At 61.4% G+C, this 57,671-nt stretch carries 46 protein-coding genes and 1 pseudogene (2 of these 47 cut by a window edge); 25 read left to right on the forward strand and 22 right to left on the reverse strand.

From position 1 onward, the window contains the following. On the forward strand, positions 1-812 hold the 3' portion of the coding sequence (locus ASD63_RS10260) for a PLP-dependent aminotransferase family protein (RefSeq protein WP_060529205.1). Its footprint begins 586 nt before the window's first position; the window shows 812 of its 1,398 coding nt (coding positions 587-1,398); the start codon falls outside the window, past its left edge; it ends in the stop codon at positions 810-812. A gap of 178 nt (positions 813-990) precedes the next feature. After that, positions 991-1,401: a DUF983 domain-containing protein gene (locus ASD63_RS10265; RefSeq protein ID WP_060529243.1), complete on the forward strand. Its 411-nt coding sequence runs from the start codon at positions 991-993 to the stop codon at positions 1,399-1,401. Positions 1,402-1,533: 132 nt separating this feature from the next. Here ASD63_RS10265 and ASD63_RS34040 read toward each other — a convergent pair. The 8 genes and pseudogenes from ASD63_RS34040 to ASD63_RS10300 form a co-directional block, all read right to left on the reverse strand. Continuing rightward, positions 1,534-1,714, reverse strand: a pseudogene (locus ASD63_RS34040) (porin); the annotation flags it as partial. Between the two features lie 153 nt (positions 1,715-1,867). Then, positions 1,868-2,470, reverse strand: a complete 603-nt coding sequence (locus ASD63_RS10270; protein WP_060529206.1) for an alkylhydroperoxidase domain protein — start codon at positions 2,468-2,470, stop codon at positions 1,868-1,870. Positions 2,471-2,490: 20 nt separating this feature from the next. Beyond that, on the reverse strand, positions 2,491-3,108 hold the full coding sequence (locus ASD63_RS10275; protein ID WP_060529207.1) for a CMD domain protein: 618 nt from the start codon (positions 3,106-3,108) through the stop codon (positions 2,491-2,493). Positions 3,109-3,147: 39 nt separating this feature from the next. After that, on the reverse strand, positions 3,148-4,194 hold the full coding sequence (locus ASD63_RS10280; RefSeq protein WP_060529208.1) for a putative FMN-dependent luciferase-like monooxygenase: 1,047 nt from the start codon (positions 4,192-4,194) through the stop codon (positions 3,148-3,150). Between the two features lie 27 nt (positions 4,195-4,221). After that, on the reverse strand, positions 4,222-5,862 hold the full coding sequence (locus tag ASD63_RS10285; RefSeq protein WP_060529209.1) for an ABC transporter ATP-binding protein: 1,641 nt from the start codon (positions 5,860-5,862) through the stop codon (positions 4,222-4,224). After that, positions 5,859-6,740: an ABC transporter permease gene (locus tag ASD63_RS10290; protein ID WP_060529210.1), complete on the reverse strand. Its 882-nt coding sequence runs from the start codon at positions 6,738-6,740 to the stop codon at positions 5,859-5,861. The genes ASD63_RS10285 and ASD63_RS10290 overlap by 4 nt, the downstream gene beginning before the upstream one ends. Next, positions 6,737-7,681 carry an ABC transporter permease gene (locus tag ASD63_RS10295; RefSeq protein WP_060521090.1) on the reverse strand — a complete coding sequence of 315 codons (945 nt, stop codon included), beginning with the start codon at positions 7,679-7,681 and terminating at the stop codon, positions 6,737-6,739. The genes ASD63_RS10290 and ASD63_RS10295 overlap by 4 nt, the downstream gene beginning before the upstream one ends. 66 nt (positions 7,682-7,747) lie before the next feature. Then, positions 7,748-9,385, reverse strand: coding sequence for a TIGR04028 family ABC transporter substrate-binding protein (locus ASD63_RS10300; RefSeq protein WP_060529211.1), 1,638 nt, complete (start codon positions 9,383-9,385; stop codon positions 7,748-7,750). 332 nt (positions 9,386-9,717) lie between these two features. On the opposite strand from ASD63_RS10300, the gene galE reads away from it, so the two are divergent. Next, positions 9,718-10,704 carry a UDP-glucose 4-epimerase GalE gene (gene galE / locus ASD63_RS10305; protein WP_060521088.1) on the forward strand — a complete coding sequence of 329 codons (987 nt, stop codon included), beginning with the start codon at positions 9,718-9,720 and terminating at the stop codon, positions 10,702-10,704. Positions 10,705-10,759: 55 nt separating this feature from the next. On the opposite strand, the gene ASD63_RS10310 is transcribed toward galE, so the two are convergent. From ASD63_RS10310 to ASD63_RS10325, 4 genes are all read right to left on the reverse strand, one after another. Beyond that, entirely contained in the window at positions 10,760-11,776 is a 1,017-nt protein-coding gene (locus ASD63_RS10310; protein WP_060529212.1) for an acyltransferase, read from the reverse strand. Further along, entirely contained in the window at positions 11,773-13,056 is a 1,284-nt protein-coding gene (locus ASD63_RS10315; RefSeq protein WP_060529213.1) for an O-antigen ligase, read from the reverse strand. The genes ASD63_RS10310 and ASD63_RS10315 overlap by 4 nt, the downstream gene beginning before the upstream one ends. A gap of 8 nt (positions 13,057-13,064) precedes the next feature. Further along, positions 13,065-14,336 (reverse strand): polysaccharide biosynthesis/export family protein, encoded by a 1,272-nt coding sequence (locus ASD63_RS10320; RefSeq protein WP_034797963.1) that lies wholly within the window; start codon positions 14,334-14,336, stop codon positions 13,065-13,067. 65 nt (positions 14,337-14,401) lie between these two features. Further along, entirely contained in the window at positions 14,402-15,082 is a 681-nt protein-coding gene (locus ASD63_RS10325; RefSeq protein ID WP_034797965.1) for a sugar transferase, read from the reverse strand. A 752-nt stretch (positions 15,083-15,834) separates the two neighbouring features. On the opposite strand from ASD63_RS10325, the gene ASD63_RS10330 reads away from it, so the two are divergent. Together ASD63_RS10330 and ASD63_RS10335 are read left to right on the forward strand one after the other, a co-directional pair. After that, the gene (locus ASD63_RS10330; protein ID WP_060529214.1) at positions 15,835-16,113 is read left to right on the forward strand and encodes an exopolysaccharide production repressor protein; all 279 of its coding nucleotides are present in this window, start codon (positions 15,835-15,837) and stop codon (positions 16,111-16,113) included. Positions 16,114-16,346: 233 nt separating this feature from the next. Then, positions 16,347-17,363: a glycosyltransferase family 2 protein gene (locus ASD63_RS10335; protein ID WP_060529215.1), complete on the forward strand. Its 1,017-nt coding sequence runs from the start codon at positions 16,347-16,349 to the stop codon at positions 17,361-17,363. A gap of 88 nt (positions 17,364-17,451) precedes the next feature. Here ASD63_RS10335 and ASD63_RS10340 read toward each other — a convergent pair whose 3' ends face one another. Then, positions 17,452-18,399 carry a polysaccharide pyruvyl transferase family protein gene (locus tag ASD63_RS10340; RefSeq protein ID WP_060529216.1) on the reverse strand — a complete coding sequence of 316 codons (948 nt, stop codon included), beginning with the start codon at positions 18,397-18,399 and terminating at the stop codon, positions 17,452-17,454. An 86-nt stretch (positions 18,400-18,485) separates the two neighbouring features. Beyond that, positions 18,486-19,451: a glycosyltransferase family 2 protein gene (locus tag ASD63_RS10345; protein ID WP_060529217.1), complete on the reverse strand. Its 966-nt coding sequence runs from the start codon at positions 19,449-19,451 to the stop codon at positions 18,486-18,488. Between the two features lie 121 nt (positions 19,452-19,572). Here ASD63_RS10345 and ASD63_RS10350 point away from each other — a divergent pair, with 121 nt between their 5' ends. The 10 genes from ASD63_RS10350 to opgC all read left to right on the forward strand — a co-directional run bounded on the left by ASD63_RS10350 (position 19,573) and on the right by opgC (position 32,479). After that, complete coding sequence (locus ASD63_RS10350; protein ID WP_060529218.1) at positions 19,573-21,057, forward strand: lipopolysaccharide biosynthesis protein; 1,485 nt, start codon at positions 19,573-19,575, stop codon at positions 21,055-21,057. Between the two features lie 408 nt (positions 21,058-21,465). Then, positions 21,466-22,581, forward strand: a complete 1,116-nt coding sequence (locus ASD63_RS10355) for an acyltransferase (protein WP_090297405.1) — start codon at positions 21,466-21,468, stop codon at positions 22,579-22,581. After that, a complete protein-coding gene (locus tag ASD63_RS10360) occupies positions 22,578-23,366 on the forward strand; it encodes a glycoside hydrolase family 16 protein (protein WP_192445185.1) in 789 nt (262 codons plus the stop codon). The genes ASD63_RS10355 and ASD63_RS10360 overlap by 4 nt, the downstream gene beginning before the upstream one ends. A gap of 99 nt (positions 23,367-23,465) precedes the next feature. Then, complete coding sequence (locus ASD63_RS10365) at positions 23,466-24,689, forward strand: hypothetical protein (RefSeq protein ID WP_060529244.1); 1,224 nt, start codon at positions 23,466-23,468, stop codon at positions 24,687-24,689. Then, positions 24,686-25,666, forward strand: a complete 981-nt coding sequence (locus ASD63_RS10370; protein WP_060521079.1) for a glycosyltransferase family 2 protein — start codon at positions 24,686-24,688, stop codon at positions 25,664-25,666. The genes ASD63_RS10365 and ASD63_RS10370 overlap by 4 nt, the downstream gene beginning before the upstream one ends. Next, positions 25,663-26,589: a glycosyltransferase family 2 protein gene (locus ASD63_RS10375; protein WP_060529220.1), complete on the forward strand. Its 927-nt coding sequence runs from the start codon at positions 25,663-25,665 to the stop codon at positions 26,587-26,589. The genes ASD63_RS10370 and ASD63_RS10375 overlap by 4 nt, the downstream gene beginning before the upstream one ends. Beyond that, entirely contained in the window at positions 26,589-27,605 is a 1,017-nt protein-coding gene (locus ASD63_RS10380) for a glycosyltransferase family 2 protein (RefSeq protein WP_060529221.1), read from the forward strand. Before ASD63_RS10375 ends, ASD63_RS10380 begins: the two co-directional genes overlap by 1 nt. A gap of 4 nt (positions 27,606-27,609) precedes the next feature. Continuing rightward, positions 27,610-28,515: a UTP--glucose-1-phosphate uridylyltransferase gene (locus tag ASD63_RS10385; RefSeq protein WP_060529222.1), complete on the forward strand. Its 906-nt coding sequence runs from the start codon at positions 27,610-27,612 to the stop codon at positions 28,513-28,515. A 73-nt stretch (positions 28,516-28,588) separates the two neighbouring features. Further along, entirely contained in the window at positions 28,589-30,949 is a 2,361-nt protein-coding gene (locus ASD63_RS10390) for a polysaccharide biosynthesis tyrosine autokinase (protein WP_280138293.1), read from the forward strand. A gap of 423 nt (positions 30,950-31,372) precedes the next feature. Then, the gene (gene opgC, locus ASD63_RS10395; protein WP_060529224.1) at positions 31,373-32,479 is read left to right on the forward strand and encodes an OpgC domain-containing protein; all 1,107 of its coding nucleotides are present in this window, start codon (positions 31,373-31,375) and stop codon (positions 32,477-32,479) included. A gap of 814 nt (positions 32,480-33,293) precedes the next feature. On the opposite strand, the gene ASD63_RS10400 is transcribed toward opgC, so the two are convergent. After that, positions 33,294-34,748, reverse strand: a complete 1,455-nt coding sequence (locus ASD63_RS10400) for a TrkH family potassium uptake protein (protein WP_060529225.1) — start codon at positions 34,746-34,748, stop codon at positions 33,294-33,296. A 348-nt stretch (positions 34,749-35,096) separates the two neighbouring features. Between ASD63_RS10400 and ASD63_RS10405 the strand changes: the two genes are divergently transcribed. Beyond that, entirely contained in the window at positions 35,097-35,339 is a 243-nt protein-coding gene (locus ASD63_RS10405) for a hypothetical protein (RefSeq protein ID WP_034798024.1), read from the forward strand. 50 nt (positions 35,340-35,389) lie between these two features. On the opposite strand, the gene ASD63_RS10410 is transcribed toward ASD63_RS10405, so the two are convergent. The 7 genes from ASD63_RS10410 to ASD63_RS10440 all read right to left on the reverse strand — a co-directional run bounded on the left by ASD63_RS10410 (position 35,390) and on the right by ASD63_RS10440 (position 45,230). Next, positions 35,390-36,463, reverse strand: coding sequence for a glycoside hydrolase (locus ASD63_RS10410; RefSeq protein WP_162253345.1), 1,074 nt, complete (start codon positions 36,461-36,463; stop codon positions 35,390-35,392). Between the two features lie 46 nt (positions 36,464-36,509). Then, entirely contained in the window at positions 36,510-37,682 is a 1,173-nt protein-coding gene (locus ASD63_RS10415) for a polysaccharide pyruvyl transferase family protein (protein WP_060529226.1), read from the reverse strand. A gap of 142 nt (positions 37,683-37,824) precedes the next feature. Then, on the reverse strand, positions 37,825-39,003 hold the full coding sequence (locus ASD63_RS10420) for a polysaccharide pyruvyl transferase family protein (protein ID WP_034798028.1): 1,179 nt from the start codon (positions 39,001-39,003) through the stop codon (positions 37,825-37,827). 38 nt (positions 39,004-39,041) lie between these two features. Then, a complete protein-coding gene (locus ASD63_RS10425) occupies positions 39,042-41,723 on the reverse strand; it encodes a glycosyltransferase (RefSeq protein WP_060529227.1) in 2,682 nt (893 codons plus the stop codon). After that, positions 41,710-43,182 (reverse strand): DUF6212 domain-containing protein, encoded by a 1,473-nt coding sequence (locus tag ASD63_RS10430; RefSeq protein ID WP_162253342.1) that lies wholly within the window; start codon positions 43,180-43,182, stop codon positions 41,710-41,712. The genes ASD63_RS10425 and ASD63_RS10430 overlap by 14 nt, the downstream gene beginning before the upstream one ends. A 175-nt stretch (positions 43,183-43,357) precedes the next feature. Then, complete coding sequence (locus ASD63_RS10435) at positions 43,358-44,611, reverse strand: glycosyltransferase family 4 protein (RefSeq protein WP_060529229.1); 1,254 nt, start codon at positions 44,609-44,611, stop codon at positions 43,358-43,360. Between the two features lie 46 nt (positions 44,612-44,657). Next, entirely contained in the window at positions 44,658-45,230 is a 573-nt protein-coding gene (locus ASD63_RS10440; RefSeq protein WP_034798035.1) for a MarR family transcriptional regulator, read from the reverse strand. A gap of 232 nt (positions 45,231-45,462) precedes the next feature. On the opposite strand from ASD63_RS10440, the gene ASD63_RS10445 reads away from it, so the two are divergent. From ASD63_RS10445 to ASD63_RS10485, 9 genes are all read left to right on the forward strand, one after another. Further along, the gene (locus ASD63_RS10445) at positions 45,463-47,208 is read left to right on the forward strand and encodes a type I secretion system permease/ATPase (RefSeq protein WP_060529230.1); all 1,746 of its coding nucleotides are present in this window, start codon (positions 45,463-45,465) and stop codon (positions 47,206-47,208) included. Further along, positions 47,205-48,623 (forward strand): HlyD family type I secretion periplasmic adaptor subunit, encoded by a 1,419-nt coding sequence (locus ASD63_RS10450; protein WP_060529231.1) that lies wholly within the window; start codon positions 47,205-47,207, stop codon positions 48,621-48,623. The genes ASD63_RS10445 and ASD63_RS10450 overlap by 4 nt, the downstream gene beginning before the upstream one ends. Before the next feature lie 292 nt (positions 48,624-48,915). Beyond that, the gene (locus ASD63_RS10455; protein WP_034798040.1) at positions 48,916-49,575 is read left to right on the forward strand and encodes a calcium-binding protein; all 660 of its coding nucleotides are present in this window, start codon (positions 48,916-48,918) and stop codon (positions 49,573-49,575) included. 67 nt (positions 49,576-49,642) lie between these two features. After that, positions 49,643-51,895 (forward strand): glycosyltransferase family 2 protein, encoded by a 2,253-nt coding sequence (locus ASD63_RS10460; RefSeq protein ID WP_060529232.1) that lies wholly within the window; start codon positions 49,643-49,645, stop codon positions 51,893-51,895. Next, positions 51,892-52,737 carry a class I SAM-dependent methyltransferase gene (locus tag ASD63_RS10465; RefSeq protein ID WP_060529233.1) on the forward strand — a complete coding sequence of 282 codons (846 nt, stop codon included), beginning with the start codon at positions 51,892-51,894 and terminating at the stop codon, positions 52,735-52,737. The genes ASD63_RS10460 and ASD63_RS10465 overlap by 4 nt, the downstream gene beginning before the upstream one ends. Next, on the forward strand, positions 52,734-53,996 hold the full coding sequence (locus tag ASD63_RS10470) for a glycosyltransferase family 4 protein (RefSeq protein ID WP_034798043.1): 1,263 nt from the start codon (positions 52,734-52,736) through the stop codon (positions 53,994-53,996). The genes ASD63_RS10465 and ASD63_RS10470 overlap by 4 nt, the downstream gene beginning before the upstream one ends. Before the next feature lie 10 nt (positions 53,997-54,006). After that, the gene (locus ASD63_RS10475; protein WP_034798045.1) at positions 54,007-54,738 is read left to right on the forward strand and encodes a hypothetical protein; all 732 of its coding nucleotides are present in this window, start codon (positions 54,007-54,009) and stop codon (positions 54,736-54,738) included. A 10-nt stretch (positions 54,739-54,748) separates the two neighbouring features. Beyond that, a complete protein-coding gene (locus tag ASD63_RS10480; protein WP_060529234.1) occupies positions 54,749-56,965 on the forward strand; it encodes a hypothetical protein in 2,217 nt (738 codons plus the stop codon). After that, positions 56,962-57,671, forward strand: the 5' portion of a protein-coding gene (locus ASD63_RS10485) for a glycosyltransferase family 4 protein (protein ID WP_060529235.1). It continues 592 nt past the right edge of the window; 710 of the gene's 1,302 nt are visible here — the first part of the coding sequence; the start codon lies at positions 56,962-56,964; its stop codon lies off the right edge, out of view. Before ASD63_RS10480 ends, ASD63_RS10485 begins: the two co-directional genes overlap by 4 nt.

Raw genomic sequence — 57,671 nt, forward strand, 5'->3', positions numbered from 1 at the left:
TCACCTACCCCGGCCTCCGCGCGCTCGCAGCACATCTCGGCATCAGGCTGCACGGCCTCGCCATGGATCGAGAGGGCCTCCTGCCCGAAGCATTCGAAGAACTCTGCGCGAAGCAAACGCCGAAAGCGCTCTATTGTAATCCGACGCTTCACAATCCCACGACAACGACACTTTCGCTCGAACGGCGCCAGGCGATCGTCACAATTGCCCGGCGGCACGACGTAGCGATCATCGAAGACGATGCCTATGGCGCCCTTCCCGTTTCGACGCCGCGCCCGTTGGCGGCGCTGGCGCCTGACCTCGTCTACTATGTCGGCGGCCTTGCGAAATGCCTGTCGCCGGCCTTGCGCATCGCCTATCTTGTCGTGCCGGACAGCCGAAGCTCGGTCCGCGTCGAAGGCGCGATCCGGGCCACTGTCGGCATGGCGTCCCCTCTTGCGGCCGCTATCGCCACGCGCTGGATCGAGGACGGGACGGCTGACGCCGTGCTCGCAGCCATACGTAGAGAGACGGCGGCGCGACAGCGCATCGTCTCCGAGCTTCTTCCAGCCGGCGTCGCACAAACGCATCCGCATGCGTTTCACGCCTGGCTGCAGTTGCCGCCGCCCTGGACACGCGGCGAACTGAGCGCGCGATTGCAGGCAGCCGGCATCAGCGTCGTTGCAAGCGACGCCTTTGCGCTCGGCGCGCCACCGGAAGCCGTCCGCCTCGGCCTGGGCGCCGCTGCCGGCCAAGCGGAGCTGCGACGCAGTCTTCTCGTCATCAACGACCTCATCGGCCGGCCCCCCGCCGCCTCAAGCTTCGTGGTGTAAATGATCGGCGGGCGAAATTGTCGCAGACATGTATGCATACAATAAATTGACAATGTATGTTTTTCGGCGCCTAATCCTGGCGAGCCTGATGCGGCCCCAAGAAGAAGAAGCGGCCGCATATCCAGGCAATCTCGGCGCAAAACTCCAGCGCCAACCGGAACGCCTGAAAGGAACAAACATGTCTTCCGATAGTGATTGGCCGCCGATCCCGCCCATGCAGACTGGCTTGCGCGGCCGCTGCCCGCGCTGCGGGCAAGGGCACCTGTTCAACGGCTTCCTGAAGATGCGCAAGGAATGCGAAGTCTGTGGCCTGGATTACTCCTTTGCCGATCCGGCCGATGGCCCCGCTTTCTTCGTCATCTGCTTTGCCTGCGTACCGAGTGTTTTCCTTGGCGTCTGGCTGGAAGTTCAATACAGCGCACCGCTCTGGATACACCTACTGGTGACCGGGCCCTTCATGCTGCTGACCTGCATTCCGCCGCTTCGCCCCCTGAAGGGCTGGCTCGTCTCAAGTCAGTTTTTCTACAAGGCTGAGGAAGGCAAGGTCGTAAGGCGAAACACCGAGCCGCCGGTGGCGACGACGCAGTAGGTCCTGAGTGCCGGAGAAGCCTAGAACCTCCAAATATATCGCTAGAAAATAATTGCGCCGCCTACTGTTCATAGTTGACGGCGCTTTCACCGGATGCCTCTCTTCTCAAAGGCCGGCTCTACCAAACGAGGTTTGGAAGAGGATGAAGCCACCGATCTTGAGGCAGGTTTCGGTGCCCGGGATGTAGACGTAGCCAGTGCCGAAGCGTCGCAAACGCGAACGTATTCCATGGCTCCGGCTCCGCTGCAACGATGGGATCGGCAGCCTGGGCGCCGGAAAATGCTGCGAGAGCAGCAGCGGAGCCGAGAGCGATCTAGGTGGCAGTCGGATGACCAGGTTCTCGGCTACGTCCGTCTGCAGCGTAACTTCTAACCCGATTAAACTCGGATGAAGGAGGCCCGCAACATCTCTCGACCTTGCGGGCTCTCTATGTGTTGTGCCGGTTACGGCGGATCGCGTGAGCGGCTTAGTTTGCCGGTGTCGGCTCTCCAAGTGAGAGCATCAGCCGGTTTGCCCAGTTGAAGAAGGCGGCACCATTGATGACGTCGGCGATCTCCAGTTCGTCGAGGCCCGCTGCCGAAAGTCGGGAGATGTGCTCCTCTCCGAAGGCGGGCGGGGTCGCCGTCAACGCCACAGAAGCGGCGACGATTGCATTCCAGCGTTCGCCGAGATCGGTTCCGACGCCCTCGTCGAGGAGCTTCTGCACATCCTCTGTGCGCTTTGAGTGATGCGAAGCGAAGCGCGAATGTACCGAGGCGCAGAAGATGCAGCCGTTATATCTAGACGCGGCGGTCGCCGCCAGTTCGCGCTCGGCGCGCGGCAGGCCCGAGCGGGTGTTGTAGAAGATGTCCTTGTCAGTTTTCGTGCGCGCTTCAAGCACTTCCGGATCGCGCACGAGCAGGCGGAAGTAGGGCGACTTTGCGCGCCCAGCCTCGACCAGGCCTTTGAGGTGACGCTCCGTCAGCTCTTCCTCAGGCAAAGGCTGCAGCCACGGTGTCCATCCGATCTCGGCCTGCGTGAAGGTAACAGGAGGATTTTCAACGATCGGGATGATGGCATGTTCGGTCATTCGCATGTCCTCTTGAGTTCTTAAGCCGCAGCGCGCTTCGTGGCGGTCGACAGCAAGCCAAGACCGGTGATGACGCGGATCTGAAACGCAACGAAGGAAATCAGCTGCGACAGGGTCACGACACCATTTGTCGTCCAGCCAGCGTCGATCAAGGCTTGCAACGCCTGCGGGCTGGCATCACGCAAATGGAAGACGAGCAGGTGGGCGTGCTCCAGCGCGGCGGACAGCTTACGGCCGAGCACCTCGCGGCTTGACCGTGATACTTGATAGAGTGGGCCGGCTTCATTCTCTCCATTAAGCGGCCCGTCGGGATAGTTGCCGTATGGCCCTGTTGCCCGTCCTGCCCCGATCTCGGCCTTGATAACCTCGATCAACCAGCGATCGTTGTCGCTATCCTCGAAAGGACTGCTGTAAAATTCGAAAATGTCCGGCTGACGGTGCAGGCCGGCAACGAAACTTGCGACCGCATGCCGCTCCGCCGCCGACACGTCGCCGAAATCCGCGGGCTGAAAGAGTGCAAGATAACTTTTCTGCGCCTGTTCGCGGGTTTCCGGCCGTTGGACGCGAATGCGGTCGAGCGCCGACCCGGCGGTGATGCCGGCCAGCAGATCGATGATATCCGGTGACGTGGTGGTCATGACGTCGTCTCCTTTGAAAAATGGAAGCAGCTGTCCGTTTCAACCGACGGCGCCGAAACGCCGGGCATGGAATTTCTCCTGCGGCGACCAACCGAGCGCCGGAGCGACCTTGGTGGCGATGAGCTCGATGGAGCGCAGAATCAATGGGTGCGGCGGATCAACGGAATGAACCTGGAACACCAGATCGGTGACACGCTCCAGCGTCTCATCTGCGCTGAGACTGGCGATGACGTCGTCAACGGAGCCGACATGCACGTCGAAGGCCGCAATCAGATCGGCAAGTGAATTGCCGGGAACTGTATGACCGCTAGCGATCAGTCGTTCCGCACCCCGTCTCAACCCAACCTCGGCAAGCCGCAACGCTTCGGCGCGGCTGTCGGCAACGAACAGGCTGCGAGAACCGAGGATACGCGGCGCGCGGCCGGAAGGAAGCGCATGCAGATAGGCGTCGATGATCGGGTTTTGCAACGCCGCCAGCGAAGCGTGCGGATTGTCTTCTGGCCGCGGTTGGGTGCGTGACAACATCAGGCCGTCGCCGGCCCGCCCTGCCCGCTCGCCACCCGCCACCGAAAAGGTTGCCTGCCAGATACGGCCGAGGAGTTGCGGCGCTGACGGGTAGAGGCAATCTCCGCCTGGAAGGCCACGACCTGCCCAAGCGTCGAGAACCGTTTGGAGATGCCTGCCGAAGATCGCGCCGCGATCGGCGCTTTCCAAGCCAAAGGCCGTGAAGGAGGACGGCGTGCCGCCGGTCCCGAACCCGACCTCCAGTCGCCCGCCGGAGAGCAGATCGAATACGGCGGCGTCCTCGGCCACCCGGATCGGATTTTCGAGCGGCAGCGTAATGACACCGGTTCCAAGACGGATGCGCGTCGTCTCCGCGGCGACATGGGCAAGGAAAACCAGGGGCGCCGGAAGGCCGCCTTCGTCCGCGTGGAAATGGTGCTGCGCGACCCAGGCCGTGTCGAAGCCGAAACGCTCGGCGGTGACGATCTGCTCCTTTGCGTAGTGGTAGCGGGTGCCCGCCGGAACGTCGTCGAGCAGTCGGGTAAAAAAGCCGAGGCGTTTGCGTGGCGTCGTCTCAATCATGGTCGGTCCTGTCTGTAGTCCGCTGCTTCAGGTCGCAGCCCGGCGGTTGCGTCCGGGAATGGCATTGATCAGCTCACGGGTGTAATCGCTGCGAGGGTTTTCGAAGACGTCGGAAACGGTTCCGCCGTCGACCAGCCGCCCATCCTTCAGAACCGAAACGGTGTCCGAGATCTGACGCACCACGGCGAGGTCGTGGGAAACGAAGAGGTAGGTGAGCCCGAGGTCGCCCTGCAGTTCGTCCAAGAGGTCGAGAATGCGGGCCTGCACGCTGACGTCGAGTGCGGAAACCGCTTCGTCGAGCACAACCAGTTGCGGATCGAGCACGAGCGCCCGGGCGATGGCAACACGCTGGCGCTGGCCGCCGGAAAGCGCATGGGGCCGCCGTGCAAATGCGTCCTCGGGCAAACCGACGCGGCAAAGGATCGCCCTAGCCTTCTCCTCGCGATCAGAACGCAGGAGCCCCGGGTAATTGGTCAGCGGCTCGGTCACGATCTGCAGCACGCTTTGACGCGGGTCCAGCGAGCCGTAGGGATTCTGGTAAACGAGCTGGACTTTGCGGCGGAACTGCCGAAGCCCCTCTCCGGTCAAGCCCGAGACATTGGTGCCGTCGATCTCAATCCGCCCGGCCGTCGGCCTGTCAAAGCCGACGATGTTGCGGATCGTCGTCGTCTTCCCAGAACCGGATTCCCCGACGATCGCATGGGTCGTTCCGCGCCGGACGCGGAAGCTCAGGTCGTCGACGGCGCGTAGCGGGGATCCGCCGTCCTTGCGAACGAATTCGCGGACAAGGCCCTCGACGAGGACGATATCATCCGGAACCTCCGCAACGGGTGGTCGAACCGTTGCCAACCTCGGGGGGGCGGTAAAGGATGGCGCGTCCGAAAGCAGTTGTTTCGTGTAGGGACTGCGTGGTGCGGCCAGAACAGCGCCCGTTGCGCCCTGCTCCTGAATCCGGCCGCCCTGTAGGACGACGATCCGATCGGCCCGGTCGGCGGCAACACCGAGATCGTGGGTCACCAGAAGCACGGCCGTACCATACTCGGTTCGCAACTCGTCGATGAGATCAAGAATGCGCTTCTGGACTGTGACGTCGAGCGCGCTCGTCGGCTCGTCGGCGATGATCAGCTGTGGCTTCAGCGCAATCGCAATCGCAATCAAGACCCTTTGGCGCATGCCGCCCGACAGTTCATGCGGATACTGCCGCGCCCGAAGTGCCGGCTCGCTCAAGCCGACGCGGGCCAGAAGAGAGAGCACCCGGGCCTCGATCTCGTCGGATCGCAGCGCGCCGTGGATACGGAACATCTCGCCGAGTTGCGAGCCGATCGTCTTGACCGGATTGAGCGAACTTCCCGGATCCTGAGGCACGAGGCTGATCCTCGCGCCGCGCACCGTGTCCAGTTGCCGATCCGTCCAGCGGGCAATGTCGGTTCCGTTCAGCTTGATGGTTCCGCGTTCCACTCGGCCATTCGCAGCGAGCAGACCGATGATCGACTGTGCGGTCGTCGTCTTGCCGGAACCGGATTCACCGACAAGGGCCACAACCTCGCCTGGATTGATGCGAAACGAAACGTCATGAACGGCGCGGCGTTCGCCGCTGCTGTCAGCGTAGGCAATGCAAAGATCCTCGACCTCGAGAACGGGGGGAAAAGGTCCAGGTATGACGGTCATGCTGCGGGCCTCCCGAAAGATTGGCTGACGCGATTGGCAGCCAGCACGACGAGGACAACCACGAGGCCGGGCGCGGTGGTCAGCCACCAGGCGGTCGAAATGTAGTTGCGCCCCTCGGCGATCAGCAGCCCCCATTCCGGGGTCGGCGGCGGCGCGCCGTAGCCGAGAAATCCGAGCGTCGAAATCTGCAGTACGGCCGATCCGAATTGCAGCGCGGCAAAGGCGACGACCGAGGTTAAGGAATTCGGCAGAATATGGCGCCACAGAACCGAGGCGAAGGTCCCGCCACTGCCGAAGGCCGCCTCGACATAATCGCTGCGACGCACGCGCACGACTTCCGCCCGCGCCAGCCGGGCAAAGCCTGCGACCGAGGTGACCCCAACAGCGATTGCCGCGTTCACAGTTCCAAAGCCGAGCAGGATAATGATGCTGAGCGAAAGCAGCAGCGGAGGGATCGACAGGAGCACGTCGACAACGCGCATGATCGCATCGTCGAAGCGACGCCGCACCGAACCAGCGACGACGCCGAGACCGGTGCCGACCGCAAGTCCCAGCCCGACGGCGACAAAAGCACCTGTCAGGGAATGAACGGCCCCGTAGACGATGCGCGCATAGAGATCGCGCCCGAGCGCATCGGTTCCGAGCAGATGATCGGCGCTCGGCCGCTGCAACTGCGCGCCACCGACGCCCTCAAGCGGGTTGTAGCCTGTGAAGAACGAGGGGGCGACCGCCCAGAGGAAAACAGAACCGAGGATAAGCCAGGAAAGGGCCAGTCCTACGGGTACACGGCGCAGCCGCGATGCCGCGCCAGAACGCCGCTCGCTCTTTGCCCTTGGCGCCGCAATAGCGTCATCGCGAAGCGTATCGAAGGTCGTCATGCAACGGCTCCCGTTTTGGTCCTGAGGCGTGGGTCGAGCACCGGATAGAGCAGGTCCACAGCGAGATTGATGATCACGAAGGCCAGCGCAGACAGAACGACGATCGCCTGAAGCACGGCTGCGTCCTGGCTGCCCACGGCGCGTTCGGTCAGCCCGCCAATGCCGTTCAGCCCGAAGACGGTCTCGGTCACCACGGCCCCGGCAATCAGTTCGCCGAACAACACGCCGGCAATCGTCAGCGTCGGAAGCAGCGCGTTCTTCGCGACGTGCCGCCAGAGAACCCAAAGGCGAGTGGCGCCCTTTGCCCGCGCCACGGCGACGAAGGGCCGCGTCATCACCTCGTCGATATTGCGAACGAGCACCTGCGCCAGTGGCGCGGAAATCGGCACGGCAAGCGTTGCAACCGGCAGGATCAATTCCTGCCAGGGACCAGGGTTGATGACGGGCACGAGTTTCAGGCGGAAGGAGAAGATCTGGATGAGCATGATGCCGAGCCAGAAGGTCGGGATAGAAATGAAGAGCGACGGAACCGACTGCAGCGCGCCACGCAGCCACGCAAACGGCGCGAGACTGGAGAGGAAAGCGATGACGGTCGCCAGGATCGCAGCTAGCAGGAAGCCTAGCCCCGCGAGCTTCAGCGTTGCCGGCAGATGCGCAGCAAGCAGACTTGAAACCGGAACACCGGCTTGAACCGAGTAGCCGAAGTTGCCGGCCAGGAACTTGCCGATAGTCCGCGCGTATTGCACCGGCACGGAGCTATCGACCGCATAAGAGGCGCGGATTTCGGCGACCTGTTCGGCGGTCAGGCCGAGATCGGGGTTCTGGAACTTAATGAGGATCGCATCGCCGGGCATTGCCTGCAGCAGCACGAAAGAGATCGTGAATGCGGCCCAAAGCACAAACAGAGCCTGAGCAACACGATTGAACAAATAGGCGGACATGATCCGTTCCTCGCAGGCGGATTTCAGAGACGACGGCCACCGACGTTGCGGTGGCCGTCGAACCGATCAATGTTCAGCAAGCCAGGTGCTGTAGAAGCTTGGACGCCCGACGGCCTCGAATGCCACACCCTGGACGTAGGGCGCACCTGCATAGGCCTGCGGCTCCTCGAAGATCGGGATCGCATAGGCTTGATCGACGACGTAATCCTGAACCTCGCCGGCAATCGCGAGGCGCTTCTGGCGATCCGGCTCGGACGCGAGCGCATCGAGCAGACCATTCAGCTTGGTATCGACGAAGCTCTGGACCTTGTCGCTAAGCCCGCCCTTCTGGCGCAGCACATCGCGGTTCTTCGGATAGTACTGGCTCTTGATCACATCGGGATCGGCACGGCCGACCATGGCAGGCGACACCGGCGTCTTCAGCGGATCGAGATCATCCACCGTCTTGCTGCCGCTATCGCCGGCAAGAACGCTCAGCTTGACGCCCACCTTTCCCCACTGCTGCGCGACCAGTTGCAGCGTTTCCTTGTTCTGCGGCTGCGGCAGCGATTCATAAGCCGTCAGCACCAGTTCCTTGCCGTCCTTCTGGCGCAGACCGTTGGCGGCGACCGACCAGCCCGCTTCATCGAGCAGGGCCTTGGCCTTCGCCGGATCAAAAGCGAGCTTGGCCGAGATATCCTTGTAGCCGAGGGCCGACGACGCGATGATCGAGGTTGCCTGCGGATAATTGGCAGAAAACAATGTGGTGACGATTTCCTTGGTGTCGGTCGCATGCAGCAGCGCCTGACGCACCCTGATGTCGGACACCAACGGGTTGTCTGGGCGGAAGACGACACTGTTGTTCACCCCGCGGGTGGAAGGCGCGTAGATCTGATAGTCCTGCGCCTCGACTTGGCCCTCGTCATAGGCCTGGACCTGGCGGATGAAATCCGCCTGCCCTGCGAGCAGTGCACCAATGCGCACGCTGTCTTCACCGGTGATGATGTACTTGATGCCGTCGAGATAGGCGCGGCCCTGGTGTTCGAGTTTGGCCGGGCCCCAATTGTATTCGTCGCGCGCCTTCAGGTTCAGTTCCTTGCCGATCGTCTCGCTCTCGACGACGAATGGGCCGGAGCCGATGATTTTCGTGGCGTCGCCGAGTTCTTCGAAGGGCAGTGCCAGCGTGCTTGCCGCGACCAGGCCCGAACCGATCACGGACGTTCCCTGAAGGAACCCCGGCGACGGCTTCTTGAAGTAGAATTTGACCGTCAGCGGATCGACGACTTCGCTGCGCTCGTAGTTGTTGATGACCTCGGAGACCGGCTGCTTCAGGGCTTTGTTGCCGAGGCCGAAGACGTCGTAGTTCTTGGCAACGGCAGCCGCGTCGAGCGGCGAACCATCGGAGAACGTCACGCCGGGACGGATCTTGAACGTATATTCGGTCGCATTCGCGTTGACCGTCCAGGACTCGGCGATCCAGGGCTCGATCTCGAGTGTCTTCGGGTTCTGATAGGTCAGCTTGTCGGTGATCTGGTTGAGGATGCCACCGTTCGGATAAAAGCCGCCGGCCGGCGGGTAGAGGTTCGTGTGGGCCTGCTGCTCAAGATAGATCAGCGTACCGCCCTTGACCGGATCTGCCGCTTGCGCCTGCGCGTCGCTCAGAGCCAGGCCAGTGGTCGCAAGTGTGGCGAGCGTCAGTGCCAAGCGTTTCAGTTTCGTCGTCATGAGAGCCTTCCTTCAGAAATCTGGAGGCTATGGTACGACTGCGGCCGGCGTAATCAATTAAATCTAGTAAATTAATATGCTATATGTTTTACCCGAACCGAAAGAAGCATCTAGCTCGCCGTCGCCGGGGGAGATAATTGTCCCTTCCCGCATTTTTCCCACCAATTTTGAAGGGCCGGGATCGACGGAAGTGTGGAAAGAAGCCCGCTGGTAACCACCGCCACATACGCGACATGGACACGTGCTTGATTGCGCGCGGCATTGACACCATTGTCGTCATCCGTTGAAAAATCTTGGCAATTTCTCTGAACCTCCCAAGGATCGTAAGCATCATGGAAAGCAATAAAGTCCTCGTCGTCGGCGGTGCCGGCTACATCGGCTCGCATACGTGCCTCGAACTCGCCAACAAGGGTTTCGAGCCTGTCGTTTACGACAACCTTTCGAACGGCCACGAAGAATTCGTCAAATGGGGCGTGCTGGAAAAGGGTGATATCCGCGACCGAAAGCGGCTCGACGAGGTCCTTGCCCGTCACAAGCCACGCGCCATCCTGCATTTTGCCGCGATGATCGAGGTGGGTGAATCGGTGAAAGACCCGGTTTCCTTCTACGACAACAATGTCATCGGCACGCTGACCTTGCTTTCGGCTGCCCTTGCCGCAGGCGTCGAAGCTTTCGTCTTCTCTTCGACCTGCGCCACCTATGGCCTGCCGGAGAGCGTGCCGATCGACGAACAGCACCGCCAGGCGCCGATCAACCCTTACGGCCGGACCAAATGGGTGTGCGAACAGGCACTGAAGGACTACGGGCAGTACAAGGGCCTGCGCTCGGTGATCCTGCGCTACTTCAACGCCGCTGGCGCCGATCCGGAAGGCCGCATCGGCGAGTGGCACGAGCCGGAGACGCATGCCATCCCGCTCGCCATCGACGCGGCCCTCGGCCGACGCCAGAGTTTCAAGATCTTCGGCACGGACTACGACACCCGCGACGGCACCTGCGTGCGCGACTACATCCACGTGCTTGATCTTGCCGACGCCCATGTGCGCGCGGTCGAACACCTGCTTTCGGGCGGCGACAGCGTCGAGCTCAATCTCGGCACAGGCACCGGCACGACCGTCAAGGAACTCTTGACGGCGATTTCCGAGGTTTCGGGACGCGAATTCCAGGTCGATCTCGTCGACCGCCGCGAAGGGGATTCGACCACCCTGGTCGCCAACAACGACAAGGCGCGCGACATTCTCGGCTGGGTTCCGAAATACGGTCTCACCGACATCACGCGCACGGCCTGGAACTGGCATTCCCGTCGTAATCAGGGTGTCTGAGATACAGACCACGTCTGGCGCGGCGGTGATCGCCGCCCCAGACGGCTCCGATTTGTCAGGCCGTGTGCTGCACCGGCCTTGAGAAAAAGCCCGAGCGCAGCCGTGTGGCCAGCGGCTTCTCGATCAGAAGATAGGCGAAAACGCCAAGCGCAGTCCCTGCAATGACCGCCAGCAGCGCCGATGTGAGCAGCCCTATACCCATCATTCCACAAGCCTTGACCACGACCGAAATCGCAAAGGTGTGCCAGAGGTAGATCGAGTAGGATGCGTCGCCGAGCATCATCGGCAGCCTGCTGGGGCGGAACCAGCCCTGCGCTTCGAGCGCCAGCGTTCCCAAGACGAGCATGACGGCCAAAGGCCCGAGGATGAATTCGTCGAAAGGCAGGCGAAGCACGGCGACCGCCGCAAATCCTGAAAACGCGCCGGCGACAAGCATAAGGCCGGACTTTGCGCCGGGCACCCTGCCTCTCAGCCACAACTCGGCGACGACCATGCCTGCCACAAATTCAAGAATAATCGGCCGCGTATAGGTGACGAAGAGCGCGTTGTCGCTGTCGACGGCAAAGCCGATGGCAACCAGCGCCGAGAAACAGCCAGCGATCGCCGGCAACCGGCTCGACCGCGGCAACAGCAGTGTCAAGGCGAAGATCGCATAGAAGAACATCTCGTAGTTCAGCGTCCAACCCTGCACCAGCACTGGCCAGATTTCGCCGCTGCTTGGCGATCGCATGGGAATGAACAGCAGCGAGGAAAGCACATGCGCGTTGCTCAAGACCAGATTGGGAAACAGGCCAACAACGCCGCCGATGACCATGACCGCGGTTGCGAGCCAGTAGATCGGCGCGATCCTCTGGATGCGATCGCGGAGGAAGGCGAGCGGTGACACCGGCCGCCGTTGGCTGATCACCCACATGATGAAGCCGCTGATGACAAAGAAGACGTCGACGCCGGCAGCACCAATTGCGAAGTGGTGCCCGGTGCGCTCGGCGGCATGAAAGACGACGACCCCGAGCGCTGCGACGGCCCGCAGATACTGAATGCCGTAGATCGTTGTCGTCGGGGCGCTGATCATTGATACCTCAGTCGTAGCGGGATCTCCGATACGGCCGGCGCCGGACGATCTTCGACGCTCTGGTGCGTGCGCGCTTCCGGTAAAGTCAGCTTTCCGGCGGCGAAATAGAGCAGGAACGAGCCGATGTGATAGGGGTTCATGATGTCGATTTCGACGAAGGACCGCACCAGCAGAAGCAGCGCTATGCCGAAGAGCACGGAAGATTGCGTGTCATGATCCTGCGTCAACAACCGCTTGGTATGCCCGAGCACGGTTATCAGAAGGATGCCGGACAGAAGCACGAGCCCGATCGCGCCGGTCTCCACCATCGCTTCGATAAAGGTGTTGTGGAAGTGGAAGCCGGAGCGCGTGGCAATATAGAACTCTTCCCACAGGCGTTCGGGCTCCGAGAAGCCCTGGACCCAATAGGCCTGATAGCCGACACCGACCAGCGGTGACGACATCGCCGCCTCGATGCCCTGCTGCCACAGATAGGTCCGTCCGGTTAGGGTGGAATCCTTGCCGAAAAGCCCGAGGACAAGATCGACGCCCCCACCATAGATGGCCGCAACGGCGACCATGACGCCACAGACGGCGGCGGCGAGGAAGAGCCCCTTGCGGTGCGCCGGCGACAATAGTCCGACCAACCGCATGCCCAGCCACAGCCCGATGATGACCACTGTGGTCAACACCGACGTCGCCGATTGCGAGGCAAAAAGTGAATAGGCCGACAGCAACGCGACCAGGCTGGCTGCCGCGAACCACAGGCCGCGTTCGCCAAGCGCGATCGGCGCGACAAAGGCGAAATAGATGCCGAGCGAGGCGTAGAAGCCCAGCTGGTTCTTCGAGGCGAAAGCGCCGACGAAGCTGTAAGTGCCGTCGAGAGGATCGAGGTGGTAGACGCCGAAGAGGAGTGAGTAGACGAGAACGACGCCGGTTCCGGCAATCGCGCCGCGCACCAGGGTCCTGATGTCGACAACCCGCATGGCAATCAGGGCGCAGATCACGTGGGAGAGATACTGTATCCCCGTTCGCGCCGTCATTCCGGGCGCCGCCGACCAGAAGACCGACAGGCAGGCGAAGATCGCAAATCCTAGGATCCAGAGGCGGATTCCGTAGTTGCCGAGCACACGACGGTAATCGACCAGCACCAGCGGCAGCCACAGGCCATAGTAGAGCAGGATCGACGCCTGTCCGAAGCGCGAGGAATAGGCGAAGACGAAGAGCGATAGCGCGATCGCAACAGTGCCATAGACACCATTGCGATCGGGAGAAATCAGGCTCGCCTTCGAAATTTTCACAGCCGTTCCTACTGCGTTGCCAGGTTGGCTTCGACCTTGATCACGTCACCCGGCAATACAGGCGTATTTTCGTCGGCGGAGATCTCCGTCGGCTTTCCGTCGCGCTCGCGCATGATCGAATAGGCGATCGTCGCCTCCGCCGTATTGTCCTTCGACTGCGCGGCTTCGGCCGATTGCAGCAACGCTTCGGCCATCAAGTCGCGGCTGGTGCCGAGCTTGATCGAAAGCGTGTCGAGTTCGGCCTCGGTGTTCTGCAGGTCCTGCGCCAGCTGAGCGTCCCAATCGTTGCGAAGATTGGTTTCGTCCTGGCCCGCCTTGCTGACATCCTGTTTCGCCTTCAGCGAAGCTGTGTCGATGTCGAGAAGGGCGGCCTGCAGTTCGGCTACGCGCTGCTCCAGGGACAGCTTGCGCTGGCTGAGCGCCAGGCCCTTTTCGGCGAGGCTTTCGACCTTCTCGCGGTCTTCAACGACGAGCTCGAGTTGGCGGTTCTGGGTTTCCGTCTTCTTTGCCAGCGACTGGATTTCGCTTTCGAGCAAGGACTTCAGATCGGCGAGCGACTCCAATTGCAGCTTCTGCTTCCTGTCACGCGAGGCCATCAATGCGGTCTCGTTTGCGAGAAGCTTGTCGATACCGGGAACGCCCTGAAGGTCCTTCGGCAGTTCGATGCCATCCTTTTCGGCGATCTCAGCCTGAAGGCGGGCGCGACGGATCAGCAGCCGGTTGCGCTCGGACGTCTGGACGCTCGAATCGCCATGCGCATTTATGTAGTCGCGCGCAAAGCGCTGGCCGCTTTCCGAACGGCGCAACCCGCCGCCAAGGCTTACGGCCTTCAGCACCGTCAGATTGGGGGCAAAAGGATATTCGCCGGGCTTCTGGACCTCGCCTGCGAGGTAAACCGGGCGGTACTGCGCGAGTTCGACGGAGGCGGACGGCCGATCGCGCAGACCGAAGAGCGTCTGCATCTTCTCGCCGATCGCTTCACCAACTTCGGTCGTTGTCTTGCCCGCCGCCGGCAGGTCGCCGATGAAGGGTAAGGATAGAGCACCCGAAGGACCAACGGTGTACTCGCCGCTGACGACTGACCAGTCGCGGACAGCCCCCTCCGCGGTCTGCCATTCGGCCACGCGAATTCTCAGCCTATCCATAGTGCCGAGCTGATACTCATCGGCCCAAGCCGGAAAAGCACAAGTGAGCGCCGCGGCGATGAGAACCGCCCGGCGCAGGAAACGGGGTAGCGTGCGCGGCATGCGCGACTTTCCCGACAGATGATGTTCTCTCATTTGGGCTTCCCGAATGAAGGCGCCTTCCCGCGACCGGTCGCGCGGGCTTTTCAGGCGCTATTTCGTCAGTAGCTGCCGCGCGAAAGGCAAACGGCGGGAATGGTTCTGACAACGATGGAGAAGTCCTTCAGCAGCGACCAGTTCTGGACGTACTGGGTATCGAACGCGATGCGGGTTGCGTAGGATACGTCGTTGCGCCCGCTGATTTGCCAAAGGCCGGTAAGACCGGGTCGGGATTGCAGGTAGTAGACGGCGGCGCTGTCGTAGAGCTCCAGTTCGTCCTCCACCACCGGGCGCGGGCCAACCATGCTCATTTCACCGCGCACGATGTTGACGAGCTGCGGCAGTTCATCAAGGCTTAGTTTGCGCAGGACACTGCCGACGACCGTGACACGCGGGTCGTCCTGCAGTTTGCGCGTCGCGCGCCATTCCTCGTAGGCGGCCGGATTGGCCTTGAGGTAGTCCTGCAGGATCCGGTCCCCATCAGGGCGCATGGTGCGGAACTTAAGGCAACGGAACGACTTGCCGTTGTGGCCGATGCGGCGGTGGCCGTAGAAGATGCTGCCGCCGTCGGAAAACTTGACCAGCGCCATGAGCATCAGGAACAGCGGGCTTAAGAAAACGAGGGCGAGGGAAGCGGCAAGCACGTCGAAGCCACGCTTCGAAACGCCACCCACGGGTGGGATTGCCGCAAACTCTGCGGCACTGAAAAACGGCGAATTGGCCGATCTGGTCGCAGACTTCATAGAGGTGACTCCATTTACGTTTGGCGATTTGTCGGTCTCCCCAGGGGGGCCTACAGCCCACACTGGGGCGCGCTCATCGTGAATAATGAACGTCCGGTAAGGATTTGCTTTTTGAAGGCGAAATAAAGGCGAGTATCCAAGCAGGGGCCAAAATGCGTATATCACCACTTTCGAATATGCAATATTTCTCGTGACAGGCGCTGTTATATTATTGCGAGAAACAGTATCACCTCGCACGTATTCCTGTATTGTTTCTGGCGAGCCAAATTACATTTCCGGAGAAGTGGCGATATCTTCGCAGGCCGATGTTTTCTTTGAGCTTCGGGAGCGTGATTTCCCCTACTCCAAAATTATCGGTCCTCCGTATTTCCCAAATTTTGCTGCATCGCACCAAGTCTTCGCGGCGCACACAAAGACTCGCAACATCATTCAAACTTGTAATAAAAGTTGATCAGCACGTGCGTGTGGCGGCAACCATTGGGCGACGTGGAGACCCTCTCCCGACGGGAGGTGGAAAATCAGCTGCCGAGCGCAGGCTCGCGTCACAATGGCGCTCGAGGTTGATCAACTGATTTTTGATTCGATCGACGCTGCTCGAAACGCGACATAAAGATTTGCCTGTTTCTATGTACCAAAGCGGCGGCTATTGCCGGTTGCAGCCGATGTCCGTCGCCAATATATTAACATTTGCAGAGGAAAGGCCGATTTTGCGATGACGTCTGCAGCGATAGAACCGATTGCGAGCTAGTACCATGTACGCACCACGCGTCTTCGTGAGTATGATCGGCGCCCTGACGGTTTTTGCTGTCGTCACCTATTTCCTCAATGGCTCTCTCACATCCACGCTCATCCAGACGGCGATCTGTGCGGTCCTCATTCAGATCGGCTATTTCCTCGCGGTCGTTTTCCTAATCTGGAGGAAAGCGCGCGAGCGCGGAAAAAAAACGGCTGAAGTGCTGCAATCGGCCAATGACGACAAGCCGGGCGACAAGAGCCACCGCCTGAACCGCCCCGGTCACTTCAATCGTTGACTGCACGGCCGGACAAGCCTGCCTCCCCATTCTTCAAAAAATTCGCCTTTGACGCGGTTGCGACATGATCGCCCTGCATGGTGCGGCCCGTTACGGCAAGATTCCATGCCGGCACTGCATGATCTAGCGGGTCGCCAATGACCCGGCTGCCTCATGCAGCGATCGAGAACTGGTGCAGTCCACTTGGCCCCTAGGCGCCGCGCTGCCCGCGAGACACGATACTGGAGGCCCTCATGACCACAGTCGCCCGGACAGATGTCTGCGTCATCATTGCTGCGAAGAATGCCGAGGCGACGATCGCCCGCGCCGTCGCGTCGGCCCTGGCCGAACCGGAAACCGGCGAAGTGATCGTGGTGGATGACGGCTCCACCGATCAGACCGTCGCCGCGACGCGGTCCGCCGACGATCACAGCGGACGGCTGACGATCGCACGCTTTGAAAGCAATCGCGGTCCTTCAGCAGCGCGCAACCATGCGATTGCCATCAGCCGTGCCCCGGTCCTGGCGATCCTCGACGCCGACGATTTCTTTCTACCGGGCAGGCTCGGCAGGCTGCTCGCAGTAGAGGAGTGGGATTTCATCGCCGACAATATCGCCTTCATGGACGAGGCCGCAGTGACTGGTGCGGCTCCAAGGGTCGATGACTTCCCGCCACGGCCGCGCATTCTCGGCCTCATTGATTTCGTCGAGGGCAATATTTCGCAGCCGGGCGTGAAACGTGGCGAGATCGGCTTCCTGAAGCCGCTGATGCGCCGCCGCTTCCTCGATAAGCATGGCATCCGCTATCAGGAGGCGCTTCGCCTGGGGGAGGATTATGACCTCTATCTTCGCGCACTGGCCAAAGGTGCACGCTACAAGGTCATTCAAAGCTGTGGCTATGCGGCGATCGTGCGCGGCAATTCGTTGAGCGGCAGCCACCGGACCGAGGATCTAAAGCGCCTCTACGAGGCCGACCGCGTCATACTCGCGGCAAACGACCTCGACGGTGAGGCAGCGGCTGCCGTGCGACGGCATGAGCGTCACGTGCGTGGCCGCTACCAGCACCGCCACTTCCTCGACCTCAAGAAAGAGCGCGGCGCAATGGCTGCGATCGGTTACCTCATGCGGCGCCCGGGCGCCGCGCCGGCCGTCACCGCCGGTATCTTCGCCGACAAGACGGAGCGCTTCAGGCCGCGCCAGGATGCGGCACCGGCGGGCGGAGGCGCGGCAGTGCGCTACCTTCTGCCCATCGGCGCGGAGCACGCGCGCTAGCACCACGCGTTGCGGCGTCGGCGCCACGTCGAACCATCGCGAGCGGAATACGCTCCGGCATCTCGTCCGGAGCGCCGTTTGTCACATCCTAGAAGTAGGCGCGCCGTACGGCGGCCAACGCATCCTGGAAGCGTTCCTTGCGTTCGGCGAGCCGGCTGTCGCTGCTCAATTGCGGCTCTGCCCGAGTGGCCTGCCAAAGTGCAAGCGTCGACGGCGCCGCAAGCACCTGCTTGGCCGCGCTGCGCAAGAACGTCTGACGCGGTTCTCTGGCCGCGACGATCACCTCGCCGTCGGCGGATCGCAGGTTCGCAGCCTCCGGCACGGTCTGCGCCTCGAAGCCCATGCCCCAGAAACGTGCGCCCTTGATCATGGCTTCGGTGCGGCTGGAGACCGGAACATGGCGGGGACGGTATTCGACGCCGACGGTTTTTGCCCAGTCGTTCCACTTGAAGCTGTTGATGCTGTCCGACGTCGTCACCGCCACCCAGGGAACGCGGAATGCATCGGCAAGAATCGCCCCATGCATCGATTCGGCGACAATGAACTCCGATTGCGCGATCTCGCGGATCACGCTCTTGGCCTCGCCGCGCGGGTCGATGTAGTGCAGGCCGACGGTGCCGCAGGTGACGGGCCACATACCGGCGATCGCACTTTCCCAATGGGGAATGAAACTGCGCTTGTATAGCTTAGGCAGGTTTCGGAATTCCGGCATGTCGGCGACCATGACCGCGGGATCGACAATACCGCGCTCCGGCGCAAGGCCGATCTTCTCGGCTGTCAACGGCCCGCGCACGCAGCGAAGGTCCCATTCGGCGGCATCCCGCATGTCCGGCAAGCTGCCGTAGCCGAAACCGCTGCCGATAACGAGCTTGCGGACGCCATCAGGCAGAAGCGCGCGGTTGAGCACCGTGCCGACGCCGACGAGGAGGATGTCGTCGTGGACATCGCGAAAACCCGGCAGCAGGAAATCCCAAAGCCAGAGGTTGAGGTCGTCGCCGAAATTGCCGTGCTGAGATTCCCAGTAATAGGGCTTCATGGGCGGTCCCTTCTTTCAAATGCGAGATAGGTTCGATGCCGCGCCTGGCGGGCTTGTTCTTCCTCCAAAAGGAGTTTCTGTCCGGATCAGCGTGAACGGGAAAACTTGCCGACGGCAAGCTCGAATGCGCTTTGCAACAGCTTGGGATCGCGCAGGACCCAACGTGCCAGCAGTCGAAACTGCGGCGACTTCCGCCGCTTCAGCCGGCGCGCCTGGCTCCAGAGCGCCTGACGACGGGCCGTGTGCTGGTAGGACTGGATCGACGCGACGGCCGATGGCTTGCGCGAAAGCCGGTGCTCAAGCGTCTCAAGGGCAACAAAGGTGTTGAACTGCTGCTGCAGGAATTGCGGCGAATCGTTGTCGATCGAGTGGAAGATGTTGATGCCCTCCCCGCGCATGGCACCGGCTGCATCACAAAGCACGACACGATTTGCCGCCAGAATGCAGTCGCAGAAGAACAGCACGTCCTCGGCCGCGAGACGCAGCTCGGCATCAAAGCGCACCGTCTCGAAAAGCCGGCGACCAACCACCATGCAAGACAGGTGCAGGAAGCTCCAGTTCCGCAGCATGACATTGGAAAGATCGGGAATTTCGACGACAAGCGGGCTTTCCTGCAAGCGCACGACCGTATCGCTTGCCTCGAGATCGGCGATGCCGAAATGGTAGTAGAACGCCTCGCCGCCTGTTATCGACGCCCAGTAGCAGTCGGCACCAAAGCGGCTCATGCTGTCGACGGCATTCTGGAGATGATCGGTGGTCCAGATGTCGTCGGAATCGAGGAACGCGGCGAACGCGGCGTCGGCCGGAACGTTGTCGAGCCCGGTGTTGCGCGCGCCGCCTGGACCCTTGTTGTCCTGCCGGATCACCGTCACGCGCGCCCGCTCGCCATCGGCAAGCGGCCTCAACTCCTCGTCGATCGAGTAGGGAGATTGATCGTCTATCACCAGGACATGGAAGTCTTGATAGCTTTGGGCAAAGACGGACGCGAGCGCGCGCCGAAGAATACCCGGCTCCTTCTGGTAGTAGGGAATAATAACAGTCAGCTTCGCCATCTTTTCGCCCCTGCGGTTTCTCTAAAAGAGTATTTCGTGGTCTCCTCCCACCGGGTCGCGACCTCAAATCTAGCGCTTGCCCTTTGTCGGAAATCCTTCAAAGGCATCACGGGATGCTCACATGCCTTCAAACGTAAATGCCAAGTCTGTGACTCGGAACGTCGGCTGGAGCGTCCTTTCAAAGACAGGCACATTCGGGCTGAAGTTTGTCACCGTGCCGATTCTTGCCCGTATCCTGACGCCCGAGGAGTTCGGAACGGTCGCCGTCGCGCTCACCGTCGTGCAGTTTCTGGCGATGATCGGCGGCGCCGGTCTTGCCTCCGCTCTGATCATCCAGCGCGACGAGGACATGGAACTCATCCACTCCGCTTTCTGGGCCAATCTGGTGGTTTCGCTGATGATGGCGCTTGGGCTTTTCGTCTTTGCCGGACCGCTGGCGAGCCTGCTCGGTGCGCCGGAGGCAAGCCATCTGCTCCAGATCATGAGCCTGCTCATCCCGTTGCAGCTTGCCGGCGATGTTGCCTATTCACTGCTTGCCCGGCGGATGAATTTTAGCAAGGACGCGGTCTGGACCATGCTCTCCGAAATCCTCGGCGCGCTCATCGCGGTCGGGGCGGCGCTTCTCGGCTTTGGGGTGTGGTCGCTGCTTGCGCAGCTTTTCGTTTCTGCATTCATCCGTTTGGCCGGTCTCTACGCCGTCTCCGGCTATGTCCCGCGTTTCGTGTTTTCGGCACGGCGCGTACTTTCGCTCTGCCGCTTCAGCTTCGGCATGATGGGCTCCGAGATCGCCAACTTCGTCACCTTCCAATCGCCGATGGTCGTCATCAGCCGTTATCTCGGCCTTTCGGATGCCGGCGCCTATTCGGCGGCGAACCGCTTTTCCAGCATTCCGAACCAGATCGTCCTTTCAGCAGTCATGGGCGTTCTCTTTCCCGCCTTCAGCCATATGGGCGAGGATCGCCAGCGGCGCTCGCAAGCGCTGATGCTCAGCACGCAGGTCACCACCGTGCTGCTCGCGCCGATGATGTTCGGCCTCTGGGCGCTTGCCGAGCCGGCGATGCTCGTGCTCTTCGGACAGCAATGGGCCTCAGCCTGGCCGGTGCTCGGCCTGCTCGCCCTGTCGAAGGGCCTGCTGACACCCTGCAGCACCTACATTCCCTATCTCAAGGGTATCGGCCAGGGCACGACCCTCTTCTGGTGGGCGGTGATCCGGGCAATCGCCACCACTGCCGCCGTCGCCTATGCCGCGATCGGCGGATCGCTCGTCGAAGCGATGATCGCCCTCTGCCTCGTCAACCTAGCGACGCTTGTCGGCTATTCCTGGGTTGTCTTTCGCGCCGACCAGCTGCCCTTCCTGCGCGGGTTCCTGATTTCGGTGAGGCCGCTGGTCTCGGCTTTCATCATGGCTGTCGTCGTAAGGCTGCTGCTGGACCACTACGGCACGCTTCTTCCAAGCGCGGTGCTCCAGGTTCTTGTTGGCGCCGCGATCGGTGCCCTGATCTATCTGGTGTTGGTACTCGTTACCGAACGGTCGCTGCTGGCAAAGCTCACCGATATGGTTCGTTCCCGCGGTGCTTCGAGCTCGGTACCAGCCGCCGCCGAATAACGGCTGGAATAGCGCTAAAGACTGCCCCACCCTTGCCGCATTTCGGCGAGGAATGAGATCCGCGGCATTGTCTCAACTGAAAAACAGAAGAAAAAGCGCACAACTTTTCGGCGTTACATATGCGCATTAACAAGCAGAAGCATCAGAAAATCAGCGGCCGTTAATATTCCGCAACTGACGCCCTCGTCATGGTTTTTTCCCAGTCCAAGTGCGGGGATAGGCCTATTTTCCTAGTATTGCCGCGATTTCTAATGCTGCGCCGCAGCAAACCAAGGCCGATTCGTTTGCTGCGGCGCCATATTTTGATCCGTGCCCGAGCCTAATCTTCTGGGTGCGGGCTCTGGTCTGCTCTGTTGAAACGGCCGCTTCTAAACGCGCTGCCAGATGGGGGTGACGGATATCGTTGATGTGAACGCGAATATCTCCTCGCGGATCAATCTGATGCGCATCGTGCTGATCTCAGGCATTGTCTTTGTGCATGTGCCTTATGATCCGGCGACCAGTCCGTATGTCGGCACCTATGGCGGCATCGACTGGTTGCGCATTTTCTTGGGCGACAGCCTCTTCCGTGTCGGCGTCCCCTGCCTCAGCGCAATTTCCGGTTATCTCCTATTCCGTCGCGGTCTCGAAAATTTCGACTATGGCCGGACGCTGAAGACCAAGGCTCGGACGGTACTTTTGCCATTCCTGTTGTGGAACCTGGCGTTTCTCGCGCTGGTTTTCGTCGCGCAGAGCAAGGACATCAGTTCGGGCTATTTGCCGGAGGTCATCGGAGCCAGCCCCAGAGAGTGGCTGAGCTTTGCCTTCGCGCTCGAGGATCTACCAATCAATCTGCCGCTCTATTTTCTGCGCGACCTCCTGCTTTGTATCGTTCTTTCGCCAGCGCTCGCCTGGCTGATCAAGCGCTATCCGGCACAGACGCTCGCCGTCCTCTTCGCCTATGCGGTGCTGCCCGTTCCGAACGGCATCTTTTTGAAGAAGTCGATCCTCTTCGGGTTTAGCGCCGGCATCTACATGAGCCTGCATCGCATCGATGTCCGCAGCTTCGATCGCTTTTCCTGGCCGATTACCATCGCGTTCCTGAGCGCAGCCGTGCTCCTGTCCATCCTGCTCTATCAGTTTGGCCCGAATTTTCCGGTGTGGCTCGAGATGCTGCGCAGCCTGATAGCGATTTCCGGCATCGTCGGTTCCTGGGCGGTTTCGGCACTTCTCGTGCGGACAAACATCGGCGCTCAGCTTTCGCGCGGCAGCGGTCTCAGCTTCTGGATCTTCTGCACGCACTTTCCGCTACTCGTGCTCTTCTGGATGATCTGGAACCGCTCGGACATCGGCTACTACCCGGCGTTTTACTGCGCGGTTCCGCTCATAACAATCGCCTTCCTCGCCGGCGCCTACGCTCTTTCCGCGCGCTGGCTGCCAGCCCTCACCGCCATTCTCACCGGCAGCCGGACCGGCTCCGCCCGCGACATGCGTGCGCGGACAGGGGCTGTTCGCGCCGGTCCCTCCCCCCAGCAAAGGACCTGACCATGAGATCGAAACGACCTCACCGCCTCGCCCTGCTCACCCTTGTCGCCGTCGGCCTTGCCGGTCCGGCCATGGCCGAAGAGACCACGACGGGTGCGTCTTTCATCGACAACTTCGATACACTCGACACCGCCGTCTGGTACGTCTCGGACGGCTGGAACAATGGCGCGCATCAGAACTGCACCTGGTCGAAGAAACAGGCGAAGGTCGTCAACGGCATCGCCGAACTGACGTTTGCCGAAGGAAAACTCGGCGAGCGCAATTACGCCTGCGGCGAAATTCAGACGCGCAAGCGCTTCAGCTATGGCACCTACGAGGCGCGGATCAAGACGGCCGACGGCTCGGGGCTCAACTCCGCCTTCTTCACCTATATCGGTCCGGCCGACAAAAAGCCGCATGACGAGATCGATTTCGAAGTGCTCGGCAAGAACCCGGCAAAGGTCCAGATCAATCAATACGTCTCCGCCAAGGGCGGCAACGAGAAGCTGGTCGACGTGCCGGGCGGCGCCAACCAGGGCTTCAACGACTACGCTTTCGTCTGGGAGAAGGAGCGTATTCGCTATTACGTAAATGGCGAACTGGTCCACGAGGTCACCGACCCAGCAAAGATCCCGCCCAATCCGCAAAAGATTTTCTTCAGCCTTTGGGGAACCGATACCCTGACGGATTGGATGGGCGCCTTTGCCTACAAGGGTCCCTCGATGATGCAGGTCGACCGGGTCGCCTTCACCGCGCCGGGAGACGAGTGCCAGTTCCCCGAGTCGATTGCCTGCAAAATAAACTAGCCGACGATCGGGAGCCGCGTCGGTGGGCGTGGCTCTCGCCGCTGCAAGGCGCAAAATTTGAACCATGTCCGGCGCAGCCGGACAGAAAACTGGATGTTCATGCTGCAGATACTTTACTTCGCCCAGGATCTTGCCGACCCCGCCGTTCGCCGACGCGTGCTGATGTTGCTTACCGGCGGAGCAAAGGTGACGCTTGCCGGGTTCAGGCGCGACGCAAACCCGCTCGCGGCGATCGAGGGCATCGTCCCTGTCGAGCTCGGCAACACCCATGACGGCCGGTTCGTCCAGCGCGTCGGTGCGATCGCGAAGAGCTGTCTCTCGCTGAAGCAGGCGCTGCGCGGCGTCGAACGTCCAGACCTGATCATAGCCCGCAATCTCGACATGCTGGCTATCGCCAGGAAGGCCGTCAGCCTCTTCGGGGGCGACGTCCCAATCGTCTACGAATGCCTCGACATTCACCGCCTACTCCTTTCCCCCGGCATCGCTGGCAAGGCGTTGCGGACAAGCGAGCGCCTGCTCGGCCGTGACGCGCGCCTTTTGATCACCAGTTCTCCCGCCTTCGTCGAGAACTATTTCCGCCCGTTATCGGGTATCTCGGCACCGACCATGATGCTTGAGAACAAAGTGCTCGAGCTCGACGAAACCGATGCGCGACCATCGGTGACCGCTGCCGCCGCACCGACACATGGCCCATGGCGGATTGGCTGGTTCGGTGCTCTGCGCTGCCGCAAATCACTTGCGCTGCTGGCGGCCTTCTCGCGCCGCATGGAGGGTCGCTTCGAGATCGTGCTGCGCGGCCGGCCGGCCTATCGCGAGTTCGACGATTTCGACGGCTTCATCCGCAACGAACCTTTCATGACGTTCCACGGCCCCTATCGCAGCCCGGAAGAGCTTGGCGCGATCTACTCCGACGTGCACTTCACCTGGGCGATCGACTTCTTCGAGGAAGGTCAGAACTCCAAATGGCTGCTGCCGAACCGGCTCTATGAAGGCTGCCGCTTCGGGCGGGTGCCGATTGCGCTTCGCGGCACCGAGACCGCGCGGTTTCTGGCCATACGTGGCCTTGGCGTGCTTATCGAAGAAGCTGATGCCGACGCGCTTGCCGCACTCATGGCGTCGATGACCTCCGAGATTTACGACGCCACTTCCCGGCGGATCGCGGCCTGCGCGCCGGAAACCTGGATCTTCAATCGCAGCGATTGCGAGGGCCTCGTGCGCCGTCTGTCGGCCGTCACGTCCGCCGCTCCGCCGCGCATCGCGCTGGACTTCCCGCAAGCACATCAAAACACCTCAACGCCCCAAAACGAAGGTGGATTGTCATGAGCATACGTGTCCTCATCGTCATTCCCTGCCTCAACGAGGCGGAACATCTGCAGGGCCTCGCCGAAGCCTTGCTACCCGCGGCAAGGCGCCTCAACGGCGCCATCCTGATCGCCGACGGCGGCAGCACCGACGGCACCCGTGAGATCGCGGCGCGTCTCGCCGAGAAGGATCCGGCCGTGCTGGTGCTCGACAATCCGAAACGCATCCAGAGTGCTGCGATCAATCTCGCCGTCGCACGCCATGGCACCGATTTCGATTATATGATCCGCATCGACGCGCACGGCACCTATCCGGATGACTATTGCGAGCGCCTCGTCGAGGAGGCTCTTCTGACCGGCGCGGACTCCGTCGTCGTCGCCATGCAGACGGTTGGCTTCACGCCCTTCCAGAAGGCCACGGCCTACGCCCAGAATTCCAAGCTCGGCAATGGCGGCGCCAAGCACCGTCTCGGCGCGGCGAGCCACTGGGCCGATCACGGTCACCATGCACTGATGCGCATTTCCGCCTTCCAGGCGATCGGCGGCTACGACGAGATCTTCAGCCACAACGAAGACGCGGAGTTCGACTATCGCTTCCGCCAGGCGGGCTATCGCATCTGGATGACCGACCGGACCAGCATGGTCTACTACCCCCGCGCCAAGGTCGGGCCGCTCTTCCGCCAGTACTTCGCCTATGGGCGCGGACGCGCGCGCAATGTGTTGAAGCATCGCGCCTGGCCGAGCCTCAGGCAGTTGCTGCCGCTTGCCGTCGCTCCGGTCGCTGTCGGCGCACTGCTCGCGGTCGTCAGCTGGCTTGCGGTCGTTCCGGTCGTGCTCTGGGCTGTGGCCTGCATCGGCTACGGCATGTGGATGGCGCTCGGCCAGAAGAACCCCTACGGCCCGCTCGCGGCCATCTCGGCAATGGTCATGCATTTTGCCTGGTCGGCCGGCTTCTGGCGGGAATTGCTCACCACGCGTAACCGGAGGGTGGCACCATGACCAACACCGTCGCCCGGACACAGATCGACATAGCGGTGTGCACGTTTCGCCGGCCGGAGCTTGCAGAAACGCTGCATTCCCTCGCGCTCATCACCGTGCCTGCCGATGTGGCGATCCGCATTATCGTCGCCGACAACGACGTGACGCCGAGTGCGCAGGCGCTCGTCAACCAGATGCGCCCGACCATGCCTTGCCAGATCCTCTACGTGCATTGCCCGGCGTCGAACATTTCCATCGCCCGCAACGCCTGTCTCGACAACAGCACCGGGCACTATCTCGCCTTCGTCGACGACGACGAGACGGTGTCGAGGACCTGGCTCGTGCAATTGCTCGATACCGCCCTAACGACCGGCGCCGATGTCGTGCTCGGCCCGGTTCGTGCCGAATACACGCTGTCTGCCCCGAACTGGATGCGCCGCGGCGATTTTCATTCAACCCGGCCGGTCTGGGTCGATGGCGAGATCCGCACGGGCTACACCTGCAATGTTCTGATCGATCTCACTCGCCCGGTCGTCTTCAACAGGCGGTTCAATCTGGCGCTCGGGCAGACAGGCGGTGAGGATACGGAGTTCTTCCGCCACATGCATGCGGATGGTGGGCGTCTGGCCTATGCGCCCGATGCGCTGGTCTTCGAACCGGTACCGGAGAAACGCGCGCGACTTGCCTGGCTTGCAAAGCGTCGTTTCCGTTCCGGCCAAACCCATGGCCGGCTCTTGAGTGAACCGGGCCAAGCCGGCAGCCGAGTTGCCGAAATCGTCCGCGCGACGGCGAAATCAGGCTATTGCGCCATCGCAAGTCTTATGCTGCTCGGATCGCCGGTCGCTCGCTCGCGCTACGCGCTGCGCGCAATCATGCATGCGGGCGTCGTCAGCGGCCTCATTGGTGTGCGCGAACTCCAGCAATACGGAGCGGCGACCGCTTGATGACGCAACGCGCCCCCGACGTCAGCTTCGTCATCGCGGCCTATAATGCTGCCGACACGATCCGACGCTCCATCGACAGTGCGCTTGCGCAGACGGGCGTCGACGTCGAGGTGATCGTCGTCGACGATTGCTCAAAGGACGAGACCTGTGCGGTCGTCGAAGAACTCGCTGATCCGCGCGTGCGGCTGCTGCGACTTGCCGAGAACCGCGGGCCCGGCGGCGCGCGCAATACCGGCCTCGAAGCGGCCCGTGGCGACTGGATCGCCATTCTTGACGCGGACGACACGGTTAGCCCTCAGCGGCTGTCGCGCATGATCGGCCTTGCTTCCTCGACCGAAGCTTCGATTGTGGTCGACAACATCGACGTCCTCAATCTCGATGGGCGGCTGGAGCGCATGTTTCCCGAAGCCGAGCTTGAGCGCCGTCGGACGCTGACGCTTGCGGCCTTCATCGGTTCCAACGTGCTTTTCCGCTCCACCTTCAATTTCGGCTACATGAAGCCGATCTTTGAGCGCCGGTTTCTGAACGAACATCGCTTGCGCTTCGAGGAAACGATCCGCATCGGCGAGGACTACATCCTGCTCGCCTCGGCGCTTGCCCATGGCGGCCGATGCGTCATCGATCCCTCGGCCGGCTATTGCTATCACATCCGCGAGGGCTCGATTTCGCGCGTGCTCGAACTGCGCCACATCGACGCGATGATGACGGCCGACCGGGAATTCCTTGCCAGGCACACGCTCGATGCCGAGGCGCTAGCGATGCAGCGCCGGCGCGACAAAAGCCTCGTCGAGGCGCACGCCTTCCTTCGCCTTGTCGAACACCTGAAATCCAAATCGTTGGCCGGAGCCACCCAGGTGGCTCTGACCAACCCCAGAGCGCTTCGGCACCTCAGAATGCCGATCGCCGTGCGATTGCGCCGGCTACTTGCGCCAATCGCACGCATGAAGCCTGCCACCTCGACGGTGGCGGCCGAACGACCCACCTCGGGCGAAAGCCCACACGTAAGTAAAGGATAAGACCATGGACCGTATCAGGACCGTCAGGAAAGCTGTGATCCCGGTCGCCGGCAATGGAACGCGGTTTCTTCCCGCGACGAAGGCGATACCGAAGGAGATGTTGACGATCGTCGATCGTCCGGTCGTGCAATATGCGGTCGATGAAGCCCGTGAAGCGGGCATCGAGCACATCGTTTTTGTGACCAGCCGCAACAAGCAGGCGATCGAAGACCACTTCGACGACACGCCTGAACTCATCTCGTCGCTGACCCGCTCCGGTAAGAACGCCCAGATTTCCGAACTGGAGCAGATGCTGCCGCGCGCCGGTTCCGTCAGCTTTACCCGCCAGCAAGCGCCGCTCGGCCTCGGCCATGCCGTCTGGTGCGCCCGCGATCTCATCGGCGACGAGCCCTTCGCACTGCTCCTGCCGGACATGCTCTGCCACGGCGGACGCGGCTGCATGGCCGGTCTTGTCGACCTCTACCGTCAGACCGGCGGCAACGTTGTCGGCGTCGAGCAATGCGCTCCGGAAGATGCCTCGAAATATGGCATTGTCGGCAAGGGTGCTGCCGTCCCCTATGGCTTCGAAGTCACCCAAATGGTGGAAAAACCCCTTATGGGCGAAGCCCCGTCCAATTTTTATCTGAACGGTCGCTACATCCTGCAGCCGCAGATCTTCGACATACTCGCCCATCAGCCCCGCGGCGCCGGAAACGAGATCCAGCTAACCGACGGCATGCTGAAACTCTCGCAAAATCAAGCGTTTCACGCTCATCCCTATGATGGGCGCACGTTCGACTGCGGCTCCAAGGAAGGCTTCATCGCGGCCAATGTTGCCTTCGCGCTGGCGCGTTCCGATCTCGGCGACGCGGTCTATGCCTCGGTCAAGGATGTGGTCCTGTCTCACGAAGGCCGCATCCGCGCCGCATAACTGGCTTCGGCGCCTCTTTTGAAAACAAGAGGCGCCAGCCTTCGGACTAATGGGAAACGGACAGAGCGACCCAATGAACCAAAGAAGTCTCCCCTTCAACAGTGTCGTACCGCGCAACGTGGAGGAGCCCGACGGCTTCATCGACCTCGATCGTCTGTTTTCGGTCGTCTTGCGTCGCGCCAGAATGGTCGGCCTGTTTGTGGCGCTCTTCATCGCGCTCGGTGTCGCCTACCTGGTCTTCGCAACACCGCTCTACACATCGGCAACGCAGGTCCTTCTCGACGAGAACCTGTCGAAATTTGCCGAAGAACAGGCGCCGCCGCAAAACAGCGCCCTGCTCGACACCCAGATTGCCAGCGCCGTGGAAATCCTGAAATCCGGCGAACTCGCCCTGCGTGTCGTCGACAAGATGAACCTTGCCGACAACGATACCGTCCTCAATCCGCCGCGCTCGCCGTTCGACGTCGTAAAGGACGGGCTGAAGTCCGTTACGGGCATCTTCTCGAGCGGGCCGGAGATTTCCGAGGATATGGCCCGCAACGGCCGTAGGCAAAAGGCGGCGGCACTGCTCCAGCAGGGACTGGCCGTCGAACGCGTGACGCGAAGCTCCGTTGTCTCGCTTGCCTATCGCTCCAGCGATCCGCAGCTTGCCGCCGGCATCGTTCGCACCTATGCCGACGCCTATCTCAACGACCAGCTCAACGCCAATTTCGAGGCGACGGAACGGGCCTCGGTCTGGCTGCAGGAACGTCTTGCAGACCTTCGGCAGCGCACGCAGACCGCGTCGCTCGAGGTCGAAAAATACCGCAGCGAAAATGGCCTGACGCTTGCGCGCGGCGAACTCATGTCGGAACAGCAGCTCGCCGATCTCAACAGCCAGCTGATCATTGCCCAGGCCGATAGCGCAAGCGCTTCGGCGCGCTACAAGCAATTCCAGGCGATCGTCGACCAGGGACCGGAGACGGCCGTCAAGAACGCCACGATTTCCGCCAAGGAAGGCGACAACTCGGTCATCCGCGATCTACGCACGCGCTACCTTGCGGTCAGCAAGCGCGAACAGGACGTGAGCCAGAGCTTCGGCGCCGACCATCCGCAGGCCGTGTCGCTGCGCAAGGAGAAAACCGATGTCGGCCGCCAGATCTTCCAGGAGCTGCAGCAGCTGACGGCAAGCTACCGCAACGAATACGAGGTGGCGCGCTCACGCGAAGCGTCGCTGCGCGAAAACATAGAAGGCACCACCGGCCGCAACGCAAATGCAAATGTCTCGCTCGTGCACCTGCGCGAACTGGAGCAGAGAGCGGCTGCGCTGAAGACGCTCTATGAGACCTATCTGAACCGCTACGAGCAGGCCTCGCAGCAACGATCCTTCCCGATCGCCAAGGCGCGGGTGATTTCCAGCGCCGGCGTCCCGGCCTCGCCTTCGAGCCCGAAGAAGACGATGGTGCTGGCGCTTTCGGCGGTACTCGGCCTGATGGCGGGCGGCGCGTTTGCGGCCTTCCAGGAGTTCCGCGAGCGGACGTTCCGGCTCGAAGGCGACGTGCGCGCGATCCTCGGTCATCGGTCGTTCGGCTACATTCCGTTGGTCGGCCCGCGTCACCCTGGAACGACGGATCTCGTTCGCGCCAAGCTGATGAAGAACAAGATGCCGCCACCGGTGACGCAGGGGGCGCCGTCGTTCGAGCGCCTCAGCCGCATCGTGCTCGACGCTCCGCGCTCGTCCTTCACCGAGACTTTCCGCAACGCCAAGCTTGCCTGCGACCGGATGCTAACCGGCAACGGTTCACGCGTCATCGGCATCGCTTCGGCGGTGCCCGATGAAGGCAAGTCGATCATTGCCGCGAATTTTGCGGCCCTTCTTGCCGCAAGCGGCAAGAAGACCCTTCTGATCGATGCCGACATCCGCAAGCCGGGTTTGAGCAAGATGATCAATCCTCCGCCGAAGGCGGGTCTGGTGGAAGCGTTGACCGGGCAGGCATCCTGGCCGGCGGGCATCAAGATCGACCAGCAGACGAAGCTTGCGATCCTGCCGGTCGGAGGTGACGCAGTGGACGGCAACGGCCCGTATGACAGCCATGAGCTGCTTGCGTCGCCGGCCATGGCCGAGCTCATCGACAATGCACGCAAGTCCTTCGACTATGTCGTCGTCGATCTCGCGGCACTCGCCCCGGTCGTCGATGCCAAGGCCTTCGCGCCGCTTGCGGACGGCTTCCTCTATGTCGCCGAATGGGGCCGGACGCCGTCGCGCCTGGTGCGCGACCTCTTGCATTCGGAGCCGCAGATCAATGCCAAGATCCTCGGCGTAATCCTCAACAAGACCGACATGCAGGAACTGGCAAAGTACAGCGACTTTGGCGGTGCCGAGCATTATCGCCACCGCTATGAGAAGTACTACATCGAAAGCGCCGGCACGCGCCGCAAGACCGAGGCCGCATGAGGCTCAGCCCCCAAATTGCACACCGGATCGCAAAGGGTCCAATCCCTCGAGAGTGCATGGTAGCTGTGGGATGGCCTATGTCATTTGCCGTGTCAGCCACTATAAAATCTGATTGTGATTGGTCATGGTTTAAGTGATACGTGCCGCAAACCGTGAGACCGTGGCGACGAACACCGATATGCCGAAATATGACAGTGAGCTGATTGCTATCATTCTAGCGACGCTCGGAGCGCTGCTTCTGGTCGCAAGCGCCTTGCTCTTTGTCGTCGTCTGAACGCTCGAGCCCTGGCTGCGTACGGTGACGCGACGCTCGCTCAACGAGTTTGTTAAAAATGTTCCTTTAGCCGGATATCAGAAAATAACGATTTTCTCGTAAGGATTTCGTCAGGCCTCAGCGCCGCCGAAATCCAAACGGGGAGATAAATGGAGAAGCAACGAGAAAGCAGGATTGATCTTCTGCGTGGGCTCGCTCTCCTCTTAATCTTCGTCGGCCACTCCGAGTTCACGTTTTCGGGTTTTGTGCAGCATTCTCGCGGTTTCTCAGATGCCTCCGACGTCTTTGTTCTCTTGGCCGGAATATCCGCTTCCCTCGCCTACTATCGCGCCGATGGATCGGTTTTGTTCCTGCGACCGTGGAAACGGGCCTTCACCTTGTATCTCGTCCACGCCTTGTTGTTTACGGTGCTGGCAAGCATCTCGGCCGCACTAATGCTGGCCATTGGTCCATCGACTTGGTCCGATATGAATTCATTCTGGAGCGCGCCTTTTCAGCATGCAGCCGAAGCCCTTCTCCTCATGTATATGCCGGGTAATCTCGATATCCTGCCTTTGTATGTGGTGCTGCTTGGTCTCACGCCGTTTGCCATCTGGCTTCACAGTCGCTCGCGAACGATCTTGCTGAGCTTTTCGTGCCTGGTCTGGTTGGCCGCTGGGATTGGCCACATCAATCTTCGGAATTGGGCCCTGGACGGACGTGAGTGGTATTTTGATCCGTTTTCTTGGCAGTTTTTGTTCATCATCGGGATAGTGGTCGGCATTGGACTGAAACGGTCGATGCCCGTGCTCAGCTACAATCGCGTGGTGTTCCTCGCGGCCGCCACCTTTGCAATCACTGCCATCCCGATAAATCTTGCCGTGTATCTTCGCCCTACAGAGCCGCCGTTCAGCGACCTGTATCATCAGCTCGTTTCTAAAACGAACAGCGGCCCGCTGCGCATCCTAAATGTACTGGCGATCCTGTATCTTGCCTGGAACATCCGAGCCGTGCAGCTCGCGGCCAGACTGCCAGCCTTTCGCCTGGTCTGCGCTGCCGGTAAGCACAGCCTTCCTGTTTTTTCCGTCGGCGTACTCCTTGTGTGTGTAGCCAAGACCCTTGTGGCCGTCACACCAAACCCATCTCTTCTGGTACAAGCGATATTGCTGGTTTCCGGCTGCCTCTTGCAGTTGGCGGTCGCGTGGTGGCTTGAGGAGCGACAGCGAAAAGCTACCTGGCACGCGCATACCGCAATATCGATCCCAAAACGGTCTTGACCTTATAAATTCAGCTGGCGGCCGGAGCATTGCGCCAGATAACAGACACATTATTGCCCGCAGCACTTAAACCCTGAGCCTAAAACGGGCATAGTTCGACCGCTTCTCGAACTCACGTTCACCTCGCAGATACGCGGGGATCGCGCGCCTTAAGGTTTGCAGACAAAGTCGGATCGCGTTCGAGTAAGTCCCGCCCGCCATTCCTGTTCAGTGATGAGCCCGAGCCTTAAACTGCTTCAGGAGAAAGTTCTGCTCTTCGCTAAGTCGTGGGAGTTCGCCGGGCTCTGACCAACCGAGCAACATGTAGTCAACCAATTTCCGAAGAAAGTGCCTCGTCCCCATTTCATTCCTAACCACAAGGAGTTGATGCAAGAAATCTAGCACTGCGTCGCGAAAGCGTCAGCTCCTACACTTCGATAAGTTCGTAGCAACCGGGACAAGCCATGATTTCAGACGGAACTGCCATATGGCCTGGAGCATTTCAGCCCGACATCTGGCACGTGGACACGTGGCCCTACGACGATGGTTGCTGGGGCGATTGCCTTGGAGCGGCGGCAACGCTTTTTGGGCATTGTCACCGAATGCTGCGGAGAAAACAGCGACGTCGCCAGAAAGCTACAGCGCTATGACAGATGAGGTCCAAATTTCGATTAGCCTATTTACCCAGTTGTAGATGGTTTTAGCCTGCCGCCCTCTCGCCAGTTGTAGGAGTCGCGACCCGAAAGACCGCCTCATGCACGACGGAACCCGCCGGATGAGCAACCCTTCTCCAGTTGACGCAAGGAGGATGATTTCAAAATAATCGCGACAGTACTCAGTCCCTCCAGAAGAGCGGTGTCAGGATGACGAGGACCGTCAGGATTTCCAGACGGCCGAGCAGCATCATGAGCGACAGGAGATAGAGCGCCGGGTCGGTCAGCGTGGAGAAGTTGCCGGCCGGCCCGATGATTGGGCCGAGCCCGGCGCCAACATTTGAAAGCGCCGTTGCGACCGCTGACACCGCCGTGACGAGATCATAGCCCATCGCCCCCATCGCCAGGCTGCCGAAAGCCCAGATGAACATGTAGGCTGTAAAGAACAAGAAAACGGTGCGCTGCACGTCTATGTCGACAAGGGTCTTGCCGTAGCGCACCGTGTGGACGGCGTCGGGGTAAATCAGCTTGAAGATACCGGCGCGGATCGAGTTGAAGATGATAATGAAGCGGTAGGCCTTCATGCCGCCCGCCGTCGAGCCGGAGCACCCGCCCATGAAGGTGGCGGCAAAGGCAAGTGCGACGATGAACTCACCCCAGAGCATGTAATCGTCGCTGGCAAAACCGGTCGTCGACAGGATGGACGAGACGGTGAAGAAGCCGTGCGCCAAAGCCTCGTGCGCTGAGACCCCATTGACGATCCGCTGGTAGAGGCTTGCGGCGAGCGCAAGTGCCGTCAGATAGGACAGAAAGACGATGATCTGCGGATCCTTTAGCGTATCGAGCCGGCCACGAACGATAAAGAGGATGAGCACCGAAAACGGCAGGCTGCTCAACGTCATGAAAAAGGTTGCGACCCAGAGGATCGGCAGGCTGTTGAAGTAGCCGAGCGAGGCATCGTGAGTGGAGAAGCCACCGGTTGCGACCGTCGACATAGCGTGGTTGATCGCGTCGAAACGGCTCATGCCCAGATAGGAGAAGATGATCGTGCACGTCACCGTCATCACGACATAGATCAGGATGAAGGCGCGCGTGAAGGTGACGATGCGGGCGAAGGGCTTTTCGGTGGTGTCCGAGGACTCCATCTTGAAGAAGGACATGCCGCCGACCCTGAGATAGGGCATGACGAAGAGCCCGAGCGCCACGATCCCGATACCGCCGAGCCAGTGCAGAACCGAGCGCCAGAGAAGAATGCCCGGAGGCGCATGGTCGAGCCCGCTGATGACGGTCGAGCCCGTCGTGGTGATGCCGGAGACCGATTCGAAGAAGGCCTTGGCGAAATCGAGCTTCAGCGACGACAGCCAGAAGGGCACGGCGCCGACGAGAGACACGACGATCCAGAGAAGATTGACGACCAGAAAGCCCATCTTGCGGCTGAACAGCGGCGAGCCGCCCTGCGTGGCGGCGATCGCCAGAAGCGACAGACCACCAGTCGCAAAGGCCGAACCGGCAAACACCCTCCAGTTGGGATGACCATAGAACAGATCGACTGCGGCCGGCAGCAGCATCGCGAGCGACAGATAGAACGCGGCCTTCGCGGCGATGTTGATCGCGGTCTGGTAAAGGGGTGCATGCAACGGTTGATCGCCTCAGCGCTTTGTCCAGGACCGAATCGGTCCTCTGGATTTGCGGCCATTCAACCTCAAAGGCGCGCGATTCGCACCGGCTAGGGGCAGAGAACCCTCTGGAGAGCGACGGTCAGTCCCGTATTTTCGTCGATTTTGTCGCATGGGCGCGGCAATCGTGTCCAGGCGTTCCCGGCAAATGCCGCGGCGCCATTTCCATGCTGCACTGCGGCATTTTGCCCAATCAATTCTAACTCACGAAAAGATCACGACTTTTGGCCGCGGCAAGTCATCACCTTGACTTATTTCCACGTGTAAAGCCTGCTTCATCCATTCCACATGCAACCTTGAGCACAACCGATGACCCCCGCCCGTTTCACCCAATGCCTTCTCGTTCTTCGTTGGACGCCGATCAATCTGGCAAGCGCCCTCCATTGCAACCTGGCATGGATCGAGGCGATGGAGACCGGGGACGAAATGGTCCCGGAGGAGCTGGCGACCTGGCTGGAAACGCTGGCGCGAACCCACGAGGAACTCGGCATTCCCGTCACCTACCGCGGCAAGGGGCTTGAACCGGCGACGAGCCGCGCAACGCGGCGCTGATCGACAAGGGCGCTTCGCTCCATCCAGCTCACAGCTAAAAATGCCCTGCATCAATCGCCCTTGGCCGGTTCGATCGCAAGCGCGCCGGCCGGGCTCAGAGCTCCGCAGCGCCATAGCCGGTAGTTCTGCTGGGTGTCCCAGTCGTAGTAGTAGGCGGCATCCAGGCGTTTTTCTTCGGAAAGCCGCTCGAAGACCGTCCGCATGGCCGTCATCGCCCCTTCGCGTTCGCGATCATCGACGGGGCAGCTACGCGCCGTGTTGGCAATCCCCCATTCCGTCACCCAGCAGGGCCGCCCCCGGTCGGCAGGCGCGCAGAAATCGAGAAGTTTGGTGACGATCGAGGTGATTGCAGCCTTATCCTTGCGCGCCGGATAGATGTGAATGCCATAGGCATCGACGAGCGCGTCCATGCCCCGCGCCTTCAAAAGGGCAATCACCTCGCCCGGATCCAGCCGCTCCATTCCCTGGCGGTCCGCTTCCTTGGCCCCCATGTCGGAGAGCCCGGCGGAGACGATGATCGCCTTGCTGTTGGCGCTCGCTCTTACGGCGTCGCGGGTGATCTTCAGCGCCTCGACGTAGTTGTCGAGACCTTTTCCGAACGCCTGGGGCTCTGTGAGTTCGCCGAGATGTCGCGGCGTCGCTTGGCCCGGCTTCTCATAGACGGCGAGGTCGCCGTTATAGCCGGCGAGGTTGATCTCGTTTCCGGGTTCTACCGCGTCCAGACGGATGCCAAGGGCATCGATGCGCTGCAGAGCTGACGCCAGGCCAACGCGGTAACGATCAAGGTCCAGATCGGACAACCGGTTGATATCCCAGATGCGCCCGAAGCCGGTGCGCGGGCGAACGCTGTCCGGATAATAGCTTTTGTTCGACAGCTGGATTTCGAGCAGGATCCGCAGCCCCAGCCGGTTGGCAATCTCCAGCGCGTCGATGCTTTTGTCGACAGGGCGCGACAGCGATAGCCGCACATGCGTCGCGCCGCTGTCGGCGATTTCGCGAAGGATGCGTTCCTGATCCGTGCGCTCCAGCCAGGCGAGATTGAGCCGATTGACGCCGTAGCGCGCAGCCGCAGCCTCGCCCGCGAACGCCGGAGCGCCCCGCGAAAGCGCCGCCCAGGAGACCAGGGCGGCAAGGAGCAGCGCTAACGGCGCTGCCCGGGTCAGGGGCAGATTAAATGCCAACCTGTTTAAGCGCACTTTGGAAGTTCGCCTCGCATGCCGAATAGCGTTCGGTAACCGCCTGCGCATCGATCTTCGACAGGAAGTTGGCGAGATGCGCCTTCTTGTCCGCCTCACGATTCCAGACGCCCGCCTCGATATAGGGGAAGCCGATGAATTCGAGCATCTCGCGCATACGGTCGTCGACGGCGATCATCAGCGAAGGCGTGCCCGCCTGCATGCCAATGACGCAGCCATGGAAGCGCCTGCCGATGCAGAGGTCCCGGGTCGATGACCAGGCGCGCCACTGGTTGGTGTCGAAGAACACCATCAGTTCGTTCTGCCGCTGCCATTTTTCCTGATGCTTGTATTCGGTCTTGCCGGTGATGCGGCCGCTGGAGCGGTCGTAAACCGGCGCGTTGTCATCCACGGGAAGCGTCAGGTTATAGGCGACGATTTCGTCCTGGATGACGTAGCTGGCCACGCTCTCCGGCTTCAAGAGCGCGTGGGCATCGACGATGGTGTCGGCGACGCTACCGAGATAGCCGCCGAGCGCGAGCTTCTGTGCCGAGGCAAGGTCTGCGTTGGCAAGCGACGTCAAGGAGTGGCGCATCTCGTTGGGAGCGAAGAAGAGCGAGGGGCAGCCGGTCGGCTTGACGAACTTCATGCCCTCCGCGCGCAGGAACTCGGCGGTGAAATAGCCGCGGGTCAGGAAGAAGCTTTCCTTCTGCTTCAACACCTCCAGGAACCGCAACGTACCGGCCGGCAGGTTTTCCTTCAGACCTTCACGCTTCTGGATGCCGATGCCCATCACCAGAACCGGCATCTTCAGCTTCTCGAACACATCCGCTTCGAGATCGGCCGAATACCCCGGACGCAGCAGGTTCGCCGAAGCGAACACGCACATGTCGAATTCCTTGTTCAGGGCATCGTAGACGTCATTGGCCCCGCGGCTGTTGACCAGATGCCAGAACGGCACATAGGTCACGTCATGACCGCGCAAGGCGTAAGCTGCGCCCTCGCCGATCAGGTAGTTACCGGTGTTGGCGATCTTCTTGACCTGGTCGACCAGATCCTTCTTGCTTCGGATATCGTCGAAGTAGGGTTTGTGATGAACCGTCGCACCGGAAACGCGCGCCACGGTACGCTGGAGGTAGGAAGGGATTCCGGTGAGCAGGATACGCATCGATACACCTGGTTTGTGGACTGGCCCACAGAGTTGAGGAAGAGGGAGGGCGGCACGAGGAAGCGGATCTGCAAACCTCACCGTGCCGCCCGAACATCATGAATTGAGCGCCTCGGATCGAACGCGTCCGAGGCATCACGGTTTAGAGGCCGATGCCGATCTCGCGCAGCACCGTACGGAAATTGCGTTCGCGATCGGAGTAGCGGTCGACCAGTTCAGACGCGTTCAGCCCGGCCAGATGGCTGGCAACGAACTCCGCCCGGTTTTCCGCCTTTTCGAGCTCCTGGACGTCGACCGACGGCAGGCCGGTGAAGCCCAGCATTTCGCGCATGCGGTCGTCGACGGCCACCATCAGGCTCGGCACGCCTGCCTGCATGGCGATGATCGAGCCATGGAAACGACGGCCGAAATTGAAGTCCATGTGCGAGGCCCAGGCGCGCCACATGTTGGTATCGAAGAAGGTGCGTACATCGAAGGGCACCTTCTGGCGCTCCGCGCCCGGGAAAGCGAGCTCGCCGAGCATCTTGCCCGAGCAGGAATCGAAGACCCTGCCATCGGCATCCGGCTCGACCTTCATGTCGAAGTGCAGGAATTCGTCCTGGATGATGTATTGGGGCTTGGCGCCTTCCGGGTTGAGCGCGATCGCATCGACGATACAATCGTGATTGGCGCCGAGATAGCCCGAGAAGATGGTCTTTGCCTGACCAATCTTGACGTCGGGCAGCTTCTTCATTGACGCGCGCATGTTGTTCGGCGCGAAATAGACCGAGGGGCAGCCGGTCGGCCGGACGTATTTGAATCCCTGGTCCTTCAGGTAGCCGGCGGTTTCGTAGCCGCGGGTCAGGAAGTAGTGCTCGCGGTCCTTGAGAACATCGAGCAGGCGCTTCGTCCCCTCCGGCAGGCCTGTTTCCAGGTCCTTGCGGTTCTGGTGGCCGATACCGAGCATGACGATCGGCATCTTGAGCTTGCTCAAGACATCAGCCTCGGCATCCGCAGAAAGCCCCTTGCGCAACAGATTGGCGCAGGTGAACACGCAGATGTCGAAGTTGTTGTTGAACTCGTCGAAACCGGTGCCGTTCTTATGGCAATTATAGAGGTGCCAGAACGGGATTTGCTTGGCATGGGGAGCAATGGCGCGCAAAGCCCCTTCACCGATCAGATAGTTACCGGTGTTGCTGATGTTGCGAAGCTCCTGAAGAAACTCGTCCTTGGATTCGGGCTGTTTCTGCCGTTCCGAATAGGAAACCGACAGGCCATTCGCGCCGTTTGCGAGGCGCGTGTAATGACCAGGAATACCCGTCAGGAGGATTCTTGGACGCATGCGTAAGTCCCTTCTCTTTGAAAAGTCGTACGGGTCGATCAGCCTGCAGCTGCGACGCCGGTATTGGATGTGTCTCGCGCCCGGATGACCTTGGCACGCGAAAGCGAGGAATTGTTCACGGCGCCGTCGCACCAGCCGAGGAACTCCGAGAAGGAGTTGGACCAGGCGCGGCGCGCCGCTGTTCTCAGGCAACCTTCCATGATCGGCGCCAGCAGGTTGCGATCGCGCGAAACCTCGGCGATCGCCTTGACCATGTCGCGCACCACCTGGGGATCGGACGAGGCATCGATTAGGATGCCGTCCTCGCGATCGACGATCAGTTCGTCGACGGCGCCAACCGCGGTTGCGATCGGCACGCAGCCGAGCTGTTGGGCTTCGGCGATCATCAGCGGGGCACCTTCCCAGCGCGAAGGCATGATCAGAACATCGGCCCAGCCGAGCGCCTTGATCAGGTCGCGGCTGGCAAAGACCGGTGGGCGCACGTCGACGCCCAGTTCCTTGAGCCGGTCCGTCCAGGAGAACGAGGCATCCGCCAGGATCTCGCCACCGATCGCCCGCGCATCGAACGACACGTGTGCGGCCCGCAGTTCGGCGATCGTCGCGGCCAGGCGGTCGATGCCCTTCTGCTGGTCAAGACGACCCATGTAGAGCAGCCGCAGCCGGTCGTCCTTGCGCTCGATCCGCCGCACCTGCAGCACGTCTGCAAGCACCTTGGGCGGCACGGAGAAACTTGCGCCGTTAGGAACGGCAAAGATCTTTTCGAGCGGCACGCCGAAGCTGTGCAGGTAGAACTTCAGTTGTTCCGAGCAGGTGAGGAAGGCGTCGTAGCAATGCTCGTGGGCGATGGCTGCAAAGGGCTGGCCGGCCGGGCGCTTGAACGGCGTGTTGTCGACGACGTGCAGATAGCAAGCCGTGCGTGTCCCTTCCGAGCGCAGCCGTGCGATCAGCGGATGCATCGCCATCACGTGGTTGTTGATGACGAGATCGAAGCCTGAGAGCTGACCTTTAAGCGCACCCCAATCGACTTCATGATGGTCGGCAATGAAATCCTGGCCGAGGAACGAGCCGGAGCCGCCCCAGGCCGGGATGCCCTGATCCCAGAAGTGAACATAGTCGAAGCTCGAATCGAACTCATCGATCACGTCCATCCGGCTGGTGCCGAGCACGAACAGATGCGTCTCGTAGCCCGCGGCCTTAAGTTCACGCGAGGCGGCGTAGATGACCTTCTCGGCGCCACCAAACGACGCGTTCGGCACGAGAAGTGCTGCAGTCTTTTTACCGGCTTCGCTGTGCCCGAGCGGCAGCACCGGCGAGCCGCCGATTTCCGTTCGCAAGGCCTTGTGCAGGTCGGAATAGGGCATGAGCCGCGCGGGGCGCCAGGTCCAGCGACGGCCGGCCGTGCGGCGAAGCGGACTGGTGGCGATCGCGTTGACGCAGTTGATCATCACCTGTTGCGGCGTGATCAGCGTGCGGCGCGGCAGGGCGCGCGGGAACGGGAAGCGCACATTGAGAACCGCCGAGGTCGGCCATACCTGCTGCGTGCCGATAGAAGCAAACCAGTCGAGCGCATTGTTGCGGATGACGTCGCGCAAGAGCGCCGTCGAAATGAAGATGAGATCCGGTTGGCCGAGATGCTGGGCGCCGGCGTCGAGGAAGGTCGGCTCGATCTTGCGCTGCGTCGCGTCGTTGCCGAGATGAACGAAAACGACGTTGGCTTTCTCACTCAGGCGCTCCAGGTGACAAAGCACGTTGGGCAGCATGCGCGAGCGCAAAAGCAGATCGATCGTCGCACCGCTGCCGGCCATGACGAAGGGCGGAAAATGCACGTTGTCGGGCTCGCCGGTGCTGGCCCAGAAGGCTGGGATGATGTCGTCGAGGCGCAGCCGCTTCGGTTGCTTCGTCGGATCTGTGAAGAACGAGATCGCCGCGTCTTCGGTGCGCGCGAAGAGATAACGCGGGCACTCCTCATGCTCGAAATCGACGAGCATCGGCCGCTGGAACAGCGCCTTGTGGCGCTTTCTGAGGAAGCTCACGGATGTCGCGCGGTCGCGGTTGGCTTCCTTGAAACGGCTTTCGGCGCGCAGGCGGTATTCGAACGTCGTGTCATGGCAGGGCGTTCCGACAAAGCCGTGCTCGACGCAGGAAAGCCAGAACTCCCAATCCTCAAAACCGTTCTGTCGGTCGTCGTTGAACCGAACGCCTTCCTGGAAGACCTCGATCGAGATCATCGAGCCGGTGTCACAGATGTTGTCCGTGATGCAGTGGACGAGCCGCGAATACTGGTTGCCGTAGTGAGCCCGCCAGCTCACCGAGAAGGTGTCAATGTTGGTATAGACCCAGCCGGCGCCGCTTTCGTGCAGGCGCCGATAGAGGGTCTCGATCGTTCCCGGCAGGACTCGGTTGTCGGCGTCAAGGAAATAGACGGCCTTCGCCTCGGGCAGATTTTCGAGCACGTAGTTGATGGCGCGGTTGCGCGCGCCGCCGGGGCCGGCGTTTCGCCCGAAGACCACATGGATATCAGGGTGGGCCCCGGAATAGAGCAACAGCTGATCGAAGGTTTCCTGCCGCGGGTCGCCGTCGACCGAAACGACGATGGCAATACGGCAGCCCTCGAGGTCCGATGCAAGCGCGGATTCGAGCGCTTCGAGCGCCAGCGCCGCATGGCCATAGAGCGGCATGGCGATCGCAACGAGGTCCCTTAGATCGCTATTGCTGGACATGAGACGCACCACTCGACTGCTTGACCATCCGGAAGCCCGACACCTTGAGCCAGGAGAAATCGACCGAGTCGGTTACGGCGCGGCTGAGGATCATCAGATCCATGGACTGGCGCACCGGTTCGTCGAGCTGGAAGTTGATGTTGATCGGCTGCTCATTGGTGACCTCGCGCCAGCCGCTGAAGAAGGCGGACGGCTTGACCACCCCCTTGCGAGCCAGTTCCGCCACTTCGGAGCGCGCGTTCGAGCCCGCTGGCGCGAGCAGGAAGCTGACGGCCGCCGGGGCGCCCTTGGGATGATCGACCACAGCGCTTGCGGAGAAGGATATGGTGCCGGGCTCGACAGCGCGACCGACGGCGCCGGCCGACACCCCGTTTGCGAGCGGATGGCAGACGACGGCGTGTTCGTGTTCGAGAAAGCGCACGGTCTGGAATTCCGGGACGACCGGCGTCACCGATACGTCAACGATCTGGCTGAGCAGATCGACCGAAAGCCGGTAGTCCTCGATGAAGTGGCCGTCGAGCAGCGCGGTCGGCGCGATCATGTTGGGCATGCGCGTCGGCTTAACGCCGGGCAGGCCGGTGTAGACGCGGAACGCTAGAGGGCGCAGATCAAGGTCGGCGTGTCGGGTCTCGGACCGAGCCGTATAGTGTTCACTGGCGATGGGATAGCCGAGCGAAAGCCCGATCGTTTCACTACCGGTCGTCGAAACGCGAAGCCGCAGTGTCTTCGCGCCACCCCCGCAGGTGCGCGGCAGGGCAAAGAAGTTCCAGCTCGGAACGAGCTGCGAGAATGGAACGGCCCACTCTGCAACCCCCTCGCCGCTCTCGACATAGCTCAAGACAACGACCAGTTCGCCGCCGTCCCGCGGGACCGAGTTGAAGTGAAGCCCGATGCCGGCGACGCCATGGCTGGAGACCGGCAGGAGCTGTTCGACAAAGGCATTGGCAATCAGATGGCCGATGCCCTCGTCCTTGGGGTCGACATAGGGGTCGTGCGCAAAGACTTCGGCGACCGGTTCCCAGTTGCGTGCCTGGAACGCATCTTCGAGCGCGCGGTAGTTTTCAAGCAGCGTTTCACGCTCGCGGCGAAGCAGCGCAAGCTCGGATGTGATTGCCGACGAGAACCGGGCAAGCCGCCCGACACCACCATCGACCAGCGCCTGAATGAGCCCGGCGCTTTCGCTGACGGCCTCGGCGCTCAAGCGCTTGATCGGGATATCCGGGACGGTGCCAAGTGCTCGCAGCGAGACGATGCCGTCGGCCAGATCCGCCTCGCCCTCCCTAGAAAAGGCGAGCCCGATCAATGGAAACACGTTTTCCAGGGTCGCATCAGGCCGATCGCCTGCCGGAAGAAAATGAACCAGGTGCTCGATGCCACTGCCCTGGACACTCGCCCTATCGTGATCCGAGGCCAACACCAGCTTTCTCTTCGCCTGCGAATACCTCACGCCAGAAGACACCAACCCTTGCACGCGCCACCCTCAATTCAACCGAATTCTCTCTGTAGTTGAATCCCCCGATCCGAAATAAAACCGGCGAATTCAACGACCTAGAGAAAGCATATCAAGGTTATTTGCACTGCACAATAAGTTATATTTGCGTTTTTCGTGAAATAATAGTTCGGGTTTTGAAGTATTACGCAGATGAGACCCGTAATATTTGAGTGGATCCGGGGGTTCCCATTGCCTTATCCAGCAACGTCATCTGTCGCGCAATGCAATCGCCCAGACGGAACCTTTGCTCGACGGTGCGGCGGGCGGCTGCACGCAAGTCGGAATACTTCTCCGGTTGCTGCAAAGCGCCAGAGATCGCCTCCGCGAGCGCATCCGTATCGAAGAACGGCACGAGCAGGCCGTTGCGGCCGGAGCTCAACACCTCCTGCATCGGCGCGGTGTCCGATCCAATGACGAGAGCGCCGCAGGCCATGGCCTCCAAGACCGACCAGGAAAGCACGAAAGGATAGGTCAGATAGATATGGGCGGTTGAAATCTGGAACAGCTGCTTGAGGACACCATGCGGCACCACGCCTGGAAACAGGAATCGGTCGGCCGGGATATTCAGGGATTGAAGCAGATAGTCCTTCCACGAGCCGCCACCGGGCGGTGGGGCGCCGTAACTGACGCCGTCGCCACCGACGAAAACGAAAAGCGCATCGGGATGGCGCTTCGCGACCTTTGCGGCCGCCTCCAACGCCTGCGGGAAGCCGCGATAGGGCTCGAGATCGCGGGCAACGAAAGTAACGATCGGCGGATCACCCGCCTTTAGCACCCGTCCGTCCGGAAGCTTCAACGATGCCGACGGATCGGGACGGAAGACGCGAGTGTCGACGCCCTCGTGGCAGACGGCGATACGGGCGCGATGCTCCGCCGGATAAAGGCTCCGTTGCCATTGGGTCGGGCTGAAGCCGCCATCGATCGCATCAAGCGTCAGGAGTTGCGCCATGTTGCGCAGCCGCAGTCGCTTACGCGTATCCTGGTCGGGCGTGTCGTCGGGAGCAAAGCCGATATCGGCCCCTTCGGCGCGGTAGAAAAACTCGCAATAGCCGAGTGCCGGGACATTCGGCAACACATCCTTGACGAAGGTCATACCGCCCCAGCCGATGTGCCCGACGATAACGTCGGGCACCTGCCCCTGGCGGGCCATGGCATCGAAGGTTTCGGCGACCCGGTGACCGATCCGGACATGATGGTCAGGCACACCAAGGTGCCTTCCCATCTGCGAATTGGCCTGCGGGCCGGGTTCTGCTCTGTGGCGAACGACACGCGTTGCCGGAATCCGCTGATCCACGGTTTCCGTCACGAGTGTCACTTCATTTCCGGTCTGCGCCAAATGAGACGCGAGAGCGGCGAACTGGCAGAAGCCGCGCCGGTGTACAAATGCTACGTGCATATTCCCTGCCTATAGCCGTTGAAAGGACAGCCTGTGCGCGGGCATCTCAGATGCCGTAGCGCGTTGCATTCCCCCAAACCAGCTCGAGCCGGTGCAGTGTTTGAAATGCGGTTTCGAGATTGCGCCGGTCCTGCTCGCCGTGGCTGAGGACACGTTCATAGGCGCCAGCCGCCTTGCGTAAGGAATCGCACAATTGCTTGCCCTTCTCCGAAAGCTTGATGCGGGCCGAGCGCCGATCGCGCTGGGAGGCGGCCCTGTCGATATACTCTCCGTCGCCCAACTGCTTCAGGTAGTAGGAAACGTTGGAGCCGACATAGTGGCCACGGTCCAAAAGCTCCGCCACCGACACTTCCGCGTCGCCGATCGCCAGAAGGACCATCGCCTGTGCCGGGCCGATATCGTCGACGCCAAGCTTCGTCAGCTCGGCACGCAACAGGCCGGTAAAGCGCCGGCTGGCCCGCTCCATCATCCGTGCCAACTCGAAATATGTGACCACGGACGCTTCGCTCTCCTGGTCAATATTGTCATGTTCAGGGGCACTTCCAGCTGCGTCATCCCCGGGGCGGATGGCAACAGCGCCGCCAAAATCTGCGAACGGATAGAGAATCCTTTGATTCATCCCTCTCTCCAACTGAGCATTACTACAATATTCAAAAATTACTTCAAATTTTGAAGCAATTTTTCGCCCCCTTTACTCCCCCCGAATACGACTATCTTGAGCATTCCACCATTATTGTGTCACACTTATCACGGCAACACTGTGATTTAAGTGATAACAAACAAAATAGCTTCCTCAAGACCCCAACGAACTTATCCAGAAAATCGCCACGCGTGACAGCAAACGAGGCAATATGATTAGCAAGAACCAAATTGGGCCAAAGAAGGCACAAAATGGAGCAAACGATCCGCGGCTGCTTATTTTGAAGGCGCGCCGCGTGTTCGTTTTGGCACTTATTTATGCAGCCGTGCTGAGTGCTTGCATCGGCATATTGCAGCTCTCGACACCACTCTACATGATGCAAGTTCATGACCGCGTTTTGAACAGCCAGAGCATGGACACGCTGACCATGCTGACGATTCTCGTCATCGGCGCGCTCGTGATCTACGGCGTGCTCGAATACATCAGGGCTTTGACGTTCCAGGCGATGGGTAGTGCGGTCGTGCGCTGGCTGAACCTGCCGGTGCTGACCGCCGCCGTTCAGGCGGCCGCCGATCAAGGGCTGACCCGGGCGACCCAGTCGCTACGGGACCTGGCGGAATTGAGAAGCTTCCTCACAACCTCTGCCGTCAGCGCCCCACTCGATGCCGCCTGGTCGCCGATCTTTCTCGGGGTGCTCTTTGCGCTGCACCCAATGTTCGGCCTTCTTGGCGCCATTTCCATTGCCCTGCTCGTATGCTGTGGATTGCTGACTGATTTGCTGACTCGCCGGCTGATGAAAGAGGCCAATCAAGCCAATATCGAGGCCGTTTCTAAAATTGGTTCAAGCTTGCGCCATGCCGAGGCGATCGAGGCCATGGGCATGCTGCCGGCACTTGCCCGCCGCTGGCGCACCGCACAGCTGCACGCGCTCGACGCGTTGGAAACCAGCGGAAGCCGCAGCAAGGCGATGGCTTCAATCACCCGTTCGCTGCGCTTCATGATCCAGGCGGCCGCACTGGCAACAGGCTCTATCCTCGTGATGAAACAAGAGATTTCCCCCGGCGCGATGATGGCGACGACCATTCTCATCGGACGCCTGCTCGCCCCGTTTGATTCGATGATCGAGAACTGGCGTCAGTGGGTGCTGGCGATTGCAAGCTGGCGCCGGATAGAGACTGCGCTGAACCAGGATCTGGCCGTACGCCAGACCATGCCGCAGCCGCGCACGCAGGGCGATCTTGTTGTGGATAAGCTCGTTTACGCGGCGCCGGGCCTCGATGTGCCGATCATCAAGGGCGTTTCCTTCTCGCTCTCGCCCGGCGAAGTTCTCGGCATCGTCGGCCCGTCGGCGGCGGGCAAATCGACTTTGGCCCGGCTCCTTGTCGGAATTCAAAAGCCGACCACCGGCGGCGTCTTCCTCGACGGCAACAATGTCTATCTGTGGGAACGCGCTTCCTTTGGCCAGATGACCGGCTACCTGCCGCAGTCGGTCTCGCTGCTCGAAGGAACGATCCGCGACAACATCTCGCGCATGGAGGAAGGCGAACCCCAAAAAGTGCTCGAGGCGGCTCGGCTTGCTGACGTGCACGACATGATCGGGCGCCTGCCGCTCGGCTACGACACTCCGGTCGGCGATGGCCACCTGACGCTTTCGGGCGGCCAGCGCCAGCGCATCGCTCTTGCCCGCTGCCTTTACGACCATCCTCGCCTGATCGTTCTCGACGAGCCGAACGCCAATCTCGACGCCATCGGCGAGCGCGCATTGATCCGCGCGATCGAGCGGGCGCGCAACGACGGTGCGATCGTCATCATGATCGCCCACCGGCCGACGATCATGCAGGCCGCCGACAAGCTGCTCGTTCTTGAAAACGGGCGCATCACCCAGTTTGGCCCGCGCACCGACGTGGTCGCATCCATGACACCCGGCGAGCCGAGACGGGAAGGCGTATCCGCATGACGAACAAACAGAACCTGCCAGCCTCTCGCGACGCACGCACACTCGTGGCCAAGGACGACCGCGCGAACTTGCCCGCGATCCCCGAGCGGCCCCACCCTCTGCACGGGCTGGATGCGGACGCAGAAGGAAGCGCCACCGCGCCGCTGCGCGGTGTGGTCCTTGCGGGCCTGACGACGATCCTCGTCGCCTTTGGTGGCTTCTTCGGCTGGGCGTTTTCAACGGAACTCAGCAGCGCGTCAGTCGCAAGCGGCACGATCGTGGTCGATTCGAAGCGCAAGACCGTGAGCCATTTCGAAGGCGGCATCTTAAACCGGCTCCTGGTCCAAGAGGGTGACCGGGTCGCAGCCGGCCAGCCGTTGCTCAAGCTCGAAGATACGCGCGCCCGCTCCGACCTTCAGGCACTGCAAAGTCGCCGCATCGGCCTGATTGCAAAGCTCGCGCGCCTACGCGCGGAGCAGAGTGGATCGCAATCAATCGCTTTTCCTGATGACCTGACCGCAACATCTGACGCTACGGCCGAGGACGCGATCAAAGCGGAAACGAACTTCTTCGACAGGCGCCGTGAAGCCAAAACCGGTCGCCTGGAGATTCAGCGCAAGACGATCGAGGAATTCTCGGAAAAAGCGAAATCGCTGACGGAGCAGATCCGCGCAACCGATCGGCAGGTCGAACTTATTACCGAGCAGCGAACATCAATCGCAACGCTGGTCGCGAAGGAATATGCACAGCGCTCGAAGCTGATCGAGATCGATGCAAAGCTCAGCGAGTTGGCCGCAACCCGCGGTGAGCTTGCGGGCAACAAGGCCCAGGCAGAAAAGGCGGAAGCCGGCGCCGAGCTCGGCTTGACCGGGATCGAGAATGAGTTCCAGTCCGAGATCGCCGGGGAAATCACCACGGCCCGTCTTGAGCTTTCCGATGTCGAAGAACGATTGGTGTCAGCCAAAGACATCCTGACGCGCCTCGACATTCGCTCGCCGCAAGCGGGTATCGTCACCAACATCCAGCTACGCACGGCAGGCAGCGCCGTCTCCGCGGGGCAACCGCTTCTCGATATCGTGCCCGAGGACGAGCCACTGCTGGTAGAAATGCATGTCGGCACCCGTGACATCGACAGCATCGATATCGGTTCGAAGACGCAGATCAGGTTGACAGCCTACAACCAACGCACGCACCTGCCTCTCGACGGCGAGATCAGCTATGTGGCGGCCGATCAGTCGGTGGATGAGAAATCGAACGTCTCCTACTATGTGGCGCGTGCCCGCATTGCGGCCTCGTCGCTCAGCGCCAACCCGGACATTCGCCTCTATCCCGGCATGCCCGCCGAAGTCCTGATCGTCCATAAGCCGCGCTCGGCGATCGACTACATGGTCTCGCCGATTGCGGACAGCCTGAACCGCGCATTCCGGGAAGACTGAACCAGATCTTCAGAGAGCATCCGAAGCCGGCGAAATTTGAATTCGCCGGCATTTTATTTCTAATTTTGAATTGAATTCCAAGTAATACCGAAGATACTTACCCCTTATATCGTGGGGATAAACATCAAAAAGACACAAAATATACATCACAGGTAGAGATTTATAATACAACACAGCCAAATTTCTTTTGTTTTTGCTGTTGCCATATGTTTTTTTGCAGTGCAATGTCCCGGCGCTCATCCAAGGTTTGAGGCCAGAGATGGGCGTAAGCAACAACTAAGAGGAGTAGCATATGGCCACGTTGGAAGGCGGCGCGTATGATGACGCCCTTTTTGGCTCACGCTTCGACGACTTCATCCACGCTCGCGCTGGAGATGACTTCGTGAACGGAGGCAATGGCGACGACACCATTTTCGGCGACGAAGGTGATGACATGCTGTTCGGCGGTAACGGCAGCGATACCCTGTTCGGCGGATGGGGTGACGACGTTATCCATGGCGAGAACGGGAACGACGTTCTGTTCGGCGGCCAGGGTGATGACCTGCTTTACGGCGACAACGGGAACGACATTCTCATTGGCGGCGGCGGCAGCGACCTGCTGATGGGCGGCCGAGGCAGCGACATCCTGTTCGGTGGTGCCGACAACGACATCATCAACGGCGGCCAGGGCGACGACGTCATGACCGGCGGGGAAGGCAGCGACGTGTTCGTGTTTGACGGCGGTGGCGGCAACGACGTCATCCTCGACTTCACGCCCGGCGAAGACCTGCTGCAGATTTCGAAGGACATCAACGGCCTCGACATTTCGTCGCCGGAAGATCTGGCATCGCGCGTCACCCAGGTTGGCGGCAACGTCGTCATCGACTTCGGCCATGGCGACACGCTGACGCTTGTCAATGCGGACGCCGACGACATCCAGGCAAATCCGAACCACTACTTCACGATCCATTGAGATTGAACGGCGCGCCCCACTTCCTCCCGGTGGGGCGCCCTCCCTTTTCGTCCTTCAGGAGTAACGCGTGACGGCAGACGACCGTATCAGAAGCTTCGGCCCCGACTTCACAAGCGCCGCAGCATTCAGGCTCGGCTTCGACGTTGCTGTGCTGATCTGGGACGCACCTTCTGAACTTCCGGCAAAGAGCAAATACGCTCTTTCCGCGTCGCGGTCCCTCGTCCCTCTCGTCAGCATGGCGCTTCCGCGCGCTCTAGGTGGCCAACGGATCTTCTGGGCGATGCGCCCCGGAAACGACCGCGAACTCGCCGAAATCGCGGCCGATGGCGAGGTTTTGCAGACGGTGGTTCTGGAACCAACCGCCAAGCTCCCCTTCCTCGATCTGGCGGCCCAGCTTTCCGATCTCCAGCCCGAAGGTCGTCTCAAGTTTCTCAACAATCTGCTCACGGTCTGGCGAAGCGCGTTTCGCCTGTCGCGTGACGAGTTCTTTATCGGCCTCGTCGATGACGTGATCCACGCCCTGAACCTTGGCCAGCGCCCCGCAACCATCGCCTGTCGGCTGGCGCATGGGCGCTATCTGGCAGAGACGACCGTCAATCCCGAGCTCGGCGAGATCAACGCCATCTATGCGCTCGGCGCCGAGGCAATTTTACCGCTGCCGCAGCAATTTGCCGTAACCGGCCGAACCGAGCGCGGCCAGCGCCGCTGCCATTTCGTTCTTGAATCGCCGCGCGCGCCCCAGGCGCTCTCACTCATCATCATGGGAAAGCGCGGTATCGCCGTGCGCGAGCTTTCGCCGCGCGGTTCGCGATATCCCAACCTCCAGCAATGGTGGCCCGAGCACGGCGCAGCGCCGGGCTTGCGCGAGTTCGTCGTGCGGTCCTTGAGCGAGGTTCCGGAAAGCGGCACGGCCCTTGCGATCGACCTGCAGCTTCGCTCCGCCCTGCCGGCAAAGCAGGCGGGCAAGTCCGCACTGCATCCGGGTGCTGAGATCGACCTCGCCCTTGCCATGTCGGAAGGCCTGCTCATCGGCGGATGGACGCGGGACGCGAACGGCGTCCTTGCCGGCATCGACTATCTCCAGGAAGATGGCACGGCCTTGCCGCTCGATGGCAACTGGTATGAATTTCCGGGCTGGGCCCGCGGCGCCGAAGAAGGCTCCAAGACCGACGTGACCGGTTTTGTCAGCTGGCTGCCGATGCGCGATCCGCTTGGGCCCCTTCTCCAGCCGCGATTCCAGTTGCGGCTGGCGTCCGGCGCAGTCAAGCCGCTGGTGCCAAAACCGCAACCGTTCGATCCAGCAACACAACGCAACCGCATCCTGCGTGCCGTTCCGCCCCAGCACGCCAACGATCAGGCATTCCGCACGATTCTCGCACCGGCGCTGAAAGACGTGGAACAGCGACTGGGCAAGACGATCAGGGTCGACCAGACCAAGGACTTCGGCCCGATGATGGCCGCGCCTCTCATCTCGATCGTCGTTCCCCTCTACCGCGTGCTCGACTTCCTGCGCTTCCAGCTGTCGGGACTTGCGACCGATCCTTTCGTCGCGGCCAACGCCGAGATCATCTACGTGCTCGATTCCCCGGAGATCCACGACGAGACGGAACACCTGCTCGGTGGCTTCCATCTTCTTCACGGGCTTTCGATGAAGCTCGTGGTGATGAACCGCAACGGCGGCTATGCCCGCGCCTGCAATGCCGGCGCGCGGTTTGCCCGCGGTTCCGTCATTGTCATGCTCAACTCGGACGTCGTTCCCTGCGGGGCCGGCTGGCTGGAAAAGCTTGCGCTGCCGGTGCTGAAGGAAAAGTCGATCGGCGCCGTCGGCCCGAAACTGCTGTTCGAGGACGGCTCGCTGCAGCATGCGGGCCTCTATTTTGCCCGCAACAAGCAAGACATCTGGCTCAATCACCATTTCTACAAGGGCATGCCGGGCGCCTATGCGCCGGCGCAGGAAATGCGCAGCGTGCCCGGCGTCACCGGCGCCTGCCAGGTGATGCGCAAGGAGGTGTGGGACCTCGTCGGCGGCTATGCCGAGGACTTCGTCATTGGCGACTACGAGGACAGCGATCTCTGCCTCAAGATCCGCCAAGCCGGCTTCGACATCGTCTATGAGCCGGCAGCCTGTCTCTATCATCTGGAGCGACGCTCGATCAGCCGCAGCCAGGATTACACGCGCGGCGTCGCCAGCCAGTACAATGCATGGCTGCATACCGAGCGCTGGAACCAAGACATTACCACCCTGATGCCATCCTACCTCGGCGCCGAAGAGGCGGCAGCGCCGAGCACCCGTAAGCCTGCCGCCAGGAGCGCCGCATGAACCAGCCCGCACTTCGCCACGTAGACAACCTGCAGCCGGGCCGGCAACAGAACGGAGACCGTATCGAAGGCATGCTTCAGACGGTTCTCACCAATCGTTTCCTGCCGCAGCCGGACCAAAACAGCGTCTTCGTCGGAGATGGCAACTACCGGGCTGTCGGCGCGGAGTTTCTCGGCCACTTCATCCGCATGGGCGGATTACAGCCGAAAAGCAGCGTGCTCGACATCGGCAGCGGCATCGGCCGCATGGCCGTTCCGCTGACGCAATACCTCGATAGCGATCACGGGCGCTATGTCGGTATCGACCCGGTGGAAGGCGGCGTCACCTGGTGCCGTCAATCCGTCACGCCGGTCTATCCGAATTTCACCTTCCAGCATGTCGACATCGCGCACGAACTCTACAATCCGTCGGGGAGGATCAACGGCAAGGCGCTGAAGCTGCCTTACCCTGATCGCAAGTTCGACTTCGCCATCATGACGTCGATCGTTACCCATCTGCCGCCGGACGAAGTGCTCGTCTATTTCAGCGAGATCAACCGGATGCTGAAGCCCGGCGGACGGCTCTTCGTCACCGCCTTCGTGGCCGATAGCATCGCCGCGAAGGATGAACACGGCCGGCGGGATCCCCGCCTTGCCTTCGTTCGCAGCGGCGACGGCCCCTGCTGGTTCGTGCCCGGCCTGCCGCCGCTTGCCGCCGTCGGTTTCGACGACGGCTTCCTCGACCGGGCGCTGGAGCGGGCAGGCTTCACGACGGTCCTGAAATCGCTCGGTCACTGGCGGGGCCAAAGTGCCGGTCACTACCAGGATGTCTTCGTCGCCGAACGCCGGAGTGTGAGCGGATGAAGAAGCGTATTCTGGTCGCCGCGCACAACCATCCAGCACTTCACCCCGGCGGCACGGAGATTTTCGCGCACGACCTCTTCCGTGCCTATCAGCGGGCCGGTCACGAGGCGCTCTTCCTCGGCGCCACCAACCAGACCCACCGCCAGGTGCGGCCCGGCACGAGCTTTCAGGCGATCGGCCCCGAAGGCGACGAGGTACTGTTGTGGTCCGGCCATTTCGATCGCTTCTTCTTGAGCCAGATCGACCTCTATGGCGTCGTGCCTGACCTTACCGAGCTTTTGCGCGATTTCCGGCCGGATGTGGTTCACATCCACCATCTCCTGCTGCTTGGCGCCGAGTTTCCGCACATCGTCCGCCGCACCCTGCCCGACTGCCGGATCGTGATGACCCTGCACGACTACTACCCGCTTTGCCATCACGATGGGCTGATGGTGCGCACCAGCGGCAAGGAGCTTTGTCACAAGTCGAGCCCCGACCGTTGCCATAGCTGTTTCAAGGACATTCCGCTCGATCGTTTCGTGTTGCGCGAGCAGCATCTGAAAGCATTGCTCAGAACCGTCGATCGCTTCATCTCGCCGAGCCAGTTTCTGAGACAACGTTTCATCGACTGGGGTCTTAACGGCGACCAAATCGACGTGATTGCCAACGGCCTGCCGCCACGAGACGCGCCGTCGCGCAAGGGCCAGCCGGAGAACGATCGGCCGGTCTTTGGCTATTTCGGCAATCTCAATCCGTGGAAGGGCACGTCGGTGCTTCTCGAGGCTGCGCGGCAGCTAATCGACGAGGGCCTGCGTTTTGAGCTGCGGGTGCACGGGGGCGCCCCCTTCCAGGCCGACAGTTTCAAGGACGAGATCGCCCGGCTCTTCAAGAAGACGGCGCCTTCGGTCCAACAGCGCGGCGCCTACAGGCGCGAAGACATCGGCGGCCTCATTGCCGCTGTGGACTGCACCATCGTGCCTTCGATCTGGTGGGAGAACGCGCCGCTCGTCATCGGCGAGGCGCAGTCTCAGCGCAAACCGGTGATCGCCAGCAATATCGGCGGCATGGCCGAAATGGTGCAGGACGGCGTCAACGGCATCACCGTCTCGCCGAACGATCCGCGTGCGTTGGCTGCTGCCATGCGCCGCATAGCGGAAAGCCCTGACCTTCGGCGCCGCCTTTCGGCCAATGCCCGCAAGCCCAACGATATCGATACCACTGCCCGGCGCTATCTCACGCTCATCGACGCGATCGAGCCCCGAGAAATCGTCGCCGCCTAGAGGGAAGACCATGTCTGTAGCAGCCGACAAACCGGACGTCGCACCGGAGCAAAACAATGCAAAGCCGCTGAAGGGCCGCGTGGACGCGATCGACCAGGGCCGCGTCTTCGGCTGGGCCTTTGACCCGGAAACCCCGGAAAAGCGGCTTGCCATTCGCGTGCTTCTCGACGGCAAGGTGATCGCCGAGGCACTCGCCGACCGCAACCGGCCCGATCTCAAGCGCAACGGCATTGGCGACGGCAACCACGCGTTTGAAATCGCGTTGCCTGAGATGGCGAGCGCGCGCAGCGGTGAACTCGTCGTGCTTGCGGCGACCGGCAAAGGCGGCGAACTGCCGCTTCGTGTTCCCAAGCCCGACGAACAGGCGGCTGAAGCGCTGATTGCAGCGCCACTTGCAAAAGTGCTCGACAAGCTCGACGTGCTGATGGCAGCGCAACGGCAATTGCAGGTCTCGCAGCGTTCCGCCCTGCGGTCGAAAGTCGACGACGGCGACGAAGCCGAAAGCCCCGGACTTGCAGCAATCAGCGATGATGTCGCGAACCTCCGCGGAGAGATCACCCAACGGTTGACCGATCTCGACGTCCACCTGATGCGGCTCGACGGTGTAATCGCGGGTATGGAAAAGAGCCTCAACGCACTGAAGCAGCGCTCGAACGGCGATTTGAAGCCGGCGTTTCTGCTACTCTTCGTGCTTGCGGGCTTTGCGGCAGGCGCGATCCTTTCCGTCTTCCTTCGGACCTGAGGCGCATCTCATGCCCAGTTCGGAAAGCCTTTCCGCAAGCCCAGCACCGCTCGGCCGCATCGCGCGCAGTGGACGGATCGTCGCCTGCCCGATCGACGAAACATTGTTGCTGGTTATCGGAACCGGTGGCCCGATGGCCGATCAGTTGCCGGTCGAGATCAATGAAGATGCGTCAAGCCAGGTTATGGCGTCGGTCGTCGGCTGGCGGCTGGCGGCAGCCCAGTCTTCCACCACGCATGGCTTTGCCGCGCTGTTGCCGGTCGAAGGCTCGGCGCAACTGCCGACTACGCTCCGCTTCGGCAAGACGGGTAACGGTAAGCGCTATATGGTTGCGCCACGCACCTTTTCGATCGGTGAAGTCACGGCAATGCTGAAGGATTTCGCCGGTCCGCAGCTGGTACACGTGCTCGGTCGTCTGGTGGACGTGCTTATCAAGCCACCGCATGCCGACCAACGGCTCGCGGCCATTACGACCCTGCTTAAAACGGGAGCGGCGAGCGACGGATATATCGAACTGCTCGGCGAGGGGCATGATGGAACCATCGCGCTGAAAGGATGGGCGCACGACCTGCCCGCCGGCGTCTGCCGGGCGATCATCAAGAGCGACGAAACATTCCTTGCCGATTGCAGCGTCGCCATTTTCCAGCGCAACGACGCGCCTGACGGCTCGGCCGGCTTTGTCGGCCTCCTGTCCGCAAACGATCTGCCCCGAGCGCGCGACATCAAGGGCATATTCTATCGCGGCCGGGGCGCCTGGCGTTACGCCGGGCTCCACGAACGCCGGGTCGTGACCGGTCCGCTCGAGACACCCGGCCATATCCGCGCGATGCTGCTCCAGAGCCAGAGCTCGCCGCAAGTCATGCTTCGCCTGCGCGATGCCGCGAGCGGATACGATGGCACCGAGACGATCTCAAGCCTTCCGGTTCCTGTCCGCCTTGGCGTGGACGCACTCTACCAGGGTGAGGATGGTGCCTTCCTGATTTCGGGCTGGCTTTTAGACCCTGACGGGCATGTTGAAAGCGTGCGACTGTGCCGACAAGGCGGCGGAGCGCGGCTGGACGCAGACTGGACCCGAACCGAACGGTCCGACGTCGAAGAAGCCTTCGTCGATCGGCCGGAATTCAAAAGCGCGATTTCCGGCCATCGCCGGTCCCATGGCTTCATCGGTCAAATCGAGGCGCTTGGTGGCGAGGCAGAAGGGCCAGTTCACCTCGAACTCACCCTTCGCGATGCCCGCCGCGCCTACATGCCACTTTTCCCCGTCCGGCTACCGGCACGCGCCGCCGCCCTACGGCTGCTTGGCTCGATCGATCCGACAAGCTGGGCCCTGCCCGATATCATCGACCGGCAGGTCGTCCCGTTCCTGACGGCGGCGCACAACACCGCACCGAGCGTCGAGACAGTCGTCGACATGGGACCGTTCGATCAGGCCGAGGGTACTGCCATCCTTCTTGTCGCCGGAGAAACCGAGACGGATTTCGCACCGCTTTTGGGGCTGCTCGCGCTCGATCCCCAAACCCGTCGTGCGCCGATTGCGCTCGTGCTCCAGGCCGAGCGGTTCCGACGGCACGCGGTCCACATCCGTCAACTCTCCGAATTCTATCGCTTGCCGCTGCGGCTCGTCTCCGTCGAAGGCGCCGGTGATGCCGGCGACCTGGCGCAAGCGGCCGCCGAAAGCGTAAACAGCGACGCGGTCGTTCTGCTTTCCGCGTCGCTGACGCCAGCCAATGCCGGGTGGTATCAGGCACTCGTTTCCGCTTACGAGGCAAAGACGGGAAGCATCATTTCGCCGACCCTTGCCTACGAGGATCACTCTATCCGCTGGGCCGGCAGCACGTCGCTCGATCGTCCCGACCATCTGCAATCGAGCCGCTACGCCGGCTATCCTGTCGGCGCCGTCAATCGACTGAAGCTGACCCGGGTCGCAACTGCATCCCTCGATTGCTGCATCCTGCCGCGTGAAGCGCTTTTGGAGGACGCTGGCCTGTCGCCGACCTATCTCGGCGCAGCACTGAAGGGCCTCGATCTCGCGCTTCGCCTCAGCGGCAAGGGCTATGAGGCCTACTGGCTTCCTTCCCTGCAGATGGTGGGATCGGACGAGGTGCCCGGAGCGGGCGCTGCCGCCACCGCGCGGTTCGTGGAGCGTGTCGACCGGACGCTCTTCCGCGCCCGATGGATGCCCGCCTCCGAAACCGCCAAGACATTTTTCGAGGAGACTGACGCATGAGCGAAAAACTCCGCGTACTTGTGGTCTCCCACGGCCACCCGACCCACTCTCTTGGCGGGGCGGAAATTGCTTCGCATGGTCTTCACAAGGCGCTGAACGGCCTGTCGGGTGTGGAATCGATCTACCTCGCCCGCGTCGGCAATCCGGTTCCGCGCCATGGCGCCTCCGCGCTGATGAGCCTGCGTCTCGCCATGGACGAAGTGCTCTACCATGCCGAAGACTTCGACCATTTCTTCCTCTCCAACGGCGATACGGACGCGATCCGCCGTGACCTCTTGCGCTTCGTCGGCGACATCAAGCCGGACGTCATTCACTTCCATCATATTCTCGGCTTCGGCCTGGAGGCGCTCTATGCCGTTCGTGATACCCTGCCCAAGGCACGCATCGTCGTGACGTTCCATGAGTATCTGCCGATCTGCCACAATCACGGGCAAATGGTGAAACGCCCCTCGGGCCAGCTTTGCAACGGCGCCTCACCGATCAGTTGCCACACGTGCTTCCCCGAAATCCCGGTGTCGCGCTTCGTTCGCCGCGAACAGTTCGTGCGCGGCATGCTCAATCTCGCCGACGCCTTCATTGCGCCGAGTGCCTTTCTCGCCAACCGCTATGTCGAGTGGGGGCTCGAAGCCGCAAAGATCTTCGTGATCGAGAACGGCATCGTCATGGGCGACAAGGCGCCAGCCCGCGAATTGCCGTCGCCGACGGC

Source organism: Ensifer sp. Root558, from assembly GCF_001427045.1.
Taxonomy (GTDB): domain Bacteria; phylum Pseudomonadota; class Alphaproteobacteria; order Rhizobiales; family Rhizobiaceae; genus Ensifer; species Ensifer adhaerens.

Excerpts from the sequence above, each read along its gene's own strand:
- ASD63_RS10265 (WP_060529243.1), top strand. The coding sequence starts at position 991 with ATGTCTTCCGATAGTGATTGGCCGCCGATCCCGCCCATGCAGACTGGC.
- ASD63_RS10270 (WP_060529206.1), bottom strand. The coding sequence starts at position 2,470 with ATGACCGAACATGCCATCATCCCGATCGTTGAAAATCCTCCTGTTACC.
- ASD63_RS10275 (WP_060529207.1), bottom strand. The coding sequence starts at position 3,108 with ATGACCACCACGTCACCGGATATCATCGATCTGCTGGCCGGCATCACC.
- ASD63_RS10280 (WP_060529208.1), bottom strand. The coding sequence starts at position 4,194 with ATGATTGAGACGACGCCACGCAAACGCCTCGGCTTTTTTACCCGACTG.
- ASD63_RS10285 (WP_060529209.1), bottom strand. The coding sequence starts at position 5,862 with ATGACCGTCATACCTGGACCTTTTCCCCCCGTTCTCGAGGTCGAGGAT.
- ASD63_RS10290 (WP_060529210.1), bottom strand. The coding sequence starts at position 6,740 with ATGACGACCTTCGATACGCTTCGCGATGACGCTATTGCGGCGCCAAGG.
- ASD63_RS10295 (WP_060521090.1), bottom strand. The coding sequence starts at position 7,681 with ATGTCCGCCTATTTGTTCAATCGTGTTGCTCAGGCTCTGTTTGTGCTT.
- ASD63_RS10300 (WP_060529211.1), bottom strand. The coding sequence starts at position 9,385 with ATGACGACGAAACTGAAACGCTTGGCACTGACGCTCGCCACACTTGCG.
- galE (WP_060521088.1), top strand. The coding sequence starts at position 9,718 with ATGGAAAGCAATAAAGTCCTCGTCGTCGGCGGTGCCGGCTACATCGGC.
- ASD63_RS10310 (WP_060529212.1), bottom strand. The coding sequence starts at position 11,776 with ATGATCAGCGCCCCGACGACAACGATCTACGGCATTCAGTATCTGCGG.
- ASD63_RS10320 (WP_034797963.1), bottom strand. The coding sequence starts at position 14,336 with ATGAGAGAACATCATCTGTCGGGAAAGTCGCGCATGCCGCGCACGCTA.
- ASD63_RS10325 (WP_034797965.1), bottom strand. The coding sequence starts at position 15,082 with ATGAAGTCTGCGACCAGATCGGCCAATTCGCCGTTTTTCAGTGCCGCA.
- ASD63_RS10330 (WP_060529214.1), top strand. The coding sequence starts at position 15,835 with ATGTACGCACCACGCGTCTTCGTGAGTATGATCGGCGCCCTGACGGTT.
- ASD63_RS10335 (WP_060529215.1), top strand. The coding sequence starts at position 16,347 with ATGACCACAGTCGCCCGGACAGATGTCTGCGTCATCATTGCTGCGAAG.
- ASD63_RS10340 (WP_060529216.1), bottom strand. The coding sequence starts at position 18,399 with ATGAAGCCCTATTACTGGGAATCTCAGCACGGCAATTTCGGCGACGAC.
- ASD63_RS10345 (WP_060529217.1), bottom strand. The coding sequence starts at position 19,451 with ATGGCGAAGCTGACTGTTATTATTCCCTACTACCAGAAGGAGCCGGGT.
- ASD63_RS10350 (WP_060529218.1), top strand. The coding sequence starts at position 19,573 with ATGCCTTCAAACGTAAATGCCAAGTCTGTGACTCGGAACGTCGGCTGG.
- ASD63_RS10365 (WP_060529244.1), top strand. The coding sequence starts at position 23,466 with ATGCTGCAGATACTTTACTTCGCCCAGGATCTTGCCGACCCCGCCGTT.
- ASD63_RS10370 (WP_060521079.1), top strand. The coding sequence starts at position 24,686 with ATGAGCATACGTGTCCTCATCGTCATTCCCTGCCTCAACGAGGCGGAA.
- ASD63_RS10375 (WP_060529220.1), top strand. The coding sequence starts at position 25,663 with ATGACCAACACCGTCGCCCGGACACAGATCGACATAGCGGTGTGCACG.
- ASD63_RS10380 (WP_060529221.1), top strand. The coding sequence starts at position 26,589 with ATGACGCAACGCGCCCCCGACGTCAGCTTCGTCATCGCGGCCTATAAT.
- ASD63_RS10385 (WP_060529222.1), top strand. The coding sequence starts at position 27,610 with ATGGACCGTATCAGGACCGTCAGGAAAGCTGTGATCCCGGTCGCCGGC.
- ASD63_RS10390 (WP_280138293.1), top strand. The coding sequence starts at position 28,589 with ATGAACCAAAGAAGTCTCCCCTTCAACAGTGTCGTACCGCGCAACGTG.
- opgC (WP_060529224.1), top strand. The coding sequence starts at position 31,373 with ATGGAGAAGCAACGAGAAAGCAGGATTGATCTTCTGCGTGGGCTCGCT.
- ASD63_RS10405 (WP_034798024.1), top strand. The coding sequence starts at position 35,097 with ATGACCCCCGCCCGTTTCACCCAATGCCTTCTCGTTCTTCGTTGGACG.
- ASD63_RS10415 (WP_060529226.1), bottom strand. The coding sequence starts at position 37,682 with ATGCGTATCCTGCTCACCGGAATCCCTTCCTACCTCCAGCGTACCGTG.
- ASD63_RS10420 (WP_034798028.1), bottom strand. The coding sequence starts at position 39,003 with ATGCGTCCAAGAATCCTCCTGACGGGTATTCCTGGTCATTACACGCGC.
- ASD63_RS10425 (WP_060529227.1), bottom strand. The coding sequence starts at position 41,723 with ATGTCCAGCAATAGCGATCTAAGGGACCTCGTTGCGATCGCCATGCCG.
- ASD63_RS10435 (WP_060529229.1), bottom strand. The coding sequence starts at position 44,611 with ATGCACGTAGCATTTGTACACCGGCGCGGCTTCTGCCAGTTCGCCGCT.
- ASD63_RS10440 (WP_034798035.1), bottom strand. The coding sequence starts at position 45,230 with ATGAATCAAAGGATTCTCTATCCGTTCGCAGATTTTGGCGGCGCTGTT.
- ASD63_RS10445 (WP_060529230.1), top strand. The coding sequence starts at position 45,463 with ATGATTAGCAAGAACCAAATTGGGCCAAAGAAGGCACAAAATGGAGCA.
- ASD63_RS10450 (WP_060529231.1), top strand. The coding sequence starts at position 47,205 with ATGACGAACAAACAGAACCTGCCAGCCTCTCGCGACGCACGCACACTC.
- ASD63_RS10455 (WP_034798040.1), top strand. The coding sequence starts at position 48,916 with ATGGCCACGTTGGAAGGCGGCGCGTATGATGACGCCCTTTTTGGCTCA.
- ASD63_RS10465 (WP_060529233.1), top strand. The coding sequence starts at position 51,892 with ATGAACCAGCCCGCACTTCGCCACGTAGACAACCTGCAGCCGGGCCGG.
- ASD63_RS10470 (WP_034798043.1), top strand. The coding sequence starts at position 52,734 with ATGAAGAAGCGTATTCTGGTCGCCGCGCACAACCATCCAGCACTTCAC.
- ASD63_RS10475 (WP_034798045.1), top strand. The coding sequence starts at position 54,007 with ATGTCTGTAGCAGCCGACAAACCGGACGTCGCACCGGAGCAAAACAAT.
- ASD63_RS10480 (WP_060529234.1), top strand. The coding sequence starts at position 54,749 with ATGCCCAGTTCGGAAAGCCTTTCCGCAAGCCCAGCACCGCTCGGCCGC.